Origin of the sequence: Halomonas sp. IOP_14 (assembly GCF_021021315.1) — a bacterium.
Lineage (GTDB): Bacteria > Pseudomonadota > Gammaproteobacteria > Pseudomonadales > Halomonadaceae > Vreelandella > Vreelandella titanicae.
In genome coordinates, this window is record NZ_JAINWD010000034.1 from 1 (window position 1) to 41,422 (window position 41,422).

Annotated in this window: 40 protein-coding genes and 4 tRNA genes; 24 read left to right on the forward strand and 20 right to left on the reverse strand. The window is 55.1% G+C overall.

Features of this window, described 5'->3' with window-relative positions; all coding sequences use genetic code 11:
- From K7H09_RS18515 to K7H09_RS18525, 3 genes are all read right to left on the reverse strand, one after another.
- A partial coding sequence (locus K7H09_RS18515) for a hypothetical protein (protein WP_230805489.1) occupies nt 1–187 on the reverse strand: 187 nt, incomplete at its 3' end.
- A 90-nt stretch (nt 188–277) separates the two neighbouring features.
- Nucleotides 278–868, reverse strand: coding sequence for a DUF4202 domain-containing protein (locus K7H09_RS18520; RefSeq protein WP_009287992.1), 591 nt, complete (start codon nt 866–868; stop codon nt 278–280).
- Between the two features lie 162 nt (nt 869–1,030).
- Nucleotides 1,031–2,278, reverse strand: a complete 1,248-nt coding sequence (locus tag K7H09_RS18525; RefSeq protein WP_230805491.1) for a dicarboxylate/amino acid:cation symporter — start codon at nt 2,276–2,278, stop codon at nt 1,031–1,033.
- 419 nt (nt 2,279–2,697) lie between these two features.
- Between K7H09_RS18525 and serS the strand changes: the two genes are divergently transcribed.
- Nucleotides 2,698–3,975: a serine--tRNA ligase gene (gene serS, locus K7H09_RS18530; protein ID WP_041159200.1), complete on the forward strand. Its 1,278-nt coding sequence runs from the start codon at nt 2,698–2,700 to the stop codon at nt 3,973–3,975.
- Here the strand turns inward: serS and K7H09_RS18535 are convergent.
- Complete coding sequence (locus K7H09_RS18535) at nt 3,920–4,777, reverse strand: SIMPL domain-containing protein (RefSeq protein ID WP_022522891.1); 858 nt, start codon at nt 4,775–4,777, stop codon at nt 3,920–3,922. The two genes, serS and K7H09_RS18535, sit on opposite strands and share 56 nt — an antisense overlap.
- Before the next feature lie 204 nt (nt 4,778–4,981).
- Here K7H09_RS18535 and K7H09_RS18540 point away from each other — a divergent pair, with 204 nt between their 5' ends.
- Nucleotides 4,982–6,085, forward strand: coding sequence for an AI-2E family transporter (locus tag K7H09_RS18540; protein ID WP_009287994.1), 1,104 nt, complete (start codon nt 4,982–4,984; stop codon nt 6,083–6,085).
- Between the two features lie 68 nt (nt 6,086–6,153).
- Here K7H09_RS18540 and trxA read toward each other — a convergent pair whose 3' ends face one another.
- Nucleotides 6,154–6,477 (reverse strand): thioredoxin, encoded by a 324-nt coding sequence (gene trxA, locus K7H09_RS18545; RefSeq protein WP_007113240.1) that lies wholly within the window; start codon nt 6,475–6,477, stop codon nt 6,154–6,156.
- Between the two features lie 391 nt (nt 6,478–6,868).
- Here trxA and cysB point away from each other — a divergent pair, with 391 nt between their 5' ends.
- On the forward strand, nt 6,869–7,843 hold the full coding sequence (cysB, locus tag K7H09_RS18550; protein WP_009287995.1) for an HTH-type transcriptional regulator CysB: 975 nt from the start codon (nt 6,869–6,871) through the stop codon (nt 7,841–7,843).
- A gap of 14 nt (nt 7,844–7,857) precedes the next feature.
- Here the strand turns inward: cysB and K7H09_RS18555 are convergent, their stop codons facing one another.
- The gene (locus K7H09_RS18555) at nt 7,858–8,478 is read right to left on the reverse strand and encodes a phosphoadenosine phosphosulfate reductase domain-containing protein (RefSeq protein ID WP_041159201.1); all 621 of its coding nucleotides are present in this window, start codon (nt 8,476–8,478) and stop codon (nt 7,858–7,860) included.
- 117 nt (nt 8,479–8,595) lie between these two features.
- Nucleotides 8,596–9,951 carry an aminodeoxychorismate synthase component I gene (gene pabB, locus K7H09_RS18560; protein WP_022522894.1) on the reverse strand — a complete coding sequence of 452 codons (1,356 nt, stop codon included), beginning with the start codon at nt 9,949–9,951 and terminating at the stop codon, nt 8,596–8,598.
- Between the two features lie 233 nt (nt 9,952–10,184).
- On the opposite strand from pabB, the gene K7H09_RS18565 reads away from it, so the two are divergent.
- From K7H09_RS18565 to prpD, 6 genes are all read left to right on the forward strand, one after another.
- Nucleotides 10,185–10,928 carry a GntR family transcriptional regulator gene (locus K7H09_RS18565; RefSeq protein ID WP_041159202.1) on the forward strand — a complete coding sequence of 248 codons (744 nt, stop codon included), beginning with the start codon at nt 10,185–10,187 and terminating at the stop codon, nt 10,926–10,928.
- 48 nt (nt 10,929–10,976) lie between these two features.
- A complete protein-coding gene (gene prpB, locus K7H09_RS18570) occupies nt 10,977–11,867 on the forward strand; it encodes a methylisocitrate lyase (protein WP_022522896.1) in 891 nt (296 codons plus the stop codon).
- A gap of 232 nt (nt 11,868–12,099) precedes the next feature.
- A complete protein-coding gene (prpC, locus tag K7H09_RS18575) occupies nt 12,100–13,227 on the forward strand; it encodes a bifunctional 2-methylcitrate synthase/citrate synthase (RefSeq protein WP_022522897.1) in 1,128 nt (375 codons plus the stop codon).
- A gap of 67 nt (nt 13,228–13,294) precedes the next feature.
- A complete protein-coding gene (gene acnD / locus K7H09_RS18580; protein WP_041159203.1) occupies nt 13,295–15,904 on the forward strand; it encodes a Fe/S-dependent 2-methylisocitrate dehydratase AcnD in 2,610 nt (869 codons plus the stop codon).
- Between the two features lie 101 nt (nt 15,905–16,005).
- On the forward strand, nt 16,006–17,205 hold the full coding sequence (prpF, locus tag K7H09_RS18585; RefSeq protein WP_052475726.1) for a 2-methylaconitate cis-trans isomerase PrpF: 1,200 nt from the start codon (nt 16,006–16,008) through the stop codon (nt 17,203–17,205).
- A 54-nt stretch (nt 17,206–17,259) separates the two neighbouring features.
- On the forward strand, nt 17,260–18,744 hold the full coding sequence (gene prpD, locus K7H09_RS18590; protein WP_009288001.1) for a 2-methylcitrate dehydratase: 1,485 nt from the start codon (nt 17,260–17,262) through the stop codon (nt 18,742–18,744).
- 78 nt (nt 18,745–18,822) lie between these two features.
- On the opposite strand, the gene K7H09_RS18595 is transcribed toward prpD, so the two are convergent.
- Nucleotides 18,823–19,104: a ComEA family DNA-binding protein gene (locus tag K7H09_RS18595; protein WP_022522901.1), complete on the reverse strand. Its 282-nt coding sequence runs from the start codon at nt 19,102–19,104 to the stop codon at nt 18,823–18,825.
- Between the two features lie 271 nt (nt 19,105–19,375).
- Between K7H09_RS18595 and pyrF the strand changes: the two genes are divergently transcribed.
- The gene (gene pyrF, locus K7H09_RS18600) at nt 19,376–20,077 is read left to right on the forward strand and encodes an orotidine-5'-phosphate decarboxylase (RefSeq protein ID WP_041159204.1); all 702 of its coding nucleotides are present in this window, start codon (nt 19,376–19,378) and stop codon (nt 20,075–20,077) included.
- Nucleotides 20,078–20,107: 30 nt separating this feature from the next.
- Here pyrF and lapB read toward each other — a convergent pair whose 3' ends face one another.
- The 3 genes from lapB to K7H09_RS18615 form a co-directional block, all read right to left on the reverse strand.
- Complete coding sequence (gene lapB, locus K7H09_RS18605) at nt 20,108–21,313, reverse strand: lipopolysaccharide assembly protein LapB (protein WP_009288003.1); 1,206 nt, start codon at nt 21,311–21,313, stop codon at nt 20,108–20,110.
- Nucleotides 21,314–21,619 (reverse strand): LapA family protein, encoded by a 306-nt coding sequence (locus K7H09_RS18610; protein WP_027958442.1) that lies wholly within the window; start codon nt 21,617–21,619, stop codon nt 21,314–21,316.
- Between the two features lie 89 nt (nt 21,620–21,708).
- Nucleotides 21,709–22,005, reverse strand: coding sequence for an integration host factor subunit beta (locus tag K7H09_RS18615; RefSeq protein WP_008959540.1), 297 nt, complete (start codon nt 22,003–22,005; stop codon nt 21,709–21,711).
- Nucleotides 22,006–22,211: 206 nt separating this feature from the next.
- On the opposite strand from K7H09_RS18615, the gene K7H09_RS18620 reads away from it, so the two are divergent.
- Both K7H09_RS18620 and K7H09_RS18625 read left to right on the forward strand, forming a co-directional pair.
- Nucleotides 22,212–22,505 (forward strand): FAD assembly factor SdhE, encoded by a 294-nt coding sequence (locus tag K7H09_RS18620; protein WP_039860102.1) that lies wholly within the window; start codon nt 22,212–22,214, stop codon nt 22,503–22,505.
- Nucleotides 22,465–22,893, forward strand: a complete 429-nt coding sequence (locus tag K7H09_RS18625; RefSeq protein ID WP_230805493.1) for a hypothetical protein — start codon at nt 22,465–22,467, stop codon at nt 22,891–22,893. Before K7H09_RS18620 ends, K7H09_RS18625 begins: the two co-directional genes overlap by 41 nt.
- Here K7H09_RS18625 and nadB read toward each other — a convergent pair.
- The 7 genes from nadB to uvrY form a co-directional block, all read right to left on the reverse strand.
- Nucleotides 22,890–24,497 carry an L-aspartate oxidase gene (gene nadB / locus K7H09_RS18630; protein WP_039860105.1) on the reverse strand — a complete coding sequence of 536 codons (1,608 nt, stop codon included), beginning with the start codon at nt 24,495–24,497 and terminating at the stop codon, nt 22,890–22,892. The two genes, K7H09_RS18625 and nadB, sit on opposite strands and share 4 nt — an antisense overlap.
- A 270-nt stretch (nt 24,498–24,767) precedes the next feature.
- Nucleotides 24,768–24,854, reverse strand: a tRNA-Leu gene (locus K7H09_RS18635).
- 69 nt (nt 24,855–24,923) lie between these two features.
- Nucleotides 24,924–24,997 (reverse strand) — tRNA-Cys (locus K7H09_RS18640).
- Between the two features lie 11 nt (nt 24,998–25,008).
- Nucleotides 25,009–25,083: transfer RNA gene (locus K7H09_RS18645), tRNA-Gly, on the reverse strand.
- Between the two features lie 84 nt (nt 25,084–25,167).
- On the reverse strand, nt 25,168–25,716 hold the full coding sequence (pgsA, locus tag K7H09_RS18650) for a CDP-diacylglycerol--glycerol-3-phosphate 3-phosphatidyltransferase (protein WP_027958445.1): 549 nt from the start codon (nt 25,714–25,716) through the stop codon (nt 25,168–25,170).
- Between the two features lie 95 nt (nt 25,717–25,811).
- Complete coding sequence (uvrC, locus tag K7H09_RS18655; protein WP_141440902.1) at nt 25,812–27,626, reverse strand: excinuclease ABC subunit UvrC; 1,815 nt, start codon at nt 27,624–27,626, stop codon at nt 25,812–25,814.
- A gap of 41 nt (nt 27,627–27,667) precedes the next feature.
- Nucleotides 27,668–28,318 carry a UvrY/SirA/GacA family response regulator transcription factor gene (gene uvrY / locus K7H09_RS18660; protein ID WP_009288007.1) on the reverse strand — a complete coding sequence of 217 codons (651 nt, stop codon included), beginning with the start codon at nt 28,316–28,318 and terminating at the stop codon, nt 27,668–27,670.
- Nucleotides 28,319–28,514: 196 nt separating this feature from the next.
- Here uvrY and K7H09_RS18665 point away from each other — a divergent pair.
- Nucleotides 28,515–28,590, forward strand: a tRNA-Ala gene (locus tag K7H09_RS18665).
- Nucleotides 28,591–28,663: 73 nt separating this feature from the next.
- On the opposite strand, the gene argF is transcribed toward K7H09_RS18665, so the two are convergent.
- Nucleotides 28,664–29,584, reverse strand: coding sequence for an ornithine carbamoyltransferase (argF, locus tag K7H09_RS18670; protein ID WP_009288008.1), 921 nt, complete (start codon nt 29,582–29,584; stop codon nt 28,664–28,666).
- A 248-nt stretch (nt 29,585–29,832) separates the two neighbouring features.
- Between argF and grxD the strand changes: the two genes are divergently transcribed.
- The 8 genes from grxD (at nt 29,833) to K7H09_RS18710 (ending at nt 35,954) form a co-directional block, all read left to right on the forward strand.
- Nucleotides 29,833–30,183 carry a Grx4 family monothiol glutaredoxin gene (gene grxD, locus K7H09_RS18675; RefSeq protein WP_022522910.1) on the forward strand — a complete coding sequence of 117 codons (351 nt, stop codon included), beginning with the start codon at nt 29,833–29,835 and terminating at the stop codon, nt 30,181–30,183.
- 162 nt (nt 30,184–30,345) lie between these two features.
- On the forward strand, nt 30,346–32,370 hold the full coding sequence (gene dnaX / locus K7H09_RS18680) for a DNA polymerase III subunit gamma/tau (protein ID WP_141440903.1): 2,025 nt from the start codon (nt 30,346–30,348) through the stop codon (nt 32,368–32,370).
- Nucleotides 32,371–32,445: 75 nt separating this feature from the next.
- Nucleotides 32,446–32,772 carry a YbaB/EbfC family nucleoid-associated protein gene (locus tag K7H09_RS18685; protein WP_022522912.1) on the forward strand — a complete coding sequence of 109 codons (327 nt, stop codon included), beginning with the start codon at nt 32,446–32,448 and terminating at the stop codon, nt 32,770–32,772.
- Between the two features lie 3 nt (nt 32,773–32,775).
- Nucleotides 32,776–33,381 (forward strand): recombination mediator RecR, encoded by a 606-nt coding sequence (gene recR / locus K7H09_RS18690; protein ID WP_041159206.1) that lies wholly within the window; start codon nt 32,776–32,778, stop codon nt 33,379–33,381.
- 47 nt (nt 33,382–33,428) lie between these two features.
- Nucleotides 33,429–34,562 (forward strand): ribonuclease D, encoded by a 1,134-nt coding sequence (gene rnd / locus K7H09_RS18695; RefSeq protein WP_041159207.1) that lies wholly within the window; start codon nt 33,429–33,431, stop codon nt 34,560–34,562.
- Complete coding sequence (locus tag K7H09_RS18700; protein ID WP_041159208.1) at nt 34,562–34,876, forward strand: YcgL domain-containing protein; 315 nt, start codon at nt 34,562–34,564, stop codon at nt 34,874–34,876. Before rnd ends, K7H09_RS18700 begins: the two co-directional genes overlap by 1 nt.
- 12 nt (nt 34,877–34,888) lie before the next feature.
- Complete coding sequence (locus tag K7H09_RS18705) at nt 34,889–35,467, forward strand: acyl carrier protein phosphodiesterase (RefSeq protein WP_041159209.1); 579 nt, start codon at nt 34,889–34,891, stop codon at nt 35,465–35,467.
- Nucleotides 35,468–35,498: 31 nt separating this feature from the next.
- Entirely contained in the window at nt 35,499–35,954 is a 456-nt protein-coding gene (locus K7H09_RS18710; RefSeq protein ID WP_041159210.1) for a YcgN family cysteine cluster protein, read from the forward strand.
- Between the two features lie 15 nt (nt 35,955–35,969).
- Here the strand turns inward: K7H09_RS18710 and K7H09_RS18715 are convergent, their stop codons facing one another.
- Nucleotides 35,970–38,072 (reverse strand): S9 family peptidase, encoded by a 2,103-nt coding sequence (locus tag K7H09_RS18715; RefSeq protein ID WP_041159211.1) that lies wholly within the window; start codon nt 38,070–38,072, stop codon nt 35,970–35,972.
- Nucleotides 38,073–38,134: 62 nt separating this feature from the next.
- Here K7H09_RS18715 and K7H09_RS18720 point away from each other — a divergent pair, with 62 nt between their 5' ends.
- The 3 genes from K7H09_RS18720 to K7H09_RS18730 all read left to right on the forward strand — a co-directional run bounded on the left by K7H09_RS18720 (nt 38,135) and on the right by K7H09_RS18730 (nt 41,286).
- On the forward strand, nt 38,135–38,560 hold the full coding sequence (locus tag K7H09_RS18720; protein ID WP_041159212.1) for a hypothetical protein: 426 nt from the start codon (nt 38,135–38,137) through the stop codon (nt 38,558–38,560).
- 63 nt (nt 38,561–38,623) lie between these two features.
- Nucleotides 38,624–39,403: a class II glutamine amidotransferase gene (locus tag K7H09_RS18725; protein WP_041159213.1), complete on the forward strand. Its 780-nt coding sequence runs from the start codon at nt 38,624–38,626 to the stop codon at nt 39,401–39,403.
- A 212-nt stretch (nt 39,404–39,615) separates the two neighbouring features.
- Nucleotides 39,616–41,286: an AMP-binding protein gene (locus tag K7H09_RS18730; RefSeq protein WP_027958453.1), complete on the forward strand. Its 1,671-nt coding sequence runs from the start codon at nt 39,616–39,618 to the stop codon at nt 41,284–41,286.
- The last annotated feature ends 136 nt before the right edge of the window (nt 41,287–41,422 follow it).

Below are 41,422 nucleotides of genomic sequence, written 5' to 3' on the forward strand. Positions count from 1 at the left end.
TGGGGTAGACCGCCGCCTGGGGCAGGCGCTGGTAAATTGAGTTATCCGTCGCCAGCACCGTGCGGTTGGCGTAATCGGGAGCAATTTCGCCTTCAAAACCGCGCGTTTTAAGAGCCTGTAAAAAACGTACATACTCATTGCCCAAGCGTGCGAACGGGGCGGTACGGGTGTCCAAGGATGCAATCATAGTTGATCAAGCCGTCAGTGCCGGGGGCGCAATAAAAGAAGACCGCTACTTTACCGCAGCGGCTGCCTCGCTGCATCTCACTGTAGCGCTTTACTCTGCTCCCAGGGCCTCTTTTACCAGCGCTAATGAGGCATCCGACATCGGTAGCTTCAAGGCTAGTGCATGGGCGCGGGGTGACATTTTACGCCAGGTCATCTGCACAATGCGCACCATATGGTCGTGCTCGATCTTGCGCGAGAAATCGGCAAAGTAGTTCTCTAGAAACACCAGGCAGGCGCAATCTTCCAGCGCTTGTACATCGGGGTCGCGGCCCAGGCCTTTCTTGCCGATAATCGTTGCGGCTCTGGCGGCATCTTCGTCTGCATAGCCTGCGTCGCGCATTAGCTGGGCGGTGGTATCGCCTGCGCGCTTGCCCTGGTCGCGTCGCCAGGTTAAGTAGCCTACGCGCCCTTCGGGGTACTCCTCACGCGGCACTAACCAGCGCTGTAAGTGCTGGGCGCGTACGGCTAAGCGCAGCACCTCATCTGGAGCGTCATGCACGCGGTCTAGCCAGTCGCTCATGCGCTGGGCATAAGCCAGTTCCTGGGGCATGGATGTGCCATCGGCAAGCGTCGTGGAGCGCGGGTCTTCGGCATGCAGGGCATCGATGGCGATGAGCGTTTGATCAAAAGCGGTAGGCATAGCAGCGTTGCTCGGCTAAAAATGATGCTAATAGGTTGCCGAGAAACCGTGCGAATCACAACTGCTGTATGGGAGGGGAGGTTATGAAAGGCGGTAAAGCGCAGCGCCCGCTGCTAAGCACAGCGGACGCCTTTTCATACGCTATAAATGCTAGCGTTAAAGTTAGCGACGGTTGTAGATTTCTTCGTTGAGCTCACCCTCGCTTTTACCTACCAGCGTGGTGACCATTAAATCGCCCGCGACGTTGACGCTGGTGCGTGCCATATCAAGGATCCTATCAATCCCCGCGACCACGGCGATAGCTTCCAGCGGCAGACCAACCTGGGCCATCACAATCGAGAGCATAATCAGGCCAGCGCCTGGTACGCCTGCGGTACCAATGGAGGCCAGCGTGCCGGTGGCGACAATCATGCCGTAATCCATCATGCTCAAATCAGTGCCAGTCATTTGGGCGATGAATAGCACGACCACGCCCTGGTAAAGCGCGGTGCCATCCATATTGATGGTGGCGCCTACCGGTAACACAAACCCTGAAACCCCTTCGGAAACGCCCAGGTTCTTCTGCGCGCAACGTATAGAGACCGGCAGGGTGCCCGCAGAAGAAGCGGACGAGAACGCCACAACAATAGCGTCCAGACTGCCCTGCAAATAGCGCATGGGGTTTAGCCGCCCCAGTAGCGAGATCAAACCCGAGTAGATCACCAGCACGTGAAGAATGCTGGCCAGGTACGCCACGCCAATCAACTTGGCCAGCGGCAGCAATATCTCTAAACCGTACTGTCCGGAGACGTGGGCGATTAAGCCAAATACGCCGAAGGGCGCAAACGCCATCACAATGCCGGTGAGCTTGTACATTGCCTCGGCAAAGCTATCGAAGACCTTCATGACTGGCTCGCCTTTATCACCGATCAACGTCAGCGAAATACCTAAACCAATGGCAAACACAATGATCTGCATAATGTTGCCGTTGGCCAGGGCATCCAACGGGTTACGCGGCACTAAGTTAACCAGAATAGAGACCAGCGATGGCGCTTCGTTAGCGGCCACTTCAGAGTCAAAACTTAAATCAACGCCCACGCCCGGCTGCAGCAGGGTGGAAAGTACCAGACCGATGGAGATAGCAAAGGCGGTGGTGACCAAATAGAGCGTAATGGTACGCGCGCCAATGCGGCCCATTTTCTGAGGGTCGCGCATGGAGGTAATACCCACCACCAAGGTGGAAAATACCAGCGGCACAATCAGCATCATAATGGCGTTAATAAAAATATCGCCAAGCGGCTTAAACACGCTGGCGGTGTCGCCTAGCAGCGCGCCTGCCAAAATACCCAACGCCAAGCCGGCGAGAATCTTCTTCCATAGGGCAATTCGTCGCCACCAGGCAAACTTTCCTTGCTGTGCTGTCTCCTGCACTGCGCTTCTCCTGTCAAAAGTGTTAAAACCTATTATTTATCGATTCGTTAGACGAATCGGCGGGCACTCTATCACTTTTGGCTAACGGGCTGGGATGGATATGCCGAGTGGTCATAGCACATACAGTCGATTCGATAACTGAACCTTGCTTAGCGATAGTGCAAACTTATTACGTGCCGCTACCTTCTAGCAGCGCTATGCGCTGCATTCGCGGGTGCGCCGTAGGCTTACCACGCGCTACTGGAGTGTGGCGTTAGCTAGTGCTGACTTCTCTGGTGCTGGAGCCTTTTAGCGTAGCTAAACGTGCGTCTGGTGATACCGGCCATAGCTCCTCGCCGCGCTTTTGCCTACAATAGACCCCTTTATGCACGCGCATTGGCGCGGTGCTTTTATTGTTTTCAGGCCAAGGGACAGGATTCATGCTCGATCCGAAACTGCTGCGCGGTGATCTTGACACGGTTGCTCAACAACTGGCCCGGCGGGGCTTTGTGCTTGATAAAGCGGGATTGCAGGCGCTGGAGTCGCGTCGCCGCGAGCTGCAAACGCAAACCGAGCAGCTGCAAAATGAGCGCAATATGCGCTCCAAAGCGATTGGTAAAGCCAAGGCCAACGGTGAAGATATTCAGCCGCTGCTGGATGAAGTCAGCGATTTAGGTGATCGCCTGGATAAAGCCAAGCGCGAGCTAGCCGACGTCCAGGAAGAATGGGACGACGCTATCAGCGGTATTCCCAACCTGCCCCATGAAAGCGTGCCGGAAGGCAAAAGCGAAGACGAGAATGTCGAGCTGCACCGCTGGGGCACGCCGCGGGAGTTTGATTTCGAGGTGTTGGATCACGTTGATCTGGGTAAGCAGTCGGGTTATCTCGATTTTGAGTTGGCGGCTAAAATCACTGGCGCTCGCTTTGCGGTCATGCGCGGGCCCATAGCGCGCCTGCATCGGGCGTTGGCGCAGTTTATGCTGGATACCCAAACCGAACAGCACGGCTACGAAGAGTGCTACGTGCCGTATATGGTCAACCGCGATTCGCTGATGGGCACCGGCCAGCTGCCGAAGTTTGGCGAAGATTTGTTCAAGCTGGACGATGAGCGCGAGTATCACCTGATTCCCACTTCAGAAGTACCACTGACCAACTTTGTACGCGATGAAATTATCGAGCAAGCGGCATTGCCGATGAAGCTTACCGCACATACGCCCTGTTTCCGCTCCGAGGCGGGCTCGCACGGGCGCGATACCCGCGGAATGATCCGCCAGCATCAGTTCGATAAAGTCGAGATGGTGCAGATTGTGGAGCCGGAGAAGAGCTACGAAGCGTTGGAAGAGATGCGTGGTCATGCAGAGGCGATCCTGCAGGCACTGGCGTTGCCGTATCGCGTAGTGACGCTATGCACTGGGGATATGGGCTTTGGGGCCACGAAGACCTACGACTTGGAAGTGTGGCTGCCCAGCCAGGAGACTTACCGGGAGATCTCGTCTGTCTCTAACTGCGAGGATTTCCAGGCCCGGCGTATGCAAGCGCGGTATCGCCATCCGGATTCCAAAAAGCCGCAGTTGCTACATACGCTGAACGGTTCAGGGCTGGCGGTTGGTCGTTGCCTGCTGGCGGTGCTTGAAAACCACCAGCAGGCAGATGGCTCGGTGATTATTCCTGAGCCGCTACGTCGCTATCTGGGCGGCGTGGAGCGTCTGGCCCTTTAAGCGCCCACTCAACGCTAACCCCGGCATCAATGCGGATGGTGCCGGGGCTGTAATCGCTGGCGGCACTGGATTGACTGGCGCCAGCGGCATCGCTTTCTGCACGCATCGCCATCATGCGCGGCTGGAAGATAGGTGATTGCGTCTCTTCAATGCGCTGCACATGACCAAGCTCAGCATCTAAGCTGTCGGCCATCAGGTTTGCTTTGTGTTGCGCTTTCTCCAGCGCTTTGACCAGCGCTTCGTCAGTGGCAGCGTCGCGGTCTTGTAGGTCAAACTGCACGCCATCCAATGAGTTAACACCAGCGGCTATTAGCGCGTCTAACACCTCGCTTAACTGACCAAGGTCGGTGAGTTCGACGGTGATCGGGCGCTCAAGACGTGTGCGCTGCAGGGTCTCATGCTCGCCATCTTCATTGCGTGGCCCTTGAATATGCTCAGGATAGACATTTAGCGAGCCTGCATTGATGGCATTGCGTTCAAGGCCGGTGGCTTCCATTTGTTCGATTAATTCGCTGGCGCGGGTCTCTAAGCGCTCGCGGGCATCGCTAAGTGCGCTACTATCGCTCTCTTCCAAGGTGGAAAGGGCGGGTGTGTTTTCCCACAATCGTGCATTCAGGGTGGCCTTGTCGGGTTCTACCTCAACCCAAGACTGCGCTTGAACATGCAAGCTTGGCTGGGGCGGTGTTGACGGTGAAGCGTGTGCAAAAGGAGCGCTAAGGAGTGCCAATAGAGCGCCGCCTAGTAGGCCATTGCGTAAACGTTTAGAGCCTGGTTTTTGAAGGTTAGCTGGTATGGCTTGCATAAATGTTTTCCTTAGTGAGCGGGCAGTGGCGCCGCCAAGTTAAAACCGGGTATAAATCATTCAAGTAGACGCAGCTTTGAAGCGAAGTAGAAAAGAAAGTTCAGTACGGAAGAGTGGACGCAAAACAGTTGCTTATTATTTGCACGGTTTGTGCAATACGCCGAATGCAGCCATCATATATGGACAACAAGCTAGGGATGGATTATGTCGAACTTGTCGGACGAGGATTACCGCAGTATTCCTCTCAATGCCACCTTGGCACTCGCTGCGTTGGTAGTGATCATCGCTGGAATGAAAGCAGGTGCTGATTTGTTAGTGCCGTTGCTGCTCGCGATATTTATCGCAGTAGTGTGTACTTCACCGGTGCAGTGGCTGCATCGCTGTGGCTTAAGCATGCGAATGTCGGCATTTCTAACATTGATGGTATTGCTGGCGTTTATATCGCTGATTGGCCTGCTGGTGGTCAATAGCTTCAGTACCTTCGTGGCAGCGTTGCCGGAAATTGAGTCGCGGCTTTATGAACAGTATTGGAATTTACTTAATGCGCTCTCTTCACGCGGGCTAGCAATTAATCCCGACCAGATTAACTCGCTGTTTGAAATGGAGGATGAGGGCTCTTGGATGCCTGCCTTACTGGGTCAGCTAGGCAACCTCTTTATGCAGGGCATCATTGTTGGACTGCTGGTTATATTCATGCTGTTCGAGACGTTGAACGTGCGCGATAAAATTTCCCGCGCACTGGAAAATCCGGCGCCTAGCTTGAAGCGTTTTAGTGAGTTCAGCTTAACGCTGAAGCGCTATCTAGCCGTAAAAACCATGATTAGCCTGGCCACTGGGGCGCTGGTATGGCTCTCTTGCATGATTGTAGGCGTGGATTTTCCGCTGTTGTGGGGCGTGTTGGCCTTTGCACTCAACTTTATTCCCAATATTGGCTCCGCGCTGGCGGCGATCCCCCCCGTGTTGTTGCTGTTGGTCGCCCAAGACGGCGGTGCTTTTCAGGCGTTACTGCTAGCCTCTGCTTATTTGGTCATCAACTTTGTGCTCGGCAATCTGATTGAACCGCGGGTAATGGGGCAGGCGTTGGGGCTTTCTACATTTGTGGCGTTTTTATCGCTGGTGGTATGGGGGTGGATCTTTGGTGCGGCGGGGATGCTACTTTCGGTGGTACTAACGATGACGTTGAAGATCGCACTTGATAGTCACCCACAAACACGGTGGATCGCTAGGCTGTTAGGGCCTGGAAGGCGTCGTGTAAAAGATATTCGGGTAAGCGATGCGAGTCTGCCGCCGTGGAAACGCAAAAATTAGGCAGGAAATTTAGCGAAGGCGTGTTACCGCCGACAGAGTCGGCGGCTATTACAAGTGCTACACATTCATCAGGCGTTTTGTTCGATGAACTGCGTCAGTTGTGACTTAGATTGTGCGCCAACCAGTGAAGCGACTTTGGTGCCAGATTTAAACAGCATGACGGTAGGTACACCGCGGACGCCTTGCTCGGCAGCAATTTCTGGTGCGTCGTCTACATTGACACTAACAACTTTCAGGCTTTCCTGACGTTCTGCAGCTACTTCATCAACGACCGGGGCCATGACCTTGCATGGGCCACACCAGGGCGCCCAGAACTTCATTAGCACAGGCTGTTCAGCGTTGAGGACTTCTTGCTCAAAATTGGCGTTGGTGACATCAACATTATTAGCCATTTGCTTCTCCCGTTTGCGTTGCTCTTACTGTTTCGTTGCCTCAAATGGAGCAACGGTCATTACGCGATCCATTGGTGCTCTTTAAGCGCGCCTCGTGTCTATCGCGATAAGTGTGGGCAGATGTTAGCGGGCGCGAAGGTTGCTGGCAAATTTCCTGCACAGTGAGTTAACTAAATAGCAGAAATTAAAGGGTGCTGGTAGGGCGTTTTTTTTATAATATAAAAGTATTATTTTGGTGTTTTTTATTCTATATGGTGCTGTAGAGTGCCGAGTGTGACGACACGATCCGTCAGGCGTGATGTGGCATCAGCGCCTGTGTGTGCTTAAAGATTCGGCCTACATCAAGATACGGTCTACATAGATCTGTATAGAGAATAAATAAGGTGAGGATATGAAGCTACAACAGCTCCGCTATATCTGGGAAGTCAATCGACATAACCTGAACGTCTCGGCCACAGCGCAAAGTCTATTTACCTCACAGCCGGGGATCTCTAAACAGATACGTTTGTTAGAAGATGAGCTTGGCGTCGAGATTTTTGCGCGCAGTGGTAAGCACTTGACACGTGTGACGCCTGCCGGGCAGTCAATTATTGACCTGGCCGGGCAGGTACTGCGTCTCACCGAAAACATCAAGCAGGTGGCTCAGGAGCATAGCGATGAGCGCCGCGGTAGCCTGGCCATTGCTACGACCCATACCCAGGCCCGTTATGCGCTACCGCCCATTATCAGCGAATTCACCCTTAAATATCCTGATGTGGCGCTGCATATGCAGCAGGGTACGCCCAAGCAGATTGCACAGATGGTCAGTGAAGGCCAGGCCGATTTCGCCATCGCGACCGAGTCGCTGGAGCTATTTACCGATTTAGTGCTACTGCCCTGCTATCGTTGGAACCGCTGCGTACTGGTGCCTAAAGGGCACCCGCTAGCCACTCATCAGGGCCCGTTGACCCTGGAGGCGCTCGGTGAACATCCGCTGGTCACCTACGTGTTTGGGTTTACCGGCCGCTCGCAGTTAGACGACGCCTTCAAAGCGAAAGGGTTAACGCCCAATGTGGTGCTAACCGCCGCCGATGCCGACGTGATCAAGACCTACGTACGGCTGGGCATGGGGGTTGGCATTGTGGCGCATATGGCTGTGGACGAGGCGCTTGATGATGACTTGGTGGCACTGGATGCAAGCCACCTGTTTGCCAGCTCTACGACAAAAATTGGTATCCGTCGTGGCACCTTTATGCGCGGTTACATGTATGATTTTTTGGAGCGCTTTGCGCCTCATTTAACCCGCGACCGGGTTGATGAAGCATTAACGGCAGGCCCGCGCCATGAGCAGTCGTTGTTTGACGACCTGGACCTGCCGGAGTATTAACCCGCAGTGTGGAGTTAGTGCTGCAAATGTAGCCCGCACTCGCGCTTCTCTTCCACCTTGGTAGGGTCGAAGTAATCGAAGTTATTGGGCAGATTATGCGCCTGTAGATACTGGTACATATCTTTGGCGCTCCACTGCAGCAACGGGGCAACTTTCAATAGGCCATCGCTGTTGCGACTAACCGGCTGCATTTTTGCGCGCTCGGGGGTGTCCTCAGCGCGCAGTGCGGTGAACCATACGTCGGGCTGCATTTCACGCAGCGCACGCTCGAAGGGCTCGATTTTAACTTCCTGAGTAAAGGCTGCGTGGCGCGGGTCGTCGATACCCGGCATGGGGCCTTCCAGCGCCTCGCGGTGGCCGCGCGTGCGCCGGGGTACAAAGCTCACGATGTTCAGGTTGAGTTGTTGAATCACTTCGTCAGCGAATTGATAAGTTGCTTCGGTGTTGTAGCCGCTGTCCATCCACACAATGGGTATATCCGGGCGCACCTGGGTCACCATATGAAGAATCACCGCCTCAAAAGGGCGAAAGTTGGTGGTGCAAATAGGTCGTGCACCCTGGGTCAGCGCCCACTCAACTAACCCTTGAGGATTATTTGCGAAATCTCTGTTAATCGCTTCAAGCTCTGAGGACATACTGCCTCCTAATCGGAAATTAAATAATACTGACTAGGCTACCAAACAGGAGGCAGCGAACCCCAATACCGTTTAGTTTGGCTTTTATATTCCTTTTTGATATAGAGCTCGCACTGCTTATTCCAAAGCGCCAATAAGGTGGCGAATTTTATCCAGAGTTTCGGTGTACTCTTCGTCCGCTTGAGAGTCTGCTACTAAGCCCCCTCCGCCCCATACATGCAGTCTTCCCGCCTCGGCAACCATAGTGCGAATAGCGATGGAGGTATCCATGCTGCCACGTACATCGACATAGCCAAGGCTGCCGCAATAAACACTGCGTTGGCAGGGTTCTAGTTCATCAATGATCTGCATCGCGCGAATTTTAGGTGCACCGGTAATTGAGCCGCCAGGAAAGGCCGCCTTAAGCAGTGCCAGCGGGGTGTAATTACCGGCCAGCGTTCCCTGCACCACGCTAACTAGGTGGTGCACGTTAGGGTAGCTCTCTAAGCGACATAGCTGCGGAACGCGAATGGAGCCTGGCTGGCAGACGCGACCCAGGTCATTGCGCAGCAGGTCAACGATCATCACATTTTCAGCGCGATCTTTAGTGCTGCTCAATAGCTGTGCCGCCAGCGCCTGATCCTCTTCATGTGTGGCCCCTCGCGGGCGGGTACCTTTAATCGGCCGTGTTTCGACCTCGCCGTTGCTGCACTGAATAAACCGCTCGGGTGAAAGTGACAGTACGGCCTTATCGCCCCAGGCCATAAAACCTGAATAGGGTGTGGGGGTCGCTTTGCGTAACTGCAGGTACGCCTGCCACTCATCCCCTTGGTAGTCGGCATAAAAGCGTTGAGCCAGGTTGATCTGATAGCAGTCACCCGCGCGAATATAGCGCTGCACGGCGTTAAAGCGTGCGACATATTGGGTGTGGCTAAGTTCTGCTTTAAAGGTATTCGTTAATGTAAACGCGCTAGTTGGCTCTGGCGTCTTGGTAAGCCAGTTTTCCACCTGCTCACGACGCTGCGGAGTGGCGATTAGCCACGCCTGCTGGGCCATGTGATCCAGGGTGATACACCAGTCGTAAAGCCCCAAACGGGCTTGCGGTAAGGTGACCGGGCTTGCCTGAGCACTCTGAACCGATAAGGTTTTACGCCCTAAATCGTAGCCCCAGTAGCCTATTAGCCCGCCTAGAAAAGGGAGTTCACTGGTTTCATCAGGGATATCCAGTTGATCCAGTAGCCACTGCTGAAGGGCAAACGCATCGTTAGCCAAGTGCGCCGGTGGGCTAAGCTGATCTGACGCAATACTCGCTTCGCCATGATGAGTAACTTCCAGCGTAGCAAGTGGGTCGCTGCTGATAATATCAAAGCGACCGGTGGCGATAGGGCGGCCACTATCGAGCAGCACCGCGCCGGGCCTAGCACGTAGGCAGGCGAATATACCCAATGGGTCGGGTGAATAGGGCAGGGCAGTTATCGTCAACGCCTGGTTCATTAAGCAAACGCCTGGCCGGTAAAAGGGCTGCATATGTTAGAGGTCGTTGAAGATCGGCACCAGTCGCACGATTGACGCATTTCTCACGCTCGGAAGAGGATTGTTGACACTGTTTTTGCAGCTAGACTTTTTGCCTACAACGAAAGATGTATAAAGTCGCTTTATAAGCAGGTTGACGGCGGTGGTTCGCGGGGCTAAAGTTTCGCTATGTTTCTAATTGTCGACAATTCGCCATGAGCTTACCTGTTTCTTCTTCTTATTCCGATTCCTCGCCGCATGAAATGGCAACCCCTGAAGTACGCACGCTCGCCGAGCGGGTATTTCATCAGTTGCAGGATGCCATCGTACGCGGCGAGCTTGCTCCCGGCAGTAAGATCACCGAGCCGGGATTGTCTAAAACCTACGGTATTTCACGTGGGCCGCTGCGCGAGGCGATGCGCCGCCTGGAAGCACACCGCCTCATCGAGCGGGTTCCCCATGTGGGCGCAAGGGTGGTTAAGCTCTCAATGAAAGAGCTTTTAGAGCTGTTTGACCTGCGTGAAGCCCTGGAAAGTATGGCGGCGCGCTTGGCGGCTGAGCATATGTCACCGGCAGAGGTTCAGGGTTTGCGGGATGTGCTGGCGCTGCACGAAGGTCAGGCGGATTTAAAGCGTGGCGAAGCTTACTACCAGCGCGAAGGCGATCTCGATTTTCACTACTGCATCGTTCAGGGCAGCCACAACAAAATGCTAATGAACCTGCTCTGTGATGACCTTTACTACCTTGTGCGCCTTTATCGCACTCAGTTCAGTGCTAGCGGCACGCGACCGCAGCGCGCCTTTGTGGAACACCATCGCATTGTTGATGCCATTGAAGCTGGCGATGCGGAGCTGGCCGAGCTGCTCATGCGCCGCCATGTCAGCGCCTCCCGCGCCAATGTGGCGGATCGCTATGCAGCGACCCTCGAAGAGTCAGCATCTAAATCGCAAAGCTCTTAATCACGCAGCTAAAACATAACTAGAAATTAGCAATAGGAGAAACACCCCATGTCCCAGATGACTCCCGGCGCCCGGTTTCGAGCCGCGCTTGAGGCTAACCGTCCGCTGCCGATCTTAGGCACCATTAATGCCTATACAGCGCTAATGGCCGACAAGGTTGGCCATCAAGCCATTTACCTCTCTGGTGGCGGCGTAGCTAACGCCTCGTTCGGCTTGCCGGATCTGGGCATGACGACCATGAATGATGTGGTGGAAGATGCCCACCGTATCTGCGGCGCTACCGAGCTGCCCCTGCTGGTGGATATCGATACCGGTTGGGGCGGTGCCTTCAATATTGCACGCACGGTAAAAGAAATGCAGCGCGCTGGCGTGGCCGCGGTACATATGGAAGACCAGGTGGCTCAAAAGCGCTGTGGACACCGCCCCAATAAAGCAATTGTCTCTCAGCAGGAGATGGTCGACCGCATTAAAGCTGCCGCCGATGCCAAGATCGACCCCGACTTCTATTTGATTGCTCGCACCGATGCGTTTCAAAAAGAGGGGCTTGATGCTGCCATTGAGCGTGCCAACGCCTGCGTTGAAGCCGGTGCAGATGCCATCTTCGCTGAAGCGGTTCATACCCTGGATGATTACAAAGCCTTCTGTGAACGGGTCAATGCACCCATTTTGGCTAACATCACCGAGTTCGGTGCTACTCCGCTGTTTACTCAAACGGAGCTTGGCGAGGTTGGCTGCCGCATGGTGCTTTACCCGCTCTCGGCCTTCCGCGCCATGAACGCTGCGGCACTGCAGGTCTATCAAAGCATCCTCGACAACGGCCACCAAAAAGACGTGGTGCCGCTGATGCAAACCCGCGACGAACTCTACGATTTTCTCAATTACCACGACTTTGAGCAGAAGCTGGACGCGCTGTTTGCCGAGAAAGGCGATGACCAATAAACCGCCAGTTAAGATGAAGCGCAGTTGGAAATGATTTCTTCTGCAAACTGGTGAGAGGACAGGTTGAAGCGAGGGTCTTTTGTCATGGATGACAAAAGTAGCGCCCAGGGAGGGGTTCACAGCGCCCTCGCGGAAACCTGTCCTCTCACCAAGATAGCTTTGCCGAAAGTTTAATGAACGACCTTATTCATAAATCGATAGTAAAAATAAAAGCAGTAATAGGAGACACACCATGGCTGATAAACCCGCAACAGGAGCAGGACTGCGTGGCCAGAGCGCTGGTTCCACCGCGCTGTGTACGGTAGGTAAAACAGGCTCAGGCCTGACCTACCGCGGATTTGATATTAAAGAGCTGGCTGAAAAAGCCAAATTCGAAGAGGTCGCTTACCTGCTGTTAAAAGGCAAGTTGCCTAATCAGGGTGAGCTAGACCACTACATCAGCAAGCTCAAAAGCCTGCGCGGCTTGCCCGATGCATTAAAAACGGTACTTGAGCAGATCCCCAAAGACGCTCACCCGATGGACGTAATGCGCACCGGCACTTCAATGCTGGGCAATCTAGAAACCGAGGAGAATTTTGATCAGCAGCAAGACGTTGCTGATCGGCTGCTGGCGGTGCTGCCCTCGATTATTTGTTACTGGTACCGCTTCTCCCACGACGGTGTGCGCATCGATACCGAAACGGATGATGACTCAGTAGGCGGGCATTTCCTTAATATGCTGCGCGGCGAGCCCGCCTCTGAACTGCATGCGCGGGTCATGAACGTATCGCTGATTCTTTACGCCGAGCACGAGTTTAACGCCTCTACCTTTACCGCAAGGGTATGCGCCTCGACGCTTTCCGATATGCACTCCTGCGTGACCGGTGCGATTGGGTCGCTGCGCGGCCCACTGCATGGCGGCGCCAACGAAGCGGCCATGGCGATGATCGAGGATTGGCAGTCGCCGGAAGAAGCAGAAAGCAAGATCATGGGCATGCTGGAGCGTAAGGATAAAATTATGGGCTTCGGGCATGCGATTTATCGCGAGTCCGACCCGCGCAACGCGATTATCAAGCACTGGTCCAAGAAGCTCTCTGACGATGTGGGTGATAAGGTGCTTTACCCGGTTTCTGAGCGGGTCGAAGAGGTCATGTGGCGTGAGAAGAAGCTGTTCTGTAACGCAGACTTCTTCCACGCCAGCGCATACCACTTCATGGATATACCCACCAAGCTGTTTACGCCGATTTTCGTCTGCTCTCGGCTGACCGGCTGGGCGGCGCACGTATTTGAGCAGCGCGCCAATAACCGCATTATTCGCCCTAGCGCCGATTACACTGGCCCCGAGAAGAGCGAGTGGGTGCCGATAGAAGCGCGAGACTGAACCGCTTGCTGCCCGGTGACTTGGACACCGGGCTTTTTTCAGCCCCCTTCTTGTGAGTCTGCCTGCTATGAATACCCAATACCGTAAACCGCTGCCTGGCACAGAGCTTGAGTTTTTTGATGCTCGCGAGGCGGTGGAAGATATCCAGCCCGGTGCCTATGCACAGCTGCCCTATACCTCTCGTGTGCTGGCGGAGCAGCTGGTGCGTCGCTGTGATCCTGAATTGCTCACCGATGCGCTAAAACAGTTGATCGAGCGCAAGAGTGACCTGGATTTTCCTTGGTACCCCGCGCGTGTCGTCTGCCACGATATCCTAGGCCAGACTGCTCTGGTCGATTTGGCCGGGCTGCGTGACGCTATTGCCGAGAAGGGTGGTGACCCCGCCAAGGTTAATCCTGTAGTGCCCACCCAGCTAATCGTCGATCATTCACTGGCAGTGGAGCACGCAGGGTCGGAAGAGGGCGCCTTCGAGAAAAACCGCGCCATTGAAGATCGCCGTAACGATGACCGCTTCCACTTTATCAACTGGACTAAAACGGCCTTTGAGAACGTCGATGTAATTCCTCCCGGCAACGGCATCATGCACCAGATCAATCTGGAGAAGATGTCACCGGTGGTGCAGAACCGTGACGGCATTGCCTATCCGGATACCTGTGTGGGTACCGATAGCCATACGCCCATGGTCGATGCCCTTGGCGTTATATCCGTAGGTGTGGGTGGTCTGGAGGCCGAAAGCGTCATGCTGGGCCGTGCCTCCATGATGCGCCTGCCGGATATCGTCGGCGTGGAGCTGACCGGCAAGCTGCAGCCCGGCATTACCGGCACCGATATGGTACTGGCGATTACCGAGTTCCTGCGTAAAGAGCGGGTGGTTGGTGCTTACCTGGAGTTCTACGGTGAAGGTGCCGACGCGCTAACGGTCGGAGATCGCGCCACTATCTCCAATATGACCCCCGAATACGGCGCGACCGCGGCGATGTTCTACATCGATGGCCAAACTATCGACTACCTGAAAATTACCGGCCGTGAAGATGAACAGGTGGCGCTGGTCGAAACCTACGCCAAGCACACCGGCCTGTGGGCGGATAGCTTGACCGAGGTTGAGTACGAGCGGGTACTGACCTTTAACCTCTCGTCGGTAACCCGCACCCTGGCGGGGCCCTCCAACCCCCACGCCCATTTGCCAACTTCAGAGCTTGCCCAGCGTGGTATTGCTGTTGGGCTTGAGGCGGCACAGGCGGAAGAGAAAGCGGGCAAAATGCCCGACGGCGCGGTTATCATCGCCGCCATTACCAGCTGCACCAATACCTCTAACCCACGAAATATGGTCGCCGCCGGGCTTATCGCCCGCAACGCTAACCGGCTGGGTCTGCTGCGTAAACCATGGGTGAAGTCGTCGCTGGCGCCGGGCTCGAAAACCGTCAAGATGTACCTGGAAGAAGCTGGGTTGATGAGCGAGCTGGAAAGCCTCGGCTTTGGGGTGGTGGCCTATGCCTGCACCACCTGTAACGGCATGTCTGGAGCGCTGGATCCAAAAATCCAGCAGGAGATTATTGAGCGTGATCTCTATGCGACCGCCGTGCTTTCCGGCAACCGTAACTTCGACGGCCGTATCCACCCCCATGCCCAACAAGCCTTTCTGGCGTCACCGCCTCTGGTAGTTGCCTATGCCATCGCGGGCACGATTCGCTTTGATATCGAAAAAGACGTCCTGGGCGTGGATCAGGCGGGAAATCCTGTCACTTTGAAGGATATCTGGCCAGCGGATGAAGAGATCGATGCGATTGTTAAATCGTCGGTGAAGCCGGAGCAGTTCCGCCAGACCTATATTCCCATGTTCGATCTGGATAAGAGTGCCCGCGCTCAGGTCAGCCCGCTATATGACTGGCGGCCCCAGAGCACCTATATCCGTCGCCCGCCTTACTGGGAGGGCAATATGGCTAAAGTGCGCACCCTGAAAGGCATGCGGCCGCTGGCAATTTTGCCGGACAATATCACCACCGATCATCTCTCACCCTCCAACGCGATTCAGTTGAACAGCGCGGCAGGGGAGTACTTGGCCAAAATGGGCCTGCCGGAGGAAGACTTCAACTCCTACGCCACCCACCGCGGTGACCACCTGACTGCCCAGCGCGCTACCTTCGCCAACCCGAAGTTGTTCAACGAGATGGTGCGCGATGCCGACGGCAACGTTAAACAGGGCTCGCTGGCGCGGGTAGAGCCGGAAGGCCAAGTCACCCGCATGTGGGAGGCGATTGAAACCTACATGGCCCGCAAGCAGCCGCTGATCATTATTGCCGGGGCGGATTACGGTCAGGGCTCCTCACGGGACTGGGCGGCTAAAGGCGTGGCGCTGGCGGGCGTGGAAGCGATCGCCGCCGAAGGCTTTGAGCGTATTCACCGCACCAACCTGATCGGGATGGGGGTGATGCCGCTGGAGTTTGAGCCCGGGACTACGCGTATGACACTGGGCCTGGACGGCACTGAAACCTTTGATGTCGAAGGCGCCGTTTCGCCAGGGGCGATGCTCACCCTAGTGATCCACCGCCAAAACGGTGAAAGCGAGCGGGTTACGGTGAAGTGCCGTTTGGACACCGCCGAGGAGGTGTCTATTTACACTGCTGGTGGTGTACTGCAGCGTTTTGCCCAGGACTTTCTTGAGTCCACGGCGGCTTAATTGAAACGGCCTAGCTGACCAAGTGAACCCGGTGCCTTTAGCTTTTCGAACCTAGCTTTTCGAATCAGGCTTAGAGCACCGGGTTATTTTTAGGAGTGGTAATGATGAGCGAGTCAGTTCAAAACAAACATGTGCCGCAGATAAAAATTCCAGCCACCTATATGCGCGGCGGCACCAGTAAGGGCGTATTTTTTAAGCTCAACGATCTACCTGAAGCGGCCCAGCAGCCGGGCGTGGCGCGGGATCAGTTGCTACTGCGTGTCATCGGTAGCCCCGACCCTTACGAAAAGCAGATTGATGGTATGGGGGGCGCCACTTCAAGTACCAGCAAGACGGTGATTCTGTCTGAAAGTGAATCGGCAGAACACGATGTGGATTACCTGTTCGGTCAGGTCTCCATCGACAAGCCCTATGTGGATTGGAGCGGTAACTGCGGCAACCTCTCCGCGGCGGTCGGCCCTTTTGCGATTAGCAATGGTCTTGTTGACCCTGCACGTATTCCTGAAAACGGGGTGGCCGAGGTACGCATTTGGCAGGTGAATATACAGAAAACCATCGTCTCACGGGTGCCTATCGTCAATGGCGAAGTGCAGGAAACTGGCGATTTTGAGCTGGATGGCGTGACCTTTCCTGCTGCCGAGATTCCGGTGGCCTTTATGGATCCGGCCGATGGCGAGGGAGCCATTTTTCCCACCGGTAATCTCATTGATCAGCTTGATGTGCCAGGCGTGGGGATATTGAAAGCAACCTTGATTAATGCCGGTATTCCCACCGTGTTTATTAACGCCGCCGACATTGGCTATACCGGCGCCGAGCTGCAGGATGCCATCAATGGTGACAGCCGGGCGCTTGAGATGTTTGAAACTATCCGTGCCCATGGTGCTGTGCGCATGGGGCTAATCAGTGATGTCAGCGAAGCGGGTAAACGACAGCACACGCCCAAAGTGGCTTTCGTAGCGCCGTCGGCGGATTACGTATCATCGAGCGGTAAAAACGTACTGGCGACGGATATCGACCTGCTGGTGCGAGCGCTCTCCATGGGCAAGCTGCACCACGCCATGATGGGCACCGCCGCCGTTGCCATTGCTGCGGCGGCGGCCATTGAAGGCACATTAGTGAACCTGGCCGCCGGTGGCGGTAAACGAAACGAGGTCACCTTCGGGCATCCTTCCGGCAGCCTGCGGGTGGGAGCTGAGGCAAGCCTGGTGGAAGGGCGTTGGCATATCGAACAGGCACTGATGAGCCGCAGCGCGCGGGTGTTGATGGAAGGATTTGTGAGAATTCCTGGTGACAGCTTTTAGGACGCATTCCTTGGGCCATACTGAGTAGGTGATTCAACAGTAGGAGATAGATCCATGTCTGCCACATCCGAAGCCAATGAGCGGCCCGATTACGACCCCGAGCTACAGGCTATTGCCGATTACGTACTCAATTATCAGGTGGCGTCCGATGAGGCATTGGAAACCGCTCGCTACTGCTTAATGGATACGCTTGGCTGCGGGCTGTTGGCGCTGCGTTTTCCAGAGTGCACAAAGCACTTAGGCCCGATAGTGGAGGGCACGGTAGTACCGTTTGGGTCGCGGATACCGGGCACCTCGCTTCGCCTTGACCCGGTTAAGGCGGCGTGGGATATCGGCTGTATCATTCGCTGGTTGGATTATAACGACACTTGGCTTGCCGCCGAGTGGGGGCACCCTTCCGACAATCTTGGCGCGATACTCGCCGTTGCTGACCACCTTTCCCAGCAGCGGGTTGCACAAGGCGACGCTGCGCTTGCGATGCGCGATGTGCTCAACGCCATGATTATGGCCCATGAGATTCAGGGCGTGCTGGCGCTGGAGAATAGCTTCAATCGGGTTGGCCTCGATCACGTGGTGCTGGTGAAGGTCGCCTCTACAGCGGTGGCCGCCAAGCTGTTGGGCGCCAATCGTGAACAGTTGCTCTCGGCGCTTTCACACGCCTGGGTGGATGGTCAGAGCCTGCGCACCTATCGTCATGCGCCAAATGCTGGTTCACGTAAAAGCTGGGCCGCAGGGGACGCCACCTCACGGGGCGTGCGCTTAGCGGATATCGCCCTGCGCGGTGAAATGGGTATTCCCAGCGCGCTCTCGGCGCCCCAATGGGGCTTCTACGATGTGCTGTTCAGTCATGCCAACAAAGATTTGAGCCTCAAACCGGAAGCTGACCGCCGCCTACGCTTTCAGCGGGAGTTTGGCAGCTACGTGATGGAGAACATTCTGTTTAAGATCTCCTTCCCCGCTGAGTTTCACGCTCAAACCGCCTGTGAAGCCGCCGTGACGCTCCATCCGCAGGTGAAAGACCGCTTGGCCGATATCGAGAAAATCGTGCTCACCACCCACGATTCGGCTATTCGGATTATTTCCAAAACCGGCGCACTCGCCAATCCGGCGGATCGTGACCACTGCCTGCAATACATGACAGCGGTGCCGCTTATCTTTGGTGCGCTTACCGCCGAGCACTATGAAGACAGCTTTCATGCAGCTCATCCGCTAATAGATGAGCTGCGTAATAAAATGGTGGTAGAAGAAAACGCCGAGTATTCGGCGGATTACCACGACCCTGAGAAGCGCTCTATCGCTAATGCAGTGCAGGTGTTTTTTAGCGATGGGAGTGCGACCGATAAAGTGACAGTGGAGTATCCGGTCGGCCACCGACGTCGTCGGGAAGAGGGGATGCCGCTATTGGTTGAAAAGTTTGAGCGCAATCTGGCAACTCGCTTTCCGACAAGTCGTTGCCAAAAAATCGCCGAGCTGTGCAGCCATCAAACAACACTTGAAGCGATGCCGGTACACAAATTTATGGATATGTGGATGATTTAACGTGCGCTATTCACAGTGCCCGGTGCTTATACACACCGGGCACTGTGGTGTTAACGAGCGACATGCTCTCCAATGAGGCTATTCAAATGTCACTTGATCGCGCATGCGGTCAACGGTGGCAGGCCCAATGCCGCTGACGCGCTCAAGATCTGCAGCGCTTTCAAAGACGCCATTGGTTTCGCGCTCTTCAATGATCGCGTCGGCTCGGCTGGGGCCGATCCCTGGTAGTTCGGCCAGCAGTTCAGCATCGGCAGTATTGACGTTAATCGGGGCTACATCTTGTGCCAGCACGCCACTGGAAAGCCCTAAGCTAATGCTAAACAGTAGTGCGGCCAGCATTCCTTTAAGTGTCATTTTCATATGCAATGATCCTTTTAATAGCGTTGGTTTTTTGTGTTTACACATGCGACGTCGTGTAGAGGTTTCTACCTGTGCCCGCGTTATCAGTGGGCAAGATAAACGCCGCTGCACTTGTTAACTTAGCCTTATTTAAAGCGTGTTTATGTCAGCGATATATGACAGCAGTTGTAAGATTTTAGCTATGGATATATGGCAAATGGCTTACATGATGAGGGCGCGAGGAGTAGGGAGAGGCTGATATAATGGTCAAAAACGTACTTGGAGTAACGTTGTGGTCACCGATTCCCCGATTATTATTGCCCTTGATTACCCGTCGCTAGACGCCGCGCTGTGCATGGCTGATCAGTTGGATCCCACCCGATGCCGTGTGAAAGTGGGTAAAGAACTGTTCACCCGTAGCGGCCCGGCAGTGCTTGAGGCGCTGCATGGGCGCGGGTTTGAGGTGTTTTTGGATCTTAAATTCCACGATATTCCCAATACCGTTGCCAGCGCTGTGCAGGCGGCGGCGGAGCAGGGCGTGTGGATGGTCAACGTACATGCCAGCGGTGGGCGGCGGATGATGGAGGCGGCCGTGCAACGCCTGGATCAGAATGCCTTAACGACCCATCTAATCGCCGTTACCGTATTGACCAGTATGCAGACCGATGATTTGGCAGAGCTGGGGATCAAGACTCCACTGGCAGAACACGTGGAGCACTTAGCGCTCCTGGCCAAGCAGAGTGGTTTGCAAGGGGTGGTCTGCTCGGCCCAGGAGTCTGCGCGAATCAAAACGCTATGCGGTGAGTCGTTCTTGAAAGTGACCCCTGGTATTAGGCCAAGTTTTGCAGTCGCTAATGACCAACAGCGGACGATGGGCCCCAATGAGGCTATGGCAGCGGGAAGCAGCCACCTGGTCATTGGTCGCCCCGTTACTCAGGCTGACGACCCCATGGTAGCGCTTGAGGCGATTGAGGCGGAGCTAGAGGGGCACTAAATATTTCTGCATACCTTAGCTTTGTGAGCACTATTCGCCCTCCACGCCAATGACCGGCTTAATCGTGCCCCAGAAGCGGCAACTGGGGCACTGCCACTGTAACGCGTCGCTAGCAAAGCCGCAGCGCTGGCAGCGATGACGCGTGCGGTTAAGCAGCAGCGCATCGGTATGATGTTTTAGTAACAGTAGGCGCGTATCCGGGGAAGGTTTTCCACTAAGGCGCTGGCTTTCAATATACAGATCGATCAAATAATCCAGCCCGCCTAAACTCGGCACGGCGCGCAATCGCTCACCAATCAACTCAATCGCTTTGTCGACGCCGTCACGCTGATGAACGAGCTGACCTAGGGCAATAATGGTACTGGTGTAAGGCGCTAGCTCAAGCAGGCGATAGAGGTGCGCTTCGTAGCCGGTGTCATCATTATTGCGCATATAGGCGTGCTTAAGGGCAGGCAGCATGGTGGGGATATGCGCTATCTCCTGGCCGGGGATGTTGTCTAATCGCTCAATAGCGCGGGCATAGTGCCCGTTGTCCATCTCTAGTTCGGCCAGCATCAGGGTGGCGCGAACGCATTTCTCATCCAGCTGCAGGGCTTTTTTGAGATGCTTTTTCGCCAGAGGTCGACTGGCTTCACTAATTTCTTCCAGTGCCAGCTCGCATAGCCAGTGCGCCGCGGGGCGACGCATCTTAGGATACTGTTTAAGCAGCGGCTGAATAACGTCAAGGGCTTGCTGCCACGCTTTTTCACGCTCTAATAAGTCGACGAGCAGCTGTTTGGCAGCATAGCGGTGATCATCATCACCGCTATGCTCCAGCAGGGTATTGAGTAGCCGCTGGGCGCGGTCATGAACACCAAGCGCCATAAAATCCCGAGCAAGTTCAAGCTGGATCTGTTCGTTGGTGTGCTGCGAAAGGGCAGGGCGAGCCAATAGGTTTTGGTGAATGCTAACGGCTTTGTCGGCCTCTCCGCGGGCGCGAAACAGCTTGCCGAGGGCGATATGGGTGTGAACCGTGTCACTGTTGACCGCTAGCACGTTGATAAAAGTATTGATCGCTTCGTCGGGCTGCTCATTAAGCAGGTAATTAAGCCCGACGAAGTAGTCCCGGGAGAGGCCTTGAGAAGAGGCCGCAGGCGGATGGGTGCGATGTCGGCGGCGTAAGGCTTGGCGATAACCTAACCCGTAACCAATGGCAATGGCGACCAACAGTACGCTTAGCAGCGCGACATCCAGCATTTATGCCAGTTCCTTAAACTCCTGGGTGCGTAGGCTATCGAGCTCTTTACGCTGCTGCTTATTCTGGCGCTGGCTGCGGGCCAGGGTGGCTTTTAACCGCACGTAGACACCTAGCATGGCGAGCATGCCGAGTATGACGCCAAACACCAGGGTCGCGAGTAGCCAAACCGAGAGTGATACCGCTGGCAGCTCCAGCCAGATAAGGTTTAAGGCAATGGTTTGCTGATTATTAACGGCAAACAGAATACCTACCAGCACTACTATCAGCAAAATAACGGCTAAAATCAGCCCTTTGATCCAACGCATGTGAGTTTCCTAGTCTGTGACGTTCACGGTAGCGCTATTGTGTACGACTCAAGCGGCGACGTCATCCCACAGAAATTAATAGTCGCGTTTTAGTAGCCTAGTGCTCGACTAGCGTCTACCTGCTCGCGTAGCTCCTTGCCAGGCTTGAAGTGCGGCACATACTTACCTTCCAGATCGACTGCATCGCCTGTTTTTGGATTGCGCCCTACCCGCGGCTCCCGATAGTGCAGTGAAAAGCTGCCGAAACCACGAATTTCAACGCGACCGCCGCTAGCTAGAGAATCCGTCATGTCGTCCAGGATAATACGCACCGCCGTTTCAACATCTTTGGCGGATAACTCCGGCTGACGCATCGCAATTTGTTCGATTAATTCAGATTTAGTCATCGGTTGGCTCCCTGCGAACATTGAAGGCCGTGACGCGCTCTCGACCTCGCTAACATCAAATTCAGCATACTGCGCAATTCAGTATAAAACAATTCAGATAAAACAAGGTTCTACACTCTTTAATAGCATAGGCGATGGAGGGCGCTGGCGCGACCCCACAGCTTAGGTATACTGGCCTTTCATTTATATAACTGGAGCGGCTGACGTTGAACGACGATAATTCCCCAGCAGCCATTTTGCGCAAACGGCTTTACTGGCACTCCCGGCGCGGTATGTGGGAGCTTGACCTGCTGCTTATTCCATTTCTTGAACAGCGTTTTGACCATCTTAGCGAAGCGGATCAACTGGCCTACCAGCAGCTCATTGAAGGCGAGGATCAGGATCTTTTTGTCTGGCTGATGCACCGAGAGTGGCCCGAGGAGCCTAGCCAGCGGCGTATCGTACAAATGATCGTTGAACATGCTGAAACCACCGATAATTCTGCCTATCGTACCCTCTAAGTATTGGCTACTAGCCCAATGTGGATTGTTGATCGGCATTGTGGCGCTGAGCTATTGGGTAGGGGGCATGCCAGCGGCGGTGGCGATAACGGTGTTAGGCGTTGTCCTTGGATGGCGCGGCTATCTTCGTCAACCCAAAGGCGTGCTCTCGCTGACGTCGACGGCGCCACAAGTTCAAGGTCGTTGGCTGCGCGAGTCGCAGCCTGAAGAGGGGGCTCTCACGCGAAATGAGGCTCTGGGCGATACGGATCGAGTACGCTGTGACTATCTAGGGCCCTGGTTAATAGGGCTTTATGTGGGTAAGCAGCGGGTTTGGCTCTGGCCTGATAGCGCGCCTCAACAAAGCTTGCGTGAGGCGCGCAAGCTCTTTCATCGTCCGGGCCGCTAGCGGTTTGTTGCTAACGCGTCTGTTAAGTCGTTCATCGCAAGCGAAGAAGCAACGGCTTCAGGCTGCCGGCTAGGCCAGTCGGTGGAGTAATGCAGTCCGCGTGACTCATGCCGCTGCTGAGCGGCGAGAACAGTCAATAGTGCTAACTGTAGGGTCTGGTGCAGGCGTTTGCCTTCCGGGGCTGTTAGGGCTCCCTGAATCTCTTCCACGCTGTTTAGCAGTGACTTCAAGTGCGTCAGGGCAGTACTTAGCCCGGTGGCGCTGCGCACAATGGAGACATGCTGGCTCATGGTGGTGCGCATTTGTTGGCGTATATCGCTGAGTACTGCCTTGGGTAAGACAGTCGCCGCAGCCTGCGCCGGGGGCTGAAATCCGCTACCGCTGGTCGTTTGGCCGTGCTGTTCCACGTCGGCTAACAGCGCTTGTGCACAGCTGCGGGCAAATACCAAGCACTCTAACAGCGAGTTGCTGGCCATACGGTTGGCGCCATGAAGCCCCGTGCAGGCGGTTTCACCGATGGCATAGAGGTTGGCAACGTTCGTGGCGCCTTGCAAGTCGGTGGCGACACCGCCGCAGCTATAATGGGCGGCAGGCACCACGGGGATAGCCTGCTGGGTGATATCAATCCCCCGGCAGGCACAGTGCGCCAGAATAGTGGGGAAGTGGTGGCGAATTGCCTTTTCACCTAAATGGCGAATATCCAACCACACGTGGCCCAGAGTGCTGCGCTGTATTTCTGCATCAATGGCGCGGGCGACGACATCCCGCGGGGCTAGCTCCGCGCGCTTATCCAGCGCCAGCATGAAACGCTCTCCCGCCTCATTGAGCAGATGCCCGCCTTCACCACGAACCGCCTCACTTATCAAAAACGCCGGGCCTTCGGGGTCAAACAGGCAGGTTGGATGAAACTGTTGAAACTCTAGATTCATTAACCGAGCACCCAGCTCAGCAGCCATCATCATGCCTTCGCCGCTACTAGGAGCGGGCGTAGTGGTGTGGCGGTAAAGGCCGCTTGCGCCGCCAGTGGCCAATACAGTATGGCGCGCAGTGAGCGAGTGCCACTGGTGGTTGGCATCGCTGCCATAGGCGCCGCGGCAGGCACCTTGGGGATCTTGTAGCAGGCCAACCACCGTTAGATCGTTGCGCTGGGTGATGTTGGGGTGCTGCGCTACTTTGTCTACCAGCGTATCCACCACGGCACGGCCGGTGGCGTCGTCAGCATGTATGATCCGCCGTGCGTTGTGGCCGCCTTCTCGGGTTAGATGATATGGGTAGCGTGCGGCAGGGTCGTGCTCGGGTGTAAAGGGAACACCCTTATCAATCAGCCACTGAATAGCAGCGGGCCCATGGGTAACGGTAAAGCGAACGGCCTCGATATCGCATAGCCCATCGCCAGCCACCAAGGTGTCATTGATATGCGCGTCAAGGTCGTCATCCGGCGAGAGCACGGCCGCAATGCCGCCTTGAGCCCAGCGGCTGGCGCCTTGATCATCTTGTGCAGGGCGAACCAGCGTCACGGACCTGTGGTCAGCCACTTCCAAGGCAAGGGTGAGCCCAGCGACGCCGCCGCCAATGATAAGTACATCGGATGTTGGCGTGCTCATGGTGCCCGCTCCCCCTTGATACTGACCGAAATATTGCAAACCCTAAACGTCACTAGCTTCGTCGCGCGCGAAAAGTTAGAAGGCAGGCATCATAGCGCGGCGATTAGCGTTTAGCGATGCTTCGGCTTAAGAAATGAGTGATATTCGGGGAGACAATTGCGCGATGTTCGAGTACGCGAATAGGCGCGGTAAAAGGCCGCGTAAAGAAAACCGATACAGGAAATAAATGACTGAAGAAGAAAAGCTGGAGGGGAAGTAAAACAACAGAAATGGTGCCCGGAGCCGGACTTGAACCGGCACGGGGTTGCCCCCGAGAGATTTTAAGTCTCTTGCGTCTACCGATTTCGCCATCCGGGCTATACATCACAAAAAGATCACATCGCAATGCTGTTTCGTTCTACTTAAAACACCATTGCTACACAAAGATGGAGGCTGGAGTCGGAATCGAACCGGCGTACACGGAGTTGCAGTCCGCTGCATAACCACTCTGCCATCCAGCCTCAAAAGTCGTTGGAGCGGGAAAGGAGATTCGAACTCCCGACCCTCGCCTTGGCAAGGCGATGCTCTACCACTGAGCTATTCCCGCTCGACTCGAGGGCGAATTATACGGATCGCCACCGCGTTGTCAATCAATGAATTAGCGTGTGTTCCTTATTTACTTATCAGCAGCTTACATGGAGCGGCTAAGATGCGGCCAGGCGGCTTTTAGGTACTGAATCATCGACCACAGCGTTAGGATAGCGGCGGTATATAGTACTACAACGCCTAACAGCGCAAATTCGTGCGTCGGTGGAAGCGCCAGCAAGATCAGCAGTGACACCATTTGCAGAGTGGTTTTAAGCTTGCCTATCCAAGAAACCGCCACCATGCCGCGTTTGCCCATTTCAGCCATCCACTCACGCAGCGCCGAAATGACAATTTCCCGGCCGATAATCACCAGCGCAGGGAGCGTCAGCACCAGGGTGTCGTAACGCTCGATCAATAGCGCTAGGGCGACGACCACCATGAGTTTGTCAGCCACTGGGTCTAAAAAAGCGCCAAAAGGCGTTGACTGATTCCAGCGTCGCGCTAAATAGCCATCCAGCCAGTCGGTAATGGAGGCCAGACCAAATAGACCGGCCGCCACGGGCATGCTCCAACTGAAGGGTAGATAAAACAGCACCACTAGCAGCGGAATAAAGGCGATTCTCGCCAGTGTCAGTATGTTGGGTATATTCATCGCAGAGAGCGATCCTTGCCGGAAAATCAGAGGATTCGAAGTGTCTGGCCTCATTCTATCCCCCTTGGCCGATGGCATCCATGCCAAACGGGCGTTTATCCGTTGAGTGCTCGGTAAATACTCTCGGCTAACGACGCATTAATGCCCGGTACGCGAGCGAGTTCATCGCGGCTGGCCTTTTGCACGCCCTGCAGGCCGCCGAAAAAGCGCAGTAATTCCCGTCGACGTTTGGGGCCAATGCCGGGGATATCTTGTAGGGTTGAAGTGCGTCGCGCTTTATCGCGCTGAGCGCGGTGGCCAGCAATGGCAAAACGGTGTGATTCATCACGAATATGCTGGATCAAGTGTAGGGCGGGGGAGGCAGGGTCCAAATCTAGCGGATTGTCCGCTGTTTCCACAAACAGGCTTTCAAGCCCCGCCTTGCGCGTGGTGCCTTTGGCGACACCCAATAGAATGATGTTGACGATGTCGAGTTCTTTAAACACCTCGCGGGCCATATTGAGCTGGCCCTTGCCACCGTCGACGATCAGGATGTCAGGGGCGACTGCTTCACCGCTTTTCACGCGCTTAAGGCGTCGGGTTAGGGCCTGCTGCATGGCAGCGTAGTCATCACCGGCGGCTACCCCTTCAATGCGGAAATGGCGGTAATCGCTTTTGCGTGGGCCTTGGTGATCAAACACCACGCAGGAGGCAACGGTCGCCTCGCCGTGGCTATGGCTGATGTCGAAACACTCCAGGCGTTGCGGTGTGTCCGCTAAGCCCAGCGCTTTCTGCAGGGCGGTAAAGCGTTGAGTGAGCTGGGTTTGGTTGGCCAGTTGAGAGGCTAGCTGCTGCTCAGCGTTGGTAATGGCGAGCTGTTGCCACTGGGCGCGGTGGCCGCGCACTTGGCTGGTAACGCGAATGCGCTTGCCCGCCTGTTGGGTCAGCGCTTCGGCAATCAGCTCGCTGTCGTCTAACGGGTGGCTGGTAATCACTTCGCTGGGCACGTTGTGCGGTTGACCGAAATAGTATTGGCTGACTACTTCGGTGAGCAGCGTTTCAAGCGGTAGATCCAGATCGTTTTTCGGCGTGTGATGACGCGCCCCCAGCAGGCGACCATCGCGCACGCTCAACACCGAAACGCCCAGTGCACCGGGGCGCTGGGCGAGGGCGAAAATATCCGCATCACCGCCGCCGGTGTCGACAAACTGGCGTTGCTGAAGCTGGCGCAGTTGCTGAACCTGGTCGCGAAGACGGGCGGCCTCCTCGAAGTTGAGTGCCTGGCTGGCCTTTTCCATCGTCTCCATCAGTTCTTGAGTAACACTCTCACTTTTGCCTTCCAGGCACATCACTGCGTGTTCGAGGTCGCGCCGGTAGTCTTCGGCGGAGATATAGTCGACGCAGGGAGCGCTACAGCGATGAATCTGATACTGCAAGCAGGGGCGTGAGCGATGGGCAAAGACGCTGTCCTCGCAGTTGCGAATATGAAATATCTTTTGCATCAGCGCCAAGCTTTCACGCACGGCTCCGCTGCTAGGGTAGGGGCCTAGGTAGCGACCATCGTCGCTGCGCTGACGGGCGCGCTTATACTCAAGTGCCGGGTAAGGATGGCGGTCGGTAACAAAGACAAACGGGTAGGACTTATCGTCGCGCAGTAAAATGTTATAAGGCGGACGCAATTGTTTGATCAGCGTCTGTTCGAGCAGAAGGGCTTCAGTTTCCGTGCGGGTGACGGTGACCTGAACGTCGGCGATACGCCCCACCATGGCCTGGGTTTTGGTATTCAGTTGACCACGGAAATAGCTGGCTAGGCGTGCCTTTAAGCGCTTGGCTTTGCCCACATAGAGCGTATTGCTTTGCTCGTCGAGCATGCGGTAAACCCCTGGCGAGGAGCTTACCGAGCTCAAGAACTGTTTTGAATCAAAGGTCATATTAGCGTGTCGGTACCCGATAACAGCAGGGAAGATAGGGGTTATATTTGGGTGGCGTCAAACCCCTCGACCAGCCCGTGACGGAGCGCTAAGTGAGTAAGCTCGACGTCGGTGGCAACCTGTAGTTTATCAAAGAGTCGGTAACGATAGGTGTTTACCGTTTTAGGGCTTAAGTGCAGGCGATCGGAGATATCTTGCACTCGCTGGCAGTTAACGATCATCAGGGCAATCTGTAGCTCACGGTGGGAGAGGTGGCTAAACGGATTATCTTCCTCGGTGAAGTGCGAAAGCGCCAGGCGTTGGGCAATTTCCTGACTGACATAGCGGCGGCCATGAAACACTTGGCGAATGGCATCGGTCATCTCTATCGCATCTGCACCTTTGCTTAAAAAGCCTGAAGCACCTGCTTCAAGCATGCGGCGCAGCACGCTGTCTTCCATATGCGCGGTCAAGATCAAGACCTTCACGTCTTCCATGTTGCGGTGAATGCGTCGAGTGGCTTCGAGCCCGCCTATGCCCGGCATGCGAATATCCATCAACACGATGTCGGGTTTTAAATGGCGACACTGTGTTACTGCACTTTCGCCATCGTCGACCTCGCCCACAATTTTAATGTCACACTCTTCATTTAGCAGGTGAGCAATGCTAGTTCTTACTAGGTGATGATCATCGGCGATAAGTACACTGATCAATGGACAGGCTCCTGCTTGGAAACATCATGGACTCAGGCGTTGGCCTTGGACACTACTCTATCTTGTTAACTATATGTGCATATAGAGTGCCACAGCTAACGACAAAGGAGAATTAGTTGTCCGCTGCTGATGTAAAAACTTGACCGCGGTAAATGTTCACCGTAGTATCCGCCTCGCTGTTGGAAAGACAGCACGTGGGGCCTTAGCTCAGCTGGGAGAGCGCAACACTGGCAGTGTTGAGGTCAGCGGTTCGATCCCGCTAGGCTCCACCAACAAAAATTTCACCCAATATTAGAAAAAAGCCTCGTTGTTTAAACGAGGCTTTTTTTGTTTGCAGTAAATCGTTTATTCAGTGACCTTACCCAGAAGCAAAAACTCGATCAACGCTTTTTGTGCATGCAGGCGGTTGCCTGCTTCCTGCCAAACCACGGCACGTGGGTCGTCGAGCAGCGTGTGGCTGATCTCTTCTCCGCGATGGGCAGGCAGGCAGTGCAGGAAGAGGACGTCTTGGTCTGCCTGATCGAGCATGGCTTCAGTAACTTGGAAACCTGCGAAGTCGGCTTCACGTTTCGCCTGCTCCTCCTCTTGGCCCATGGAGGCCCAAACGTCGGTGGTGATCAGGTCGACGTGCTTTACCGCTTCCTGAGGGTCGTGCAGCAGCGTTACTTGATCGCCAGCGGCCGCCATAATATCGGCTCGGGGCTCGTAGCCTTTCGGGCAGCAAATGCGCAGATGGAAACCGAATTGGCGAGCGGCATTGATCCAGGAGTGGCACATGTTGTTACCATCACCAATCCACACTGCTGTGCGTCCCTTTACGCTGCCGCGTAGCTCAGTCCAGGTCATCACGTCGGCAAGTAGCTGGCAGGGGTGGTAGTCATCGCTTAAGGCGTTAATCACCGGTACGCTGCTGGCGCTGGCGTAGGTTTCCAGCCCAGCGTGGGAGAAGGTGCGAATCATCACCGCATCGACCATTTCAGACAGTACGCGAGCGGTGTCTTCAATTGGTTCGCCACGACCCAGCTGAGTATCGCGGGGGGAGAGAAAGAGTGCATGGCCGCCAAACTGTGCCATTCCCGTTTCAAACGAAACCCGTGTACGCGTCGATGATTTTTCAAAGATCATCGCCAGGGTACGGTTGGGGAAGGGTGTGTAAACAGGACCTTGGGCTTTTAGATTAGTTTTGATCGTAATGGCACGCTGGATCAAATAGTCCAGCTCATCTGGGGTCAAATCTAGCAAGGTCAGGAAATGGCGTGTCGCCATAAGGGCTTCTCTCCGCGCAAAAACACTATCCTAGCTATGCTGCAGGGGATGCGCAACGCGAACGGCATGCGTAGAATGCCATATACACGTTAAAGCCGAGCGCTCTACTCAGGTACTATTCTAAGTACGATTTCTTAAGTACTAGTCTCAAGTACCCATTACAAGGGCTAGGTTTTAGAATCAGGTTCAAGGGCTAAGCCTAGTAGATGAGTGAGAGGGCATCGGTCATCAATAAGCGAGGAAATAGTATGAGCACAACTGCCGAAAACATTCAGCGTCAAATTAGCGAAAATCCGATCCTGATTTACATGAAAGGTTCGCCCCAACTGCCTCAGTGTGGGTTTTCTGCCCAGACCGTCCAAGCGCTTATGAGCTGTGGCGAGCGTTTTGCGTTCGTTAACGTTCTGGATAATCCGGATATTCGCGCCGAGCTGCCCAAAATTGCTAACTGGCCGACCTTCCCACAACTGTGGGTAGAAGGCGAGCTGGTGGGTGGTTGCGACATCGTGGTTGAGATGCATCAAAGTGGCGAGCTGGAAAAGCTAGTAAAAGCCGCTGCTGAGCGTGCTGGTGCGGCGGAAGGTGGTGATAACGCCTAGGCGTTGTCTAAAATAGCCCGCTTTATTCAGGCGGTTGGCGGGCTGCGGTGCAACCGTTAGAATGGCGTTTGTTCTCGCATCGTCTTTGTTATGCATCGTGGCCTTTGCCCCGCGCTGGCTATAGCGTGGGGCAAGTCAGCCCGCCGAAGGAAGTACAGCTTCATGAGTTATCAGGTTCTGGCCCGTAAGTGGCGGCCTCGCACATTCCACGAACTCGTGGGCCAGGCCCATGTTCAACGCGCCTTGGTCAATGCCCTGGATCAGGGTCGTTTGCATCATGCCTACCTGTTTACGGGGACTCGCGGTGTGGGCAAAACCACCTTGGCGCGTATTCTTGCCAAGTGTTTGAACTGCACGGCTGACGGACGTGGTGATGAGGGCATTACCTCTACACCGTGTGGGCAGTGCGATAGCTGTCAGGCAATTGATGAAGGGCGCTTTGTTGATCTTATTGAGGTCGATGCGGCGTCAAGAACCAAAGTAGAAGATACCCGGGAACTGCTGGACAATGTCCAGTATGCGCCTACCCAAGGGCGTTATAAGGTGTACCTGATCGATGAGGTGCACATGCTTTCCACCAGCAGTTTCAATGCGCTGCTGAAAACGCTGGAAGAGCCTCCCCCTCACGTTAAATTTCTGTTGGCGACCACCGACCCGCAAAAACTGCCGCCGACGGTACTTTCACGCTGTCTTCAATTTACCCTCAAACATATGCCACCAGAGCGCGTGGTGGAGCATCTCACCTATGTGTTGGGTGAAGAGGGCGTCGCTTTTGATGAAAGCGCCTTGTGGCTATTGGGTAAGGCGGCGGAAGGCTCAATGCGCGATGCCATGAGCCTCACCGACCAGGCTATTGCGTTTGGCCAGGGGGCCGTTCGCCATGCGGATGTGGCCGCCATGCTGGGTACCTTGGATCATCGCCATATTCTTGGGCTGGCAGAGTCTCTGGCCGATGTGGATGTACAGCGCCTGCTCTCCGAAGTGGCCGAATTAGCCGAGCAAGGCCCGGACTTTGCCGCGGTGTTGGATGAGCTATCGAGCATACTGCACCGCTTGGCAGTGGCGCAGATGGTGCCGGATGCCGTGGATAACAGCCATGGTGATCGTGACGTTATCCTGCAGCTAGCAAGCCGCTTCACTGCTGAAGACATTCAGCTCTATTACCAAATTGGTATTCAGGGGCGTGGGGACATGGTGCACGCTCCTGATCTGCGCAGCGCGTTAGAGATGACGTTGCTGCGTATGTTGGCATTTCGCCCTCAGGGTGTACCGAAACCGCCGCGTACCCCGCTACCGCTTCGCCGCGAGCCTTCTCAATCGGCAGCGACCGAAACGAGTGCTCAAGTGGCAGGGGCAGAGGCGCCATCACCGGCGCCACAGCCCTCGCCAGCAGCTGATGCAAAGCCAGACGTTCATTCCACACCAGATGCTCAGCCTGAAACGCCATTAGAGCCAAGCCCTGAGCAGACAGCGCCTGCCGCTGAAGAGGAGCCTCCGCTGCAAGAGCCACCGCCTTGGGCAGTCGAGGCGGATACGCAAGCGGCTGAGGTGGAAGCTCCCCAGCAAGCCGCTGAGCCAGAGGCTATGTCTGAATCAGAACTTGTTACTGAGCCCAAGCCTGTTACTGAGCCAGTGCCAGCCTCAGCGCCTTCACCCGATGCCGAGCCACAAACGGTGGAGCCCTCAACGGCTGCAGCGCCAGAAGCTGAACCAGAGGTCGTTCCAGAAGCCCTGTCAGAAACCCTGCCAGAAGCCTTTCCAGAAAGCCGGCCGGACATTCAGTCCGGCAAGCTGGATAATGCGCAGTGGTTGCAGTGCTTTGATTCTCTTGGCTTGGGCGGCTTAACCCGTAACTTGGCGGGCAACTGTCTGGTCGAGAGTGACGACGGTACGCTGCTGACGCTGCGCCTCGACCCCAGCCAAGAGGCCATGCAGGCGGAAGTGCATCAAACCCGCATTGAGCGGGCGCTAAAAGAGCAGGGTATGCCAAGGCGAATAGCGTTTTACGTTGCCGAGTTGTCTAATAGCCTTGAGACGCCACGGCAGCGCGAAGAGCGTCTTAATAAAGAGCGTCATGCCCAGGCGGTTGATCTACTCAATCACGACCCCCATGTACAAAAGTTACAGCAGGCGTTTGGGGCAAAGCTGATAGAATCCAGCGTAAAGCCTGCCGACGCTATGCGCTAAGCTCATTTTCTAGACGCGTGATAGAAACACTCGTTTTAGCTATACCTTTTAACTACGTATGTTGGAGATCAGACCATGCTTAAAGGTGGAATGGGCAACTTAATGAAGCAAGCCCAAGAGATGCAGGAAAAAATGCAGCAAGCCCAGGAAGAGGTCGCCAAAGCCGAAGTCCAGGGTGAGGCGGGTGCCGGTATGGTCAAGGTCACCATGAACGGTCGTCATGACGTTTCAAACGTGACCATTGACCCCAGCGTCATGGAAGAGGACAAAGAGTTGCTGGAAGATTTGCTAGCCGCGGCGGTCAATGACGCAGTGCGCAAATTGGAAGTCAGTTCTAAACAGAAAATGGAAGAAGCGACGGCAGGTTTGAACCTTCCGCCCGGCTTTAAGATGCCGTTCTAAGCAATGCGTTTTTCTCCTCTCGTTGAGCAGTTAATGGATGCGTTTCGCGTATTGCCAGGCGTTGGGCCCAAAACGGCTCAGCGCATGGCGATGCATTTGCTGGAGCGTGAGCGTCCTGGAGGGCAGCGTCTGGCGGCGGTTATTCAACAAGCGATCGATGAAGTTGGATACTGCCAGCGTTGCCGCACGCTCACTGAAGCAGATATCTGCATGCTATGTGAAAGCCCGCGGCGCGATGATGCACTACTTTGCGTGGTGGAGTCGCCTGCCGATCAATTGGCGATTGAAGAAGCCGGTGGTTTTAAGGGGCGCTATTTTGTGCTCCACGGGCACCTTTCGCCGCTAGATGGCGTGGGGCCTGAGTCGATCGGTTTAGACTTACTGGAAGCGCGTGTTGCAGAAGGGCTCATCGAAGAGGTGGTGTTGGCGACTAACCCCACTATCGAAGGTGAAGCGACCGCCCATTATATTGCTTCGCTACTAGCAGAACACGGTGTCAAACTCTCGCGGCTTGCCTATGGCGTTCCCATGGGTGGAGAGCTGGAGTACGTAGATGGCGGCACTTTGAGCCGTGCATTTAATGGTCGCCTGCCGTTTGCCAGTGAATAAGCCTACCTAAAACGCAAATGCTTTAGTATTTGCGCCAACCTGGAAGAATGCTTTTGTCCTCTCTGACCCCCTCTTATCAATGGCTTGATACTCCAGAGGCGCTCGATGCAGCGTGTGAGCAAGTAGCCGATGCTTCTGTAATTGCTCTGGATACCGAGTTTTTCCGAGAGAACACGTTCTTTCCAGTGCCGGCGTTGGTTCAATTCACCGCGGGGGAAGAGGCTTATCTGATTGATCCGGTAGCCGTCCCGTGTACTGATAAATTCCGAGCCCTGCTGCAAAATAGTGCTATCAAGTTACTGCACGCCTGCAGCGAAGATCTAGAAGTCTTCCAGCACTGGGCAGGTGTATTGCCGGAACCGTTAATCGATACTCAGGTAGTACAAGGATTTTTAGGCGAAAATCCTGGAATGGGGTATCAAAAGCTGGTCGAATTTTGGGTCGGCGAAACCCTGCCTAAGGAAGAGACCCGCTCAAACTGGCTATTACGCCCGCTGTCGCCTGCGCAGTGCCAGTACGCTGCTCTGGATGTGATCTATTTGTTAAAAGTCTGGACGCTCCAGGCTGAAAAACTCGCCATGTTGGGGCGGCGTGAATGGGTAGACGCTGAGTGTGCTAGCTTAATTGAACAGGCGGGCCGCAGCGTCGATAACGACCAGCAGTGGTATACCCGTCAACGCCAATTGTGGCGCTTGACGCCCCGGCAAATGGAAGCGTATCGGCTGATGACCACCTGGCGTGAAGGCGAGACACGCCGTCGTGACTTGCCGCGCAACTGGTTGATTAGCGACAAGCTGCTATTTGCGATTGCCGAAAAGATGCCCAGTAATCGCTTCGAGCTTGCTGAGGTGGAAGGCGTTAAACCGATGCTGATCAAAAAAGAGGGCGACGCACTGCTGGCAATGGTCAAACAGACCCAGCACTGTGATGAAGAGGCGCTGCCCAAGCGTTGGCCAGACCCCATGCACCCGACGTTCAAATCACGCTTTAAAGCACTCAAGAAGGCGGTAACCGCTAAAGCTAATGACTTGGGTGTGGCACCGGAAATGCTCATGCGCCGCCGTGATATTGAAACACTGGTGATGCAGGACTTGGCAGGGGAACCTCTCACCTGGCCGACCGGTTGGCGTGGCGAATGTCTGAATGGCGCGTTGGCCCAGGCCCTTGAGGAGCGAGCATAATGAGCGACAAGCTGATTTGCGAGGTTTTTAAAAGCTCGCGTAAAGATGAAATGTATTTATATGTCGATAAGCGTCAAGGATTTGCAGACGTCCCTGCGCAATTACTTGAAACCTTCGGCAAGCCTGTACCGGTGTTTACCATGCTGTTGACCGCTGACAAAAAATTGTCACGGGTTAATGCGGCAGACGTGGTGGAAGGGATTAAAGACAAAGGGTTCTACCTGCAAATGCCGCCGCCGAAAGAGGCCTATTTGCTCGACGTGCATCGTGCCCATGTGGCTTCGCGCTCTGATGTCTGCTCTGACGAACAGTAGCGCCATCTGGTTATGAATTTTCTTGCCCATGCATGGTTGGTGAGCGCTGGTAGCGATGATTTCCTCTACGGCAATTTAATTGCTGATGGCGTTAAGGGGCGCAATTTGGCCGATTGGCCTGCTGCTACTGCACTGGGCATTCACCATCACCGCCGGGTAGATGCCTGGGTGGATAGTCATCCTAGCGTTGTTAATGCACGGCGCCGTGCGCCAACGGGGCAGCGGCGCTATGCGGGGATAGCCCTGGATATGGTGTGGGATCATTTTCTGGCTCGAGATACGGCAGGGCAGGCGGATCAGGACGCGATTATTGAGCGCTGTTATCGACTGCTCTCCGCCCGTACCGCGCCGAACCGGCTGGCCGGTATGATGCCGATTCTCGTCGAGCAGGACTGGCTAAGAGGCTATGCTGACTTTGCGTTTACCTGCCGGGCCGTTGCCGGGATTGGGCGGCGTTTGTCTGGCCCCAATCAGTTGGCTGCTTTAGTGCCTTGGCTGTACGACGATTATCAAGCGTTAGAGGCCGATTTCCAGACCCTATGGCCCGAACTATTGGCTGAATTAAGCCACCAAGATACACCCCCATCATAATGAGTTTTTCGTAATAATGAGCCAGGAGACGATGGAGACCGCAATGCGCGAACGTTTTTGGGAGCGCTTTACCCTCGAAGAGTTGACGCCCCAGGAGTGGGAAGCGTTATGCGATGGCTGTGGGCAGTGCTGCCTGCTAAAGTTGCACGACGAGGATACTCAGGAGTTAGCAGTACTGAACGTTGCTTGTCGCTTGCTGGATATTCACAGTTGCCAGTGCAGCGATTATGCGAACCGCTTTGAAACCGTTCCCGATTGCACCCAACTGACGCCTGCCTTGGTTAAAGAGTTTACCTGGCTGCCGCAGAGCTGTGGTTATCGGCGGGTGGCTGAAGGGCGCAAGTTGGCGGGTTGGCATCCGCTGTTAAGCAATGATGCCGAGCGGGTTCACCGCAAAGGCGTCAGCGTACGCAGCTTTGCGGTGTCCCAAGATGAGGTGCCCGAGCAGCAATTGGAGTCGCATATTATTGCCGTGCTGCCGATGTAGTTCCCTACGAGCACTTTACTCAGCAGTTGAAGATGCTGGCGAGTGCAGTCCCAGCGCCCAGAGAATAAACGCGTCTTGGCGGGCGGTATCGCGCCACGCTTTGAATCGACCGGATGCGCCGCCGTGGCCGCTGCTCATATCGGTACGCATCAAAATCGGCGCTGAACCCAGCTGCTGTTGTGCCATCTGGGCATAAAACTTGGCGGGCTCCCAGTAGCTGACACGGGTGTCGAACCAACTGCCCTCAATCCATAGTGCAGGGTATATCTGCGCTTTAATGTTATCGATAGGTGAGTAAGCGGCTATTCGCTCGGCGACCTCTGGTTCTTCAGGGTTGCCCCACTCGCTGTACTCTGCGGTCGTCAGAGGCAGCTCCGGGTTCTGCATCGTGCGCAGCACGTCTAAGAAGGGCACGTCTAGCAGAGCGGCGCAAAACTTTTCCGGGGCACGATTAATGCAGGTGCCGACCAGCAGCCCGCCAGCGCTGGCACCATAGGCCGCTACGCGCTGTGCATCACTGACACCTTGCTCCACAAGCGCTTCCCGGGCGGCCAGGAAATCGTCAAAGCTATTCTCTTTGTGGGCCATCTTGCCGTTTAAATACCAGGGTTCGCCGCGCTCGCCGCCGCCACGCACATGAGCAACGGCAAAGGCCGCACCGCGCTCAAGCAGTTCCAGCCGGGCGATCGAGAACCAGGGGTCGAGAGCCTCACCGTAAGCGCCGTAGCCATACAGCAGCGTGGGTAAGGGCTGATCCGCCAGGTCGGCGCGCATCACCACCGATACGGGCACTTGCTCACCGTCGCTGCTGGTGGCCCAAAGGCGGCGACTGATTAGCTGTTCCGGCTGTAAATTGCCGTAAACAGGTACCCGCTTCAGCAGCGTTCGCTCGCCGCTGGTTAGATCGAGTGAAAACCAGCTGGGCGGCTGGGTAAACGACTCTTCGCGCAGGCGCACTACCTGAGTATCGAAGTGCGGGGCATCTTCCAGCATCTGCGAGCAGGGTTGTTCAGGCAGTGCCAGGGTCTCATCTAGGGTGCAGCTATGCTGGGCATCGAAAAGCAAACGCCGCAAATGCACTTGCGCTTGGGCATGGTCACGCTCAGCCAGCATCAGCCCCCAAGAGAACGCATCAACGCCTTCCAGGGTGGCTTCTTCACGGTGGGCGATTAACGTTTGCCAATTCAATTGGAGCTGACCAAGCTGACTTTCGGGCAGGAAGTCGAGCTGGAAGTGAGCACCTGCCTGGTTATGCAGGCGGTAAAAGCTGCCTGGCCGGTGATCAATGCTGTACTCGACCCCCGCCTGGCGCTGCTGAATACACAGCGGGGCTGAATCAGGAGAGTGAGCGGCCAATAGGTGAATTTCACTGGTGTCTTTTGAGCCGCTTTCTAGCAGCAGCCACGACCGCGAGCGCGTTTTGCCAATACCGAGCCAAAACTCAGGATCCTCTTCCCGTAGCACCAATACTGGCTCATTTGAAGCGTCAGGCTCCATCAGCGAAAGCGAAAGCCGCCAAACGCTGTCGGGGCGCTGAGTGTCGTCAAACCGCGTGAACAGCAGCGTCGCTGTAGTGGCAGTTTGATCTTCTGCCCAGCAAAGCCCCGCACCAATATCGCTTAATAGTTGCACGGGCGTTCCGTTAGGCAGCGCTTTCAGCCACAGAGTAAAACGCTCGTCGCCTTGAGTATCTTCTGTCCAGGCCAACCACTGCTCATCGGGAGACAGCGCCATATCGCCCATGTCGTAAAAGTCGTGCTCAGCAGCACGGGCTCTAACGTCGAAAAAGCATTCCTGTTGTTCAGGCTGACGATTGGGGTGGCGCCACCAGCAGGGGTAATCATCCTCGGCACCGGTCTCGTTCCAGAACGTGAAGTGGTCAAGCGTTGTCTTAAGGCTGGTCACGGCTAATTCGCGGCGCGCAAGGTGACTCTGGTATAACGCTTCCTCCAACGGGGCAAGCGGGGCAAACCAATCGGCTTGTTGCTGATTGGCGGCCTCTAAAAAGGCGCTGACCTGTGGGTCATCGCGCTCTTCTAACCAGTGCCATTGCGGGTCATTAGCGCGATAATAGCGTGCAGCGGGTAAGCCTGAAGGTATGCCTTGCTGTGCTTTCATAAATTGATAGGTACCATAACGGGAAATCAACGTCGGGTGAGCTCACCCATATGAGGGGTATTATGCTGTTTGCAAATTCAACGCCACTACTGTGGTTGAGTTATTACGGGCTGTCGCTGTTAGTGATTGTCGCAGTCTACTTTGCGTTCACTTTTCTGCCTCGCTTGCCACGTCTTGTACTGACCTGGATGGTGGCAGGGGCGATATGGGCACCCGCCACTTTCCGGCTGCCGCTAATAGAAGAGGGTGAATTCTATACCGGTTGGGCACCTTCGGCGATGGTGGCGGCGGTTGGGTTTTTAGAAAACAACGGCGCAGCACTTCGTGGCGGGCTAATGTGGCTGGTGTTAGGGATGGCATTAGGCGCGCTGATTGGCGTTGCTCTGTGGTGGTGGCGCCGTCCTGGGGACGATGAGTATGTCGCCCAGGAAGAAGAGAGTGCCGATGAAGGCGAATCACCACGCCGTCGCGAACCGGTGATTGGTTAATGGCTGTGTTTAGGTTCCATGCTTTTGCAGAGAGCGCCGGGTGTCTATGTATTGGTAAAGCGTATGTGTGAACTACTGGGTATGAGCGCCAACGTGCCCACCGATATCTGTTTTAGCTTTTCGGGCTTTTTGCATCGCGGTGGGGGCACCGGCCCTCATCGCGATGGTTGGGGAATTGCCTTCTACGAAGAGGGCGGTTACCGCGATTTTCGCGACCCCCATCCTTCCGTCGATTCCCCTATCGCCCGGCTAATTTGCGATTACCCGATTAAGTCCAATGTGGTGATCAGTCACATTCGCCAAGCCAACGTGGGGGGCGTAAAGCTTGCCAATACCCACCCTTTCACGCGCGAAATGTGGGGGCGACCCTGGTGCTATGCTCACAATGGGCAATTAAGTGGCTGGGAGCGTTTAACGTTAGGAGACTACACCCCGGTTGGCAGCACCGATAGCGAGTACGCCTACTGCTGGTTAATGGGGGAGCTTCGCCGTGAATTTCCTTCCCCGCCCGCTGATCCCGCAATGCTGTGGGAGCGCTTGCACCAGCTATGTGAGCAGCTAAGAGCATTGGGCGTGTTCAATATGTTGCTCTCCGATGGCGATTACTTATATACATTTTGCGCCACGAAGCTTGCGCATATTACCCGCTGCGCGCCCTTCGGCGAGGCGGAACTCTCCGACGCCGAGATGACGGTGAATTTTGCCGAACATACCACGCCTGACGACATCGTTTCAGTGATTGCCACTGAACCGCTCACGCACAATGAAGCCTGGCAGCGCATGGTGCCGGGTGAGCTATTGGTCTGGCGCGATGGAGAAATTCAGGCGCGTTACTGTCCATAAAGAAACGATCTACTAAATTGGAATGAGGGACGCAGCAGAAAATCAAGTGAGCCCGACTATGGGCTAAAGTTGAAACGTCAGTTTCAATCGATCGTTTTACAGCCTGTTAGAGGTCGTATATCGTTGGGCTTCTTAACCTATTTTTTCAGATAGAGCCTAGCGACAACAACAAGGTCGGTGACTTACGCCGACGCCAATAGCGGAGATTGCCCATGAGCGAACACGCCAACGCCGCCGTTTTACGTGGCCCAGCGCTTGAAGGGTTGGATCAGTACGATTCAGTCACGGATGTTTTTCATAACGCAGTAACACGCTTTAAGGACAAGCCAGCTTTTTCCTGTATGGGAAAAACGCTCTCTTTCGCTGATCTTGACCGCCTCTCTGCAGACTTTGCTGCATGGCTACAGCATGAAACCGACCTCGTTCCCGGTGATCGTATCGCCATCCAGTTGCCCAACGTACTGCAGTTTCCTGTGGCGGTATTCGGTGCACTGCGCGCAGGCTTGGTAGTGGTCAACACCAACCCGCTATATACAGAGCGGGAAATGGCCAACCAGTTCAAGGACTCCAACGCTAAAGCCATTGTGATTTTGGCCAATATGGCGGACAAGCTGGAGAAAGTGCTCGATAAAACAGATATCAAGCATGTGCTCGTCACCCAGCTAGCTGACTTGCACGATGTGCCCAAGCGCTGGTTAATCAATGCAGTGGTCAAGCACGTTAAGAAAATGGTGCCTGCTTATTCACTGCCCAGTGCGGTTGGCTTCCGTGATGCGCTAAAAAAAGGTGCCTCGCTAAGTCATACCGAGGTCAAGAGGAGCCCCGACGATTTAGCCGCGCTTCAATATACCGGTGGCACCACGGGTATGCCAAAAGGCGCAATGCTGACCCATCGCAATCTCATCGCCAATATGCTGCAAGCGCGGGAAGCGATTGGTACTCATCTGACCGATGGCGAAGAGTTGGTTATCGCACCGCTACCGGTTTATCACATCTATACCTTTACGGTTAACTGCCTGTTCCTAATGGAAACCGGTAACCACTCTTTGCTGATCACTAATCCTCGCGACCTGGATGGTTTTATCAAAGAGCTCAAGGGGGTGCCCTTTAGCGCTTTTATCGGCCTCAATACGCTGTTTAATGCGCTATGTAATCGCGACGATTTCAAGCAGCTCGATTTTTCCAAATTGAAACTGACGATCTCCGGCGGCATGGCGCTGACCAAAGCAGCGGCGCAGCGTTGGGAAAAAACCACCGGTTGCCCAATTGCCGAGGGGTATGGTCTGACCGAGACTTCTCCCATTGTTAGCTTCAACCCGACCGATGCGATCCAACTGGGCACTATCGGTAAGCCCGTGGCAGGCACCGCGGTAAAAGTCGTCGACGCCGATGGCAACGACGTGGCATTGGGCGAGCCGGGAGAACTGTGCGTGCAAGGGCCACAGGTGATGAAAGGCTACTGGCAGCGTGAAGATGAAACCCGTGACGCCATCGATGAGGATGGCTGGTTCCGCACCGGCGACATCGCTGTGCTGCAGGATGATGGCTATATCCGCATTGTTGATCGCAAAAAAGATATGATCCTGGTCTCTGGCTTTAATGTTTATCCCAACGAAGTTGAAGATGTGGTGGCAGCCCACCCGGATGTGCTTGAGTCTGCCGCGGTCGGTGTGCCAGATGAAAATGCTGGCGAAGCCATCAAGCTGTTTGTGGTAAGTAAAAATGACCAGCTAGATGAAAAAACACTACGCGACTGGTGCAAAAAAGAGCTCACTGGCTACAAAGTGCCGAAATTCATAGAGTTTCGCGATGAGCTGCCCAAAACCAACGTGGGTAAAGTACTCCGCCGTCAGCTGCGTGACGAAGAGCCCTCAAAAACGTAATCAGATAGCCATTAATAAACACTCGATTAGTGGGCGAGGGCAGGTTGTAACAAGGGTCTTTCGCCATGGCCGGAAAATATTCCTGACAATTCCGGCATTTCCGCCATCCATGGCGGTCAGATGGCGAAAGTAGCGC

Bases quoted from the DNA above. Each gene is read 5' to 3' on its own strand.
- K7H09_RS18520 (WP_009287992.1), bottom strand. From the start codon at position 868: ATGCCTACCGCTTTTGATCAAACGCTCATCGCCATCGATGCCCTGCAT.
- serS (WP_041159200.1), top strand. From the start codon at position 2,698: ATGCTCGATCCGAAACTGCTGCGCGGTGATCTTGACACGGTTGCTCAA.
- K7H09_RS18535 (WP_022522891.1), bottom strand. From the start codon at position 4,777: ATGCAAGCCATACCAGCTAACCTTCAAAAACCAGGCTCTAAACGTTTA.
- K7H09_RS18540 (WP_009287994.1), top strand. From the start codon at position 4,982: ATGTCGAACTTGTCGGACGAGGATTACCGCAGTATTCCTCTCAATGCC.
- trxA (WP_007113240.1), bottom strand. From the start codon at position 6,477: ATGGCTAATAATGTTGATGTCACCAACGCCAATTTTGAGCAAGAAGTC.
- cysB (WP_009287995.1), top strand. From the start codon at position 6,869: ATGAAGCTACAACAGCTCCGCTATATCTGGGAAGTCAATCGACATAAC.
- K7H09_RS18555 (WP_041159201.1), bottom strand. From the start codon at position 8,478: ATGTCCTCAGAGCTTGAAGCGATTAACAGAGATTTCGCAAATAATCCT.
- pabB (WP_022522894.1), bottom strand. From the start codon at position 9,951: ATGAACCAGGCGTTGACGATAACTGCCCTGCCCTATTCACCCGACCCA.
- K7H09_RS18565 (WP_041159202.1), top strand. From the start codon at position 10,185: ATGAGCTTACCTGTTTCTTCTTCTTATTCCGATTCCTCGCCGCATGAA.
- prpB (WP_022522896.1), top strand. From the start codon at position 10,977: ATGTCCCAGATGACTCCCGGCGCCCGGTTTCGAGCCGCGCTTGAGGCT.
- prpC (WP_022522897.1), top strand. From the start codon at position 12,100: ATGGCTGATAAACCCGCAACAGGAGCAGGACTGCGTGGCCAGAGCGCT.
- acnD (WP_041159203.1), top strand. From the start codon at position 13,295: ATGAATACCCAATACCGTAAACCGCTGCCTGGCACAGAGCTTGAGTTT.
- prpF (WP_052475726.1), top strand. From the start codon at position 16,006: ATGATGAGCGAGTCAGTTCAAAACAAACATGTGCCGCAGATAAAAATT.
- prpD (WP_009288001.1), top strand. From the start codon at position 17,260: ATGTCTGCCACATCCGAAGCCAATGAGCGGCCCGATTACGACCCCGAG.
- K7H09_RS18595 (WP_022522901.1), bottom strand. From the start codon at position 19,104: ATGAAAATGACACTTAAAGGAATGCTGGCCGCACTACTGTTTAGCATT.
- lapB (WP_009288003.1), bottom strand. From the start codon at position 21,313: ATGCTGGATGTCGCGCTGCTAAGCGTACTGTTGGTCGCCATTGCCATT.
- K7H09_RS18610 (WP_027958442.1), bottom strand. From the start codon at position 21,619: ATGCGTTGGATCAAAGGGCTGATTTTAGCCGTTATTTTGCTGATAGTA.
- K7H09_RS18615 (WP_008959540.1), bottom strand. From the start codon at position 22,005: ATGACTAAATCTGAATTAATCGAACAAATTGCGATGCGTCAGCCGGAG.
- K7H09_RS18625 (WP_230805493.1), top strand. From the start codon at position 22,465: ATGCTGAAACCACCGATAATTCTGCCTATCGTACCCTCTAAGTATTGG.
- nadB (WP_039860105.1), bottom strand. From the start codon at position 24,497: ATGAGCACGCCAACATCCGATGTACTTATCATTGGCGGCGGCGTCGCT.
- pgsA (WP_027958445.1), bottom strand. From the start codon at position 25,716: ATGAATATACCCAACATACTGACACTGGCGAGAATCGCCTTTATTCCG.
- uvrC (WP_141440902.1), bottom strand. From the start codon at position 27,626: ATGACCTTTGATTCAAAACAGTTCTTGAGCTCGGTAAGCTCCTCGCCA.
- argF (WP_009288008.1), bottom strand. From the start codon at position 29,584: ATGGCGACACGCCATTTCCTGACCTTGCTAGATTTGACCCCAGATGAG.
- grxD (WP_022522910.1), top strand. From the start codon at position 29,833: ATGAGCACAACTGCCGAAAACATTCAGCGTCAAATTAGCGAAAATCCG.
- dnaX (WP_141440903.1), top strand. From the start codon at position 30,346: ATGAGTTATCAGGTTCTGGCCCGTAAGTGGCGGCCTCGCACATTCCAC.
- K7H09_RS18685 (WP_022522912.1), top strand. From the start codon at position 32,446: ATGCTTAAAGGTGGAATGGGCAACTTAATGAAGCAAGCCCAAGAGATG.
- recR (WP_041159206.1), top strand. From the start codon at position 32,776: ATGCGTTTTTCTCCTCTCGTTGAGCAGTTAATGGATGCGTTTCGCGTA.
- rnd (WP_041159207.1), top strand. From the start codon at position 33,429: ATGCTTTTGTCCTCTCTGACCCCCTCTTATCAATGGCTTGATACTCCA.
- K7H09_RS18700 (WP_041159208.1), top strand. From the start codon at position 34,562: ATGAGCGACAAGCTGATTTGCGAGGTTTTTAAAAGCTCGCGTAAAGAT.
- K7H09_RS18705 (WP_041159209.1), top strand. From the start codon at position 34,889: ATGAATTTTCTTGCCCATGCATGGTTGGTGAGCGCTGGTAGCGATGAT.
- K7H09_RS18710 (WP_041159210.1), top strand. From the start codon at position 35,499: ATGGAGACCGCAATGCGCGAACGTTTTTGGGAGCGCTTTACCCTCGAA.
- K7H09_RS18715 (WP_041159211.1), bottom strand. From the start codon at position 38,072: ATGAAAGCACAGCAAGGCATACCTTCAGGCTTACCCGCTGCACGCTAT.
- K7H09_RS18720 (WP_041159212.1), top strand. From the start codon at position 38,135: ATGCTGTTTGCAAATTCAACGCCACTACTGTGGTTGAGTTATTACGGG.
- K7H09_RS18725 (WP_041159213.1), top strand. From the start codon at position 38,624: ATGTGTGAACTACTGGGTATGAGCGCCAACGTGCCCACCGATATCTGT.
- K7H09_RS18730 (WP_027958453.1), top strand. From the start codon at position 39,616: ATGAGCGAACACGCCAACGCCGCCGTTTTACGTGGCCCAGCGCTTGAA.